The organism is Bradyrhizobium sacchari (assembly GCF_002068095.1).
GTDB classification, from domain to species: Bacteria; Pseudomonadota; Alphaproteobacteria; order Rhizobiales; family Xanthobacteraceae; genus Bradyrhizobium; species Bradyrhizobium sacchari.
Genome location: NZ_LWIG01000001.1, coordinates 872,974 through 930,386 on the forward strand (window position 1 = coordinate 872,974; position 57,413 = coordinate 930,386).

Annotated in this window: 47 protein-coding genes, 2 tRNA genes and 1 riboswitch (1 of these 50 running past the window's edge); of the genes, 26 read left to right on the forward strand and 23 right to left on the reverse strand. The window is 65.7% G+C overall.

Annotated features, from left to right (window positions below):
* The coding region (locus A5906_RS43790) for a cytochrome b/b6 domain-containing protein (RefSeq protein WP_347337586.1) at positions 1-214 on the forward strand (214 nt) is incomplete at its 5' end.
* 219 nt (positions 215-433) lie between these two features.
* A complete protein-coding gene (locus A5906_RS04045; RefSeq protein WP_080133905.1) occupies positions 434-2,932 on the forward strand; it encodes an EAL domain-containing protein in 2,499 nt (832 codons plus the stop codon).
* A 12-nt stretch (positions 2,933-2,944) separates the two neighbouring features.
* Here A5906_RS04045 and A5906_RS04050 read toward each other — a convergent pair whose 3' ends face one another.
* Both A5906_RS04050 and trxA read right to left on the reverse strand, forming a co-directional pair.
* Entirely contained in the window at positions 2,945-3,622 is a 678-nt protein-coding gene (locus A5906_RS04050; RefSeq protein ID WP_080133906.1) for an LON peptidase substrate-binding domain-containing protein, read from the reverse strand.
* Positions 3,623-3,653: 31 nt separating this feature from the next.
* Complete coding sequence (gene trxA / locus A5906_RS04055; RefSeq protein WP_080133907.1) at positions 3,654-4,577, reverse strand: thioredoxin; 924 nt, start codon at positions 4,575-4,577, stop codon at positions 3,654-3,656.
* Between the two features lie 274 nt (positions 4,578-4,851).
* Here trxA and A5906_RS04060 point away from each other — a divergent pair.
* The 4 genes from A5906_RS04060 to A5906_RS04075 all read left to right on the forward strand — a co-directional run bounded on the left by A5906_RS04060 (position 4,852) and on the right by A5906_RS04075 (position 8,445).
* Positions 4,852-4,926: transfer RNA gene (locus A5906_RS04060), tRNA-Gly, on the forward strand.
* 88 nt (positions 4,927-5,014) lie between these two features.
* On the forward strand, positions 5,015-6,001 hold the full coding sequence (locus A5906_RS04065; protein ID WP_080133908.1) for an NAD-dependent epimerase/dehydratase family protein: 987 nt from the start codon (positions 5,015-5,017) through the stop codon (positions 5,999-6,001).
* Positions 6,002-6,379: 378 nt separating this feature from the next.
* Positions 6,380-7,654 carry a PQQ-dependent sugar dehydrogenase gene (locus A5906_RS04070; RefSeq protein ID WP_080133909.1) on the forward strand — a complete coding sequence of 425 codons (1,275 nt, stop codon included), beginning with the start codon at positions 6,380-6,382 and terminating at the stop codon, positions 7,652-7,654.
* 197 nt (positions 7,655-7,851) lie between these two features.
* Complete coding sequence (locus tag A5906_RS04075) at positions 7,852-8,445, forward strand: c-type cytochrome (RefSeq protein WP_080133910.1); 594 nt, start codon at positions 7,852-7,854, stop codon at positions 8,443-8,445.
* Positions 8,446-8,624: 179 nt separating this feature from the next.
* Here A5906_RS04075 and panE read toward each other — a convergent pair whose 3' ends face one another.
* The 4 genes from panE to A5906_RS04095 form a co-directional block, all read right to left on the reverse strand.
* Positions 8,625-9,548, reverse strand: a complete 924-nt coding sequence (gene panE, locus A5906_RS04080) for a 2-dehydropantoate 2-reductase (protein WP_080134068.1) — start codon at positions 9,546-9,548, stop codon at positions 8,625-8,627.
* Between the two features lie 113 nt (positions 9,549-9,661).
* Entirely contained in the window at positions 9,662-10,270 is a 609-nt protein-coding gene (locus A5906_RS04085; RefSeq protein ID WP_080133911.1) for a 2-hydroxychromene-2-carboxylate isomerase, read from the reverse strand.
* 90 nt (positions 10,271-10,360) lie between these two features.
* Positions 10,361-11,710: an MATE family efflux transporter gene (locus tag A5906_RS04090; RefSeq protein ID WP_080133912.1), complete on the reverse strand. Its 1,350-nt coding sequence runs from the start codon at positions 11,708-11,710 to the stop codon at positions 10,361-10,363.
* Between the two features lie 87 nt (positions 11,711-11,797).
* A complete protein-coding gene (locus A5906_RS04095) occupies positions 11,798-12,394 on the reverse strand; it encodes a DUF2239 family protein (RefSeq protein WP_136614927.1) in 597 nt (198 codons plus the stop codon).
* A gap of 154 nt (positions 12,395-12,548) precedes the next feature.
* Between A5906_RS04095 and A5906_RS04100 the strand changes: the two genes are divergently transcribed.
* Complete coding sequence (locus A5906_RS04100; protein WP_080133914.1) at positions 12,549-13,214, forward strand: glutathione S-transferase family protein; 666 nt, start codon at positions 12,549-12,551, stop codon at positions 13,212-13,214.
* Positions 13,215-13,322: 108 nt separating this feature from the next.
* Here A5906_RS04100 and A5906_RS04105 read toward each other — a convergent pair whose 3' ends face one another.
* Both A5906_RS04105 and ggt read right to left on the reverse strand, forming a co-directional pair.
* Complete coding sequence (locus tag A5906_RS04105; RefSeq protein WP_080133915.1) at positions 13,323-14,618, reverse strand: MFS transporter; 1,296 nt, start codon at positions 14,616-14,618, stop codon at positions 13,323-13,325.
* Between the two features lie 94 nt (positions 14,619-14,712).
* Positions 14,713-16,461, reverse strand: a complete 1,749-nt coding sequence (gene ggt, locus A5906_RS04110; protein ID WP_186465147.1) for a gamma-glutamyltransferase — start codon at positions 16,459-16,461, stop codon at positions 14,713-14,715.
* A gap of 103 nt (positions 16,462-16,564) precedes the next feature.
* Here ggt and A5906_RS04115 point away from each other — a divergent pair, with 103 nt between their 5' ends.
* Positions 16,565-17,950 (forward strand): MFS transporter, encoded by a 1,386-nt coding sequence (locus tag A5906_RS04115; RefSeq protein WP_080133916.1) that lies wholly within the window; start codon positions 16,565-16,567, stop codon positions 17,948-17,950.
* Positions 17,951-18,104: 154 nt separating this feature from the next.
* On the opposite strand, the gene purH is transcribed toward A5906_RS04115, so the two are convergent.
* The 3 genes from purH to A5906_RS04130 form a co-directional block, all read right to left on the reverse strand.
* Positions 18,105-19,697, reverse strand: a complete 1,593-nt coding sequence (gene purH, locus A5906_RS04120; RefSeq protein ID WP_080133917.1) for a bifunctional phosphoribosylaminoimidazolecarboxamide formyltransferase/IMP cyclohydrolase — start codon at positions 19,695-19,697, stop codon at positions 18,105-18,107.
* Positions 19,698-19,721: 24 nt separating this feature from the next.
* Positions 19,722-19,803: riboswitch (ZMP/ZTP riboswitch) on the reverse strand.
* Between the two features lie 59 nt (positions 19,804-19,862).
* Positions 19,863-21,581, reverse strand: coding sequence for a heparinase II/III family protein (locus A5906_RS04125; RefSeq protein ID WP_080133918.1), 1,719 nt, complete (start codon positions 21,579-21,581; stop codon positions 19,863-19,865).
* Between the two features lie 158 nt (positions 21,582-21,739).
* On the reverse strand, positions 21,740-23,086 hold the full coding sequence (locus A5906_RS04130; protein WP_080133919.1) for an RsmB/NOP family class I SAM-dependent RNA methyltransferase: 1,347 nt from the start codon (positions 23,084-23,086) through the stop codon (positions 21,740-21,742).
* A 189-nt stretch (positions 23,087-23,275) separates the two neighbouring features.
* On the opposite strand from A5906_RS04130, the gene A5906_RS04135 reads away from it, so the two are divergent.
* Complete coding sequence (locus A5906_RS04135) at positions 23,276-23,473, forward strand: DUF1674 domain-containing protein (protein WP_080133920.1); 198 nt, start codon at positions 23,276-23,278, stop codon at positions 23,471-23,473.
* 71 nt (positions 23,474-23,544) lie between these two features.
* Here A5906_RS04135 and cysN read toward each other — a convergent pair whose 3' ends face one another.
* The 4 genes from cysN to A5906_RS04155 form a co-directional block, all read right to left on the reverse strand.
* A complete protein-coding gene (gene cysN / locus A5906_RS04140; protein WP_080133921.1) occupies positions 23,545-25,440 on the reverse strand; it encodes a sulfate adenylyltransferase subunit CysN in 1,896 nt (631 codons plus the stop codon).
* Entirely contained in the window at positions 25,440-26,390 is a 951-nt protein-coding gene (cysD, locus tag A5906_RS04145) for a sulfate adenylyltransferase subunit CysD (RefSeq protein ID WP_136614959.1), read from the reverse strand. Before cysD ends, cysN begins: the two co-directional genes overlap by 1 nt.
* A gap of 20 nt (positions 26,391-26,410) precedes the next feature.
* Positions 26,411-28,882, reverse strand: a complete 2,472-nt coding sequence (locus A5906_RS46100) for an FAD/NAD(P)-binding protein (protein ID WP_080133923.1) — start codon at positions 28,880-28,882, stop codon at positions 26,411-26,413.
* Between the two features lie 133 nt (positions 28,883-29,015).
* Positions 29,016-31,046, reverse strand: coding sequence for a methyl-accepting chemotaxis protein (locus tag A5906_RS04155; protein ID WP_080133924.1), 2,031 nt, complete (start codon positions 31,044-31,046; stop codon positions 29,016-29,018).
* A gap of 330 nt (positions 31,047-31,376) precedes the next feature.
* On the opposite strand from A5906_RS04155, the gene A5906_RS04160 reads away from it, so the two are divergent.
* Positions 31,377-31,967, forward strand: coding sequence for a thermonuclease family protein (locus A5906_RS04160; RefSeq protein ID WP_080133925.1), 591 nt, complete (start codon positions 31,377-31,379; stop codon positions 31,965-31,967).
* Positions 31,968-32,019: 52 nt separating this feature from the next.
* On the opposite strand, the gene A5906_RS04165 is transcribed toward A5906_RS04160, so the two are convergent.
* The gene (locus tag A5906_RS04165; RefSeq protein ID WP_080134070.1) at positions 32,020-32,535 is read right to left on the reverse strand and encodes a L,D-transpeptidase; all 516 of its coding nucleotides are present in this window, start codon (positions 32,533-32,535) and stop codon (positions 32,020-32,022) included.
* Positions 32,536-33,002: 467 nt separating this feature from the next.
* Positions 33,003-34,949, reverse strand: coding sequence for an acetate--CoA ligase (gene acs / locus A5906_RS04170; protein ID WP_080133926.1), 1,947 nt, complete (start codon positions 34,947-34,949; stop codon positions 33,003-33,005).
* Positions 34,950-35,338: 389 nt separating this feature from the next.
* On the opposite strand from acs, the gene A5906_RS04175 reads away from it, so the two are divergent.
* Positions 35,339-36,508 carry a DNA topoisomerase IB gene (locus A5906_RS04175; RefSeq protein ID WP_080133927.1) on the forward strand — a complete coding sequence of 390 codons (1,170 nt, stop codon included), beginning with the start codon at positions 35,339-35,341 and terminating at the stop codon, positions 36,506-36,508.
* A 109-nt stretch (positions 36,509-36,617) separates the two neighbouring features.
* Here the strand turns inward: A5906_RS04175 and A5906_RS04180 are convergent, their stop codons facing one another.
* A complete protein-coding gene (locus tag A5906_RS04180; protein WP_080133928.1) occupies positions 36,618-37,073 on the reverse strand; it encodes an SRPBCC family protein in 456 nt (151 codons plus the stop codon).
* 101 nt (positions 37,074-37,174) lie between these two features.
* Here A5906_RS04180 and A5906_RS04185 point away from each other — a divergent pair, with 101 nt between their 5' ends.
* Positions 37,175-38,254: an adenylate/guanylate cyclase domain-containing protein gene (locus tag A5906_RS04185; protein ID WP_080133929.1), complete on the forward strand. Its 1,080-nt coding sequence runs from the start codon at positions 37,175-37,177 to the stop codon at positions 38,252-38,254.
* 226 nt (positions 38,255-38,480) lie between these two features.
* On the opposite strand, the gene A5906_RS04190 is transcribed toward A5906_RS04185, so the two are convergent.
* Genes A5906_RS04190 through tsaD form a run of 3 tightly spaced genes read right to left on the reverse strand, consistent with a single transcriptional unit; the run spans position 38,481 to position 40,953 of the window.
* Entirely contained in the window at positions 38,481-38,894 is a 414-nt protein-coding gene (locus A5906_RS04190) for an EVE domain-containing protein (RefSeq protein ID WP_080133930.1), read from the reverse strand.
* Between the two features lie 2 nt (positions 38,895-38,896).
* The gene (locus A5906_RS04195) at positions 38,897-39,877 is read right to left on the reverse strand and encodes an NAD(P)H-dependent glycerol-3-phosphate dehydrogenase (RefSeq protein ID WP_080133931.1); all 981 of its coding nucleotides are present in this window, start codon (positions 39,875-39,877) and stop codon (positions 38,897-38,899) included.
* Positions 39,878-39,879: 2 nt separating this feature from the next.
* Complete coding sequence (gene tsaD, locus A5906_RS04200) at positions 39,880-40,953, reverse strand: tRNA (adenosine(37)-N6)-threonylcarbamoyltransferase complex transferase subunit TsaD (protein WP_080133932.1); 1,074 nt, start codon at positions 40,951-40,953, stop codon at positions 39,880-39,882.
* A 151-nt stretch (positions 40,954-41,104) separates the two neighbouring features.
* On the opposite strand from tsaD, the gene A5906_RS04205 reads away from it, so the two are divergent.
* The 5 genes from A5906_RS04205 (at position 41,105) to A5906_RS04225 (ending at position 45,752) form a co-directional block, all read left to right on the forward strand.
* Positions 41,105-41,851 carry a uroporphyrinogen-III synthase gene (locus A5906_RS04205; protein WP_080133933.1) on the forward strand — a complete coding sequence of 249 codons (747 nt, stop codon included), beginning with the start codon at positions 41,105-41,107 and terminating at the stop codon, positions 41,849-41,851.
* A 102-nt stretch (positions 41,852-41,953) separates the two neighbouring features.
* Complete coding sequence (locus A5906_RS04210) at positions 41,954-43,165, forward strand: COG4223 family protein (RefSeq protein ID WP_080133934.1); 1,212 nt, start codon at positions 41,954-41,956, stop codon at positions 43,163-43,165.
* Between the two features lie 36 nt (positions 43,166-43,201).
* The gene (locus A5906_RS04215) at positions 43,202-44,986 is read left to right on the forward strand and encodes a heme biosynthesis protein HemY (protein ID WP_080133935.1); all 1,785 of its coding nucleotides are present in this window, start codon (positions 43,202-43,204) and stop codon (positions 44,984-44,986) included.
* Between the two features lie 100 nt (positions 44,987-45,086).
* A tRNA-Thr gene (locus tag A5906_RS04220) sits at positions 45,087-45,162 on the forward strand.
* A gap of 224 nt (positions 45,163-45,386) precedes the next feature.
* Entirely contained in the window at positions 45,387-45,752 is a 366-nt protein-coding gene (locus A5906_RS04225) for a hypothetical protein (protein ID WP_080133936.1), read from the forward strand.
* 70 nt (positions 45,753-45,822) lie between these two features.
* Here A5906_RS04225 and A5906_RS04230 read toward each other — a convergent pair whose 3' ends face one another.
* On the reverse strand, positions 45,823-46,884 hold the full coding sequence (locus A5906_RS04230; RefSeq protein WP_080133937.1) for a polysaccharide deacetylase family protein: 1,062 nt from the start codon (positions 46,882-46,884) through the stop codon (positions 45,823-45,825).
* Between the two features lie 252 nt (positions 46,885-47,136).
* On the opposite strand from A5906_RS04230, the gene A5906_RS04235 reads away from it, so the two are divergent.
* Positions 47,137-47,445 carry a hypothetical protein gene (locus A5906_RS04235; RefSeq protein ID WP_080133938.1) on the forward strand — a complete coding sequence of 103 codons (309 nt, stop codon included), beginning with the start codon at positions 47,137-47,139 and terminating at the stop codon, positions 47,443-47,445.
* 188 nt (positions 47,446-47,633) lie between these two features.
* Positions 47,634-47,849, forward strand: a complete 216-nt coding sequence (locus A5906_RS04240) for a cysteine rich repeat-containing protein (RefSeq protein WP_080133939.1) — start codon at positions 47,634-47,636, stop codon at positions 47,847-47,849.
* A gap of 36 nt (positions 47,850-47,885) precedes the next feature.
* On the opposite strand, the gene A5906_RS04245 is transcribed toward A5906_RS04240, so the two are convergent.
* Positions 47,886-49,568 (reverse strand): MFS transporter, encoded by a 1,683-nt coding sequence (locus A5906_RS04245; RefSeq protein ID WP_080133940.1) that lies wholly within the window; start codon positions 49,566-49,568, stop codon positions 47,886-47,888.
* A gap of 150 nt (positions 49,569-49,718) precedes the next feature.
* On the opposite strand from A5906_RS04245, the gene A5906_RS04250 reads away from it, so the two are divergent.
* From A5906_RS04250 to A5906_RS04280, 7 genes are all read left to right on the forward strand, one after another.
* Entirely contained in the window at positions 49,719-51,089 is a 1,371-nt protein-coding gene (locus A5906_RS04250) for a hydrolase (RefSeq protein WP_080133941.1), read from the forward strand.
* Positions 51,090-51,123: 34 nt separating this feature from the next.
* Complete coding sequence (locus A5906_RS04255; RefSeq protein ID WP_080133942.1) at positions 51,124-52,491, forward strand: cytochrome P450; 1,368 nt, start codon at positions 51,124-51,126, stop codon at positions 52,489-52,491.
* A 51-nt stretch (positions 52,492-52,542) separates the two neighbouring features.
* A complete protein-coding gene (locus A5906_RS04260) occupies positions 52,543-53,952 on the forward strand; it encodes an adenylate/guanylate cyclase domain-containing protein (protein ID WP_080133943.1) in 1,410 nt (469 codons plus the stop codon).
* Between the two features lie 311 nt (positions 53,953-54,263).
* Entirely contained in the window at positions 54,264-54,752 is a 489-nt protein-coding gene (locus tag A5906_RS04265; RefSeq protein ID WP_080133944.1) for a tellurite resistance TerB family protein, read from the forward strand.
* A gap of 218 nt (positions 54,753-54,970) precedes the next feature.
* Positions 54,971-55,750, forward strand: coding sequence for an SDR family NAD(P)-dependent oxidoreductase (locus tag A5906_RS04270; protein WP_080134071.1), 780 nt, complete (start codon positions 54,971-54,973; stop codon positions 55,748-55,750).
* Positions 55,751-55,943: 193 nt separating this feature from the next.
* Entirely contained in the window at positions 55,944-56,738 is a 795-nt protein-coding gene (locus A5906_RS04275; protein ID WP_080133945.1) for a glutamine amidotransferase, read from the forward strand.
* A 123-nt stretch (positions 56,739-56,861) separates the two neighbouring features.
* Positions 56,862-57,413 carry the 5' portion of an enoyl-CoA hydratase gene (locus A5906_RS04280; RefSeq protein ID WP_080133946.1) on the forward strand. It continues 261 nt past the right edge of the window, so only the first 552 of its 813 coding nucleotides appear in the window; it begins with the start codon at positions 56,862-56,864; its stop codon lies off the right edge, out of view.

The following is a 57,413-nucleotide window of genomic DNA, read 5'->3' on the forward strand; positions in this document are numbered from 1 at the left end:
GGTTGCCGTTTCGGCGATCACGGGCGCGATGTCGGTGACCGTGACGTTCTTCGGCGTCTGGTGGGTCGAGGACACCCACCATTATTCATCGGACGCGGTCATCGTGCTGGTCGTGCTGCACGTCGTGGGCGTGCTGCTGATGGGACGTCTTCAGCGCGAGAACCTGATCCGCGCGATGATCAGCGGCCGCAAGCGCATCCGGCATCATCCCTAAGCGGAACCGGTAGAGTTCCCGACCAACCATAGCCTCCGCTCGACCGCGTAGTTTCACGGGACGGAACCATCCTAAACCCGCACCACTACCTCAACTGGCGTCATTCGCCGGGAATCATTTACCTCGCGATAGGCATGCAACTGGGCATTGCAGAAAATTAACGCGGACAAAGTCTGATCGGCTCAATCCTCGATAGTATTGACGAGGGAGCGATATTGAATGTTCCGCGTTTTCAACTGCCTCTCGGCGGAGCACGACTGGCGGCTTGTCATGCTGGCCGGCCTGGTTTGCTTCGCTGCAAGCATTGTAGCCGTCAGCATCTTCCATCGGGCAGTCGCCTCGCGAGGCTGGACGCGGTCGCTCTGGATTGCGATTGCCGGCGCGGCCATCGGCTACGGAATTTGGGCAACGCATTTTGTCGCGATGCTCGCCTACGAGCCTGGCGTCCCGACCGGTTATGGCCTCGTCCTGACGGCGCTGTCGCTCGCCGCGGCAATGATTCTCACCTCGGGCGGTTTTGGCGTTGCCGTCAACAATTCCGGCCGGTGGCGCGCAGCCGCCGGTGGCGGCATCATCGGCGCCGGCATTGCAAGCATGCACTATATCGGCATGTGGGCCCTCGAAGTGCCGGGTCGTGTGATTTGGTCGCCGGAGCTGGTGTTCATCTCGATCATCCTCGGCATGGTCCTGGGCTACGTCGCGCTCGCGGTTGCCTTGGGCCGCAAGAACAGATGGGGGACCTTCGCCGCGGCGCTGCTGCTGACGCTCGCCATCGTGTCGCATCATTTCACGGCCATGGGGGCGGTGCAGATCGTTCCAGACCCGACGCTGGCACACGATACGTTGTCGCTTTCGCCGAGCTTCCTTGCCGTCGCAATTGCGGGTGTGGCGCTATCGGTGCTCGGGATGAGCTTCGTCGGCGTGCTCGCGGATCGCCGCCTTGCGACCAGAACCAGCAGGTTCGAGCAAATCATCAGCGAACTTTCGCTCGCCAGGCAGCAGGTGGAAGATTCGCAAAGGGAAATCCAGGAGCAGAAACTCAGGCTGGACACGGCCATCAACAACATGGTCGAGGCGCTCTGCATGTTCGATGCGGAGAAGCGGCTCGTCGTCAGCAACGAGCGCTATGCCCTGCTCTATCGGTTGCCGCCGGAACTGCTGAGAACAGGGACCCCTCACGCCGACATCATCAGGCATCGCGTCATGACCGGTATCCTCAAGAGCGACAGCAGCGAGGGCGCTGCCGAGAAATTCATCTCGAAACTGGCGGCCTTGCCGTTCGATGCCGTCTCGAGCAGGATCGACGAGTTTGCCGATGGCCGGCTGATCTGCGTGACGCGACAGCCAATGGCCGGTGGCGGATGGGTGGCCACGCATCTCGATGTCACCGAGCAGCGCCGGTCCGAGGCCAAGATCACCCATATGGCGCAGCACGACGCGCTGACCGATCTGCCAAATCGCGTGCTGCTCAGGGAGCGGATGGAGCATGCGATCGCGGTGACGCGCAACGGCGGCGTCGATCTCGCAGTGCTCATGCTCGATCTCGATCGCTTCAAGGAGGTCAACGACACGCTCGGCCATCCGGCCGGCGACTCCCTGCTGCGCGCCGTCTCCGCGCGTCTGCGCGAATGCGTCACGGACACCGCATTGATCGCGCGATTGGGCGGGGACGAGTTCGCCGTGATCGATTACGTGACCAATCCGGCCGTCGAGGCCGCCGCCCTTGCCGAGAACATCAGAAAGGCGCTTTGCGAACCCTTCGATCTCGGCGATCACCGCGTCACGGTGGGCACCAGCATCGGCATTGCCATCGCGCCGCGCGACGGCAACGATTCCGACGTGATCATGAAGAGCGCGGATCTTGCCCTCTATTCGGCCAAGAGCGGTGGACGTGGTGCATTCCGCTTCTTCGAACCGGAGCTCGACGAGCTCATGCATGCGCGGCGCAATCTGGAGCGCGACATGCGGGATGCGCTCTCGGAGCGTCAATTCGAGCTTCACTACCAGCCGTTCGTCAACGCCGCGACCGGCGAGACCCGTGGCTTCGAGGCCTTGCTGCGCTGGCGTCACCCGCAGCGAGGACTGGTCCTGCCGGGCGAATTCATCCCGCTTGCGGAGGAAACCGGCTTGATCGTGCCGCTGGGCGAATGGGTCTTGAGGACCGCCTGCGCGGAAGCTGCCAAATGGCCTCAAGAGGTCGGTATCGCAATCAACCTGTCTCCCGCGCAATTCAGGAGCAAGGAGCTCGCTCCGGTCATCGTCGGCGCGCTGGCGAGTTCTGGAATAGCGCCGCACAGGCTCGAGCTCGAAGTCACCGAGACGGTGATCATGCATGACAGCGAAGCCGTTTTTGCCGTGCTCGCCCAGCTGCGCGAGCTCGGGGTGCGGATCGCCCTGGATGATTTCGGCACCGGCTATTCGTCGCTGAGCTTTCTGCAGAGATTCCCGTTCGACAAGGTCAAGATCGACCGCAGTTTCGTCGATGAACTGTCCAGCACGCGGGCCGAAGCGCGCCATCTCGCACGAGCCGTGGTTCGTTTCGCAGTCAGCCTCGGCAAGACGACGACCGCCGAAGGCGTCGAAACGGAGGAGCAGCTCGACATCCTCCGTGAGGAGGGCTGCATGGAAACGCAGGGGTACTATTTCAGCCGGCCGATGCCTGCATCCGACGTCGCCCGGATGCTGCGGCGCGACGGAGCGGCCATCCGCGCCGCGTGAGCTTTCAGACCCTCACTGCAGCGGCGGATCGCCGCTGGTGCGCTTCTTGGCGAGGTCCATCTCGGTGACCGCGATCAGGATCTCGGCCCGGGTCTTCAGGTCCGGCGCCTCCAGCATGGCCTGCTTTTCGGCGGGGCCGTAGGGCGACATCATCGCCAGCGCGTTGACCAGCGCCTCGTTGGGCGCGCTCTCGACGCCCTCCCAGTCGACCTTGAGATTGTTGGCCTTCAGGAAGTCGGCGAGCACCGCCAGCAGCGCCTCGCGGTCGACCTGGTCCTCGCCCATGCGGGCGGTGAAGTCGTCGACGAAGGCGAAGAAATCCACCTTGCACTGCCGGTAGGCGGTGAGCACCTCGAGCTCCTCGACCACCTTGAAGCGCGCAACGCCCGTGAGCTCGAGGATATAGCGGCCGTCGCCGGATTCGGCGAGCTGGGTGATGCGGCCGACGCAGCCGACCCGGAACAGCGCCGGCTTGTCAGAATTCTTCGGCGAGTGCGCCACGTCGGGCTGGATCATGCCGATCAGGCGATGGCCGTCGCGGAGGGAGTCGTCGACCATCGCAAGATAGCGCGGCTCGAAGATGTTGAGCGGCATCTGGCCGCGCGGCAGCAAGAGCGCGCCCGGCAGCGGAAACACCGGAATGATTTCCGGAAGATCGGCGGGCCCGCGATATTCGATGTTGATCGGCATCTGGTCCCCGCTGACGCTTATACGCTTTCCCTTACGAAAACAGGATCGTCGACAGGCGCTTGCGGCCTTCGACCGTTGCATCGTCCGTGCCGCCCCAGGCTTCGAAGAACTGCACGAGCTGCTTGCGGGCGCCGTCGTCGTTCCACTTGCGGTCGCGCTTGATGATCGCGAGCAGCTGCTCGGTGGCCGCCGCCCGGTTGCCCTGCGCGTTGAGCGCGGTCGCGAGGTCGAAGCGGGCCTGATGATCGAGCGGGTTTGCGGCGACTTTCTGTTCCAGCTCGGCCACGGGCCCGAGCTGCTCCGCCTGCTCGGCGAGATCGATCGTGGTCTGCACGGCTTTCACCGCGGGATCGTTGCGCTTGGATTCCGGCACCATGGCCAGCGTCTGCTTGGCCTGCTCCATCGCGCCCGAGACGGCGTAGCACTTGGCAAGGCCGGCCAGGGCCGCGATGTTGGTCGAATCATGCTGCAGCGCCTCGGCATAGATCTGCGCGGCGGCCGCGGCATCCCCCTCGGCGAGCACGGCGTCGGCTTCCTGCACGATCTCGGCGACATTGACCTCGCCCGGGGCGGTGACGCCCTTGGTCAGCTTTTCGATGAAGGCGTTGAGCTGACTCTCCGGCACCGCGCCCATGAAGCCGTCGGCCGGCTGGCCGTTGACGAAGGCGATCACTGCCGGGATCGACTGGATGCCCATCTGGCCCGGGATCGCCGGATGCTGGTCGATGTTCATCTTGACCAGCTTGACCTTGCCCTTGGCGGCCTTGACCGCCTTTTCCAGGATGGGGGTGAGCTGCTTGCAGGGGCCGCACCACTCCGCCCAGAAGTCGATCAGCACCGGCTGGCGCTTCGATTCCTCGATGACGTCCTTCATGAAGCTCTGGGTGGTGGTGTCCTTGATCAGATCGGCCGCAGCCGGGTTGGCGGCTCCGTTACCCTGGTCGATGATCGTCACGGGATCCCCTCGTCTGATGTCTGGAATGGCGGCTCTTTAGCACGTCGCCAATGCCTGTGCTTGTTGTCGGCTCCTAAATTGGGCCGAAAGGGCCGAATTTCAATCCATCAAGGCCGATTCGGTGGTTCCGGGCCATTTTCCGGCGATTCTGTCGCATTAAGGGTCGATTTAGGGCCCGCAATTGCGAATCTATGCTGCCGGTAGCTGTTGCATTCCCCTCCCGCTTTTGGCATACGACAGCCGTTGCCGGCGCGTCACGCGACCGACACAGGATGCGGGTGTAGCTCAGTGGTAGAGCACGACCTTGCCAAGGTCGGGGTCGAGGGTTCGAGCCCCTTCGCCCGCTCCAATTTTTTCCCAGAGCATCCAGCTAAACCAGACCGGGCCGTGGTCTTCCACGCCGCTGGCGGCTGTCTTGGGGCTATCTTGGGGTTGCAATGACAATTCTGGTTACGGGCAGCGCAGGGCATCTCGGGGAGGCCCTTTTGCGGACACTTCGGGCACGCGGTTCGTTTGCGCGTGGAATCGATCTGAAGGCATCGCCCTTCACCGAGGCCGTCGGCTCCATCGTCGATCCAGCGTTCGTGCGCGAACAGATGCACGGCGTCTCCGCCGTCATCCACACCGCGACGTTGCACAAGCCACACGTGGCGACCCATTCCAGGCAGGACTTCGTCGACACCAACGTCACCGGCACGCTCAATCTGCTCGAGGCGGCTGCGGCCGCCGGCGTGAAGAGCTTCGTCTTCACCAGCACCACCAGCGCGTTCGGCTCGCAACTGCGGCCGGACGCGGGACAGGCGGCGGTGTGGGTCACCGAGGATCTGCCGCCGGTGCCGAAGAACATCTACGGCACCACCAAGCTGATGGCGGAGACGCTGTGCGAGCTGTTCTTTCGCGAGCGCAGGCTTCCGATGGTGGTCTTGCGGACCTCGCGCTTCTTTCCGGAGGAGGATGACGATCCATTGATGCGGTCGGCCTACCCGCTGGACAACGCGCAAGCCAACGAGCTGCTCTATCGCCGGCTGGATATAGCGGACGCGGTGAGCGCCCATCTGCTCGCCGTCGAGCGTGCGCCAAAAATCGGTTTCGCCCGCTACATCGTTTCGGCCACGAGCCCGTTCGAGCCGCATCATCTCGCGGCGCTGGCGGATGACGCCGCAAGTGTCGTGCGCGCGCTCTATCCGGATTGCGCGCAGCTCTACGCGGCGCGCGGCTGGCGTCTGTTTCCGCAGATCGACCGCGTCTATGTCAACGCGCGCGCCCGGCGCGAGCTGGGCTGGCGGCCCGAATTCGACTTCGCGCATGTGCTGCGGAGCCTTCGTACGGACCATGATTTTCGCAGCGCGCTTTCCCGCGAGGTCGGGTCGAAAGGCTATCATGATGCGGTGTTTGAGGACGGGCCCTACCCCGTCGCCTCCTGATCACCGTTTTTGCAGTTTTGCACGACGCGCCAGACGCCTGCGCGGTGTCACCGGCCGCGATGCAGCCACAGCCGTTCTACGGTGCATGGGGTTGTTTTCGCATTTTTTATGTGGGCCCTTCCCGCTGCCTGCAAATTGAGCCGCGCGCCATCTGGATTCCGCGTTGCAGCGAGATCATTGCGGCTGCCGTGCCGGCATCCAGAGTAATCCGTCTCAACTTTTATTGAGCGCAAGCGCAGCGCATGCGATGCGCTTCTCACCGCTCGCAGATGTGCTAACCTTTTTGCGTTGGCCTCGTCGGCCGACTCCAACTTCGCCTCTCGACTAGCAAAACAAAATAAATCGCAGCCCTGACGGCTGCCTTAGGGGAGTGACGCGATGACATCGATGTTCCATCGATCCGTGTTGGCGCTTGCGGCCGTGGCCCTTCTTGCCGGGACCAGCGTTGTCAATGCGCAGCAGCAGGACCAAAACCGGGCACTGAAGAAATACGAATCCGGCACCAAGGAATTCTGGACCCATCCGCCGGATGACTGGTTCCTCGGCGACGAGACCGAGGCGCAGAAGGGCCTTGCGCCGCCGTCGGGACCGCCGACCGGCGCTTCGGAGGCCGAGCTCGCGGCGATGATGAAGAAGATCAAGCTGCCGCCAGGCTTCAAGATCGAGGTCTATGCGCCCGGCGTCCTTGCCGCGCGGCAGATGGCCTGGGGTGACAAGGGCACGCTGTTCGTCGGTTCGTTCGGCCTCGGCAACGTCTATGCCATCAAGGACAACAACGGAAAGAAGGAGGTCAAGACCATCCTCAAGGGGCTGAACATGCCCACCGGTCTCGCCTTCAAGGACGGCGCGCTCTACGTCATCGCGGTCGACAAGCTGATCCGCTACGACGACGCCGAGGCCAATCTCGACAAGCTCGGCGACGGCAAGGTCGTCTATGACGACATGCCGTCCTATGCCGCGCATGGCTGGAAGTACATCGCGGTCGACAAGGAGGGCTGGTTCTTCCTGCCGTTCGGGCCGCCCTTCAATGTCGGCATTCCCCCGACCAGCGTCTCGCAGATCCGCCGCGTCGATCCCAAGACCGGCAACGCCGAAATCTGGGCACTCGGCGTCCGCAACTCGGTCGGCGGCGATGTCGATCCGCGCACCGGCAAATTCTGGTTCACCGAGAATGCACGCGACTGGGTCAGCGACGATCTGCCCTCCGACAAGCTGAACATGATCAACAAGATCGGCGAGCACTTTGGCTATCCCTATTGCCACCAGGGCGACCTGCCGGATCCGAAGTTCGCGATGGGCCACAAGTGCTCCGAGTTCACGCCGCCGGTGCTGAATCTCGGCGCCCACGTCGCTCCGCTCGGCATGAAGTTCTACACCGGCGACCAGTTCCCCGCCGAATACAAGAACAACATCCTGATCGCCGAGCACGGCTCCTGGAACAGGCACAAGTACCAGGGCGCCCGCATCATGCGTGTGATCGTCGGGCCCGACGGCAAGAACGCCAAGCAGGAGGTGTTCGCCTCCGGCTGGATCGAGGGTGACCAAGGCTATCTCGGCCGTCCCAACGACATCATCCTCGCCAAGGACGGCTCGATCCTCGTCGCCGACGATTGGGCCGGCGCGATCTATCGCATCAGCTACAGCAAGAAGTAGCGCGACGTAACGAAGGGGCTGCGACCGCGCGATGGCCGCGGCCTCATTCATTTCAACGTCCCACGCCCTCGTTCCGGATTACGCGCTACTTGCGCGCAGGTCCGGAACCCATAACCCCGATTGGTGGTTATGGACTCCGGGCTCGCGCCGAGCGGTGCGCCCCCGAATGACGAACACGACAGATCGGAATTCCCATCATGCGCCGGAAGTTCACCTCGCACGCAATCGGCGCGATTGCGCTCCTGACGCTCGGCGCCCTTCCAGTCAGCGCCGCCGACGATTCCGCGATCAAGGAGAAGGCATCCGTCTGTGCCGGCTGTCACGGCGAGAACGGCATTTCGCAGACGGAGAACATCCCCTCGCTGGCCGGCCAGCCCGATCAGTTCATCCAGTGGCAGCTCGTCTTCTTCCGCGCCGGTTCGCGCAAGAACGACCAGATGCAGCCGATCGCCGAGGAGATCACCAACGAGGACATCCGCAATTTCGGCGCCTATTTTTCGCAAATGACGCCGGCGAAGGCCGCGCACGACAACGATCCGGACCTGTCGAAGAAAGGCGCGCAGGTTGCCGTCGGCCTCCGCTGTGCCTCATGCCATACCGACAGCTTTGCCGGCACCAAGGCGGTGGCGCGGCTCGCAGGGCAGCGCGAGGAATATCTCGTCAAGGCGCTGCATGATTACAAGGCGGGCGCGCGCGTCGGCGGCGGTGTCGCCGCGATGGCCGATGTCGCCTATCACATGAGTGACGAGGAGATCACGGCAGTCTCGCATTATCTGGCGAACTTCAAATAACGGAAAGCGGCAAACTCCGCCGTCGTCCCGGCGAAGGCCGGGACCCATCACCGAAGACGTGATTACGGGGCTCGAAGTGACGTCGTCGCACGCCATGTCCTTCTTGTGGCTTTGGGTCCGGGATTTGCGCGCGCTTTGGGCGCGCTTGTCCGGGACGACAGCGGTGTGCGGAGCGCGAGCTACCCCGCCCGCTGCCTCTCATACGCCTTCAAATGCGTATACGCGATGCGCAGCTTCGGCACCGGCACCTTCGCCGCATCGGCGCGAGTGATGAGATCGCCGATGACGTGGTCGGCTTCGACCGGCAGGCCTGCCTTGATGTCGCGGAACATCGACGCGGTCATCGGCGATCCCTCGGTGGTGAGATTGCCTTTGACGCGCTCGAAGAACGGGCCGCCCGGTGGATAGCCGGACGCCGTGGCGATGGCGCTGGTCTCATCCAGCATGCCGAGCAGGAAGTCGCGGCCGCCGGGGGCGGCGAGGATGTTGCCGACGGAGGTGCGCATCAGGCTGGTGCTTGCGGCGAGCGAGGAGAGGAACACCCACTTCTCCCACATGTCCTGCATGATGTTCTGGCTGGCGGTAGCGCCATTGATGCCGCTTCTGAAGGCCTCGTCGATCGCCTTGACGCGCTCCGACGGCTTGCCGTCGCGTTCGCCGTAATTGAGCGACTGCATCGGCTGGAGCTGCACCACCTCGCGCTTCTCGTTCAGCGTCGCGGCGATGGCGCAGAGGCCGCCGAGGACGCGGTCCTTGCCGAATTTGGCATCGAGGATGTCGAGATGCTTCATGCCGTTGAGCATCGGAATGATCGACGTATCAGGGCCGACGGCCGGGGCGAACGACTTGATGGCGTCGTCGAGGTCGAACGCCTTGCAGCTGAGCAGCACAACGTCGAACTTGTCCTTGAGCGCGTCGGCCTGCACGGTCGGCGGATTTTTCAGGGTCACGTCGCCATTCGGGCTCTTGATGACGAGGCCAGCGCTGGCGAGCTCGCCGGCGCGGCGCGGCCGGACCAGGAAGGTGACGTCGCGGCCGGCCTGCAACAGCCTGCCACCAAAATAGCCGCCGATGGCGCCGGCGCCGACCACGAGAATACGCATGGGATATTCCTTTTTGTTGCTATTGGCGGTCCATCTATAGTCGTCATTGCGAGCGAAGCGAAGCAATCCAGAATGGCGCCGCGATCACATTCTGTCGCCGGAGAATGAAGGGACTACGTCCCCAGCACCATCTCCTCGACCTCGCGCAACTGCTCCTTGCCAAAAAACATCTCGTTGCCGACGAAGAAGGTCGGCGAGCCGAAAGCGCCTCGCGCGACCGCCTCCTCGGTGTTCTTGATCAGCTTGGCCTTGACCTCCGGTTCCTGCGCGCGGGCAAACAGTTTTTGCGCGTCGAGTCCGGAGGATGCCAGCGCCTTTGCCGCGACCTCAAGATCGTCCATCTTCTTCGGCTCGCGCCACATGTGATGGAAGGCGGCGTCCACATATTTCTCGAACACGCCTTCGATCTGCGCCGCGATCGCGGTGCGCATCAGGTTCAGCGTGTTGACCGGGAAGAAGGGGTTCATGACGTAAGGCTGGACCTTGAAGCGCTTGCTGAAGCGCTCGGTCTCGACCTGCTGGAATTCGCGCTTGTTCTTGATGCCGGCGAGCGTCTCGGCCGGCGACTTGTTGTTGGTCGACTTGAAGATGCCGCCGAGCAGGATCGGCACATAGTCGAATTTGACGCCGATGCGCTGCTCGATCGCCGGGATCGCCAGATGGCTGAGATAGGCATTGGGGCTGCCGAAATCGAACAGGAACTGCGGAGCTGTGCGGGTCAAATTCTCATCTCCCTGATCTCGCTTTCCTCCATTGTGGCGCAGGGCGCGCCGCGGGTCTACCGTTTAATGATGGTCATAATACTTTGAGGGTCAGATCAGGCGCCGGATCGCGCCCTTGCGCCACACCAGGAGGTAATAGCCCATCTGCAAAACAAACATGGCGCAGAACACGATGGGATAGGCGGCCCATACGCCCGCGAGGCCAACGGTGCGGCTGAGAATGACCGCAGCCGGCAGCTCGATTGCGACAATGGCGAAGATCGACAGCAGCATCGGCGTGACGGCGACACCGGCCGCGCGCATTACGCCTGAAAACACCGTGGCGAGGCCGAACGGCACCGAGCTCCACAAGGCGATGTCGAGCATTCCCTTTGCCAGATCAAGCACGGCGCCGTCGGTGATGAAGATGCCGAGCACGGCGCGCGGCGCGAGATAGATCAGCGCCACCAGCCCGCCGGTCAGGACGATGTTGAACGCAAGACCGGTCCGCACGATGCCGTCGAGCCGGGCCCTGTCGCCGCCGCCGACGGCCTGGGCGCCGAGAATCGAGACCGCGATCGAAATCGAGATCGCGGTGAACTGCGTATAGCCCATCACCTGGTTGACGGCACCGTAGGCCGCGGTGGCGTTCGAGCCAAAATCGTTGACGAGACCGAGCAGCACCAGCTCGGCGATCGCCATCACCACCATGCCGATCGCGCTCGGCAGGCCAACGCCGAGAATTTTGCCGAGCACGGCACTGTTGAGGCGGAGGTGACGCAGCAATGCAGCGTCCGGTGCGAGCGCATGTTTCTTCCGCAGCAAATAGGCGGCGAGCACGACCAGCGTCAGCGCGTTGGCGATCGCCGCTGCCCATGCCGGGCTGGTGATACCGGGGGCGGGCAATCCAAACGTGCCGCGGATCAGAATCGGCGTCAGGATCAGGCCGATCGCCGTCGACAAGGCCAGCGCCAACAATGGTGTGAGTGCGTCACCGACGCCGCGGATCATCGCCGTCGTCAGCAGGAAGACGAAGCCGAGCGGCATCGTGAGCAGCATGATGCGCGCATAGCGACTGGCCTCGTCCAGAATGTTCGCGGGCGTCGCGAGTAGCACCATCAACGGCCGGCTGAAAAGTCCGCCGACGAGTGCAATCGCAATCGCGAGCAGCAGGCCGACAGCAAGCGTCGTTCCCACCACGCTTCTGATCCTGTTTTGCTCGCCCGCGCCAAACGCTTGCCCGATCAGCACGGTGGCTCCGGTGCTCAGGCCCATCACGAAGGCGAACAGGAAGAACATCACCGGGAAGAACGCCGACACGGCAGCGAGCGCGTCAACGCCGATCATCTGGCCGAGATAGATATTGCTGACGGTACCGAACAGCGATTGCAGCGCGTTGCCGAGCATGAGTGGTGCGAGGAAGCGGAGGAACGTAGTCCAGAGCGGCTTTGGGGCGGACATAAGATTGGCCTTTCATCAGGGCCTGCGAAGCCGTTGCCGCGCCAGGCACGCGGCTTGGGCCGTCGATGGGTTGAGAGAGAACGCGCTTTAAGCGCGGTCGCTGTAGGCGAGCTTGACGATGTGGTCGCGGATGTCAGTCGGCCAGTCTGCGATCAGTCCGGTGAAGCGTCGCCTGTCGTCGGCAAACAGCGCGCGCGAGGCCTCCTCGAATTGCGGCAGATTGCCCGCCATGGTCGACATGAAGTGATATGCCGCATCGCGCGCCTGCCGCTCGCGGTCCTTGTCGCCGCTGGCGCGCCGGGCTTCGTCGACCAGCTTTCGCAGAGCGACCGAGGCGCCGCCGGGTTGAGCGTTGAGCCACTCCCAGTGCCGCGGCAGCAGCGTCACCTCGCGCGCGACCACGCCAAGTTTTGGCCGGCCGCGGCCGCGCGGCTCGGCCGGTTCTGCACTCTCCTCGACCGGGGGCGGGACAAGCTTCGCCAGCCGTGCCAGCACCTCGCGATCCCCGCCGCGCAGATCGAAGTCGATCGATCGGCCCGTCGCGTCCTCGAAGATGACGATGGGCTCGTCCGGCCGCGGCGCCACCCGCTTGACCACCAGCGCGACCTCGCCGGCCGGCCCGGACACAAGCCGGCGCAAGCCCTGAAAGGCGGTGAAAATCTTCTGCATTGGAATCATTGCCATTTTTGACCGTGTTGGCGGGTTTAATACCCGGGTGAATTGACGACGTCAATATACCCGGGTGAAAATATCTGCATCCGGCGGCTCGACAATGCGTTTCCGGGCTGGCACGAACGGCGCGGCCGTTTCGACCATGCCAAGCCCCGGGGACCCCACGATGCTGACTGTTCACCACCTCAACAATTCGCGCTCACAGCGCGTGCTGTGGCTGCTGGAAGAGTTGGGCGTGCCCTACGAGATCGTGCGCTATCAGCGCCAGCCGGACATGCGGGCGCCGAAGGAGCTGCGCGCCATCCACCCGCTCGGCAAGTCGCCGGTCATCACCGACAACGGCAACACCATCGCGGAGTCGGGTGCGATCATCGAATACCTCATCGCCACCTACGGCAACGGCCGGCTGATCCCGCCGCCGAACACGCCGGAGCGGCTGCGCTTCACCTATTGGCTGCACTATGCGGAAGGATCGGCGATGCAGCCGCTGCTGCTGAAGCTGCTGTTCACGCTGATGCCGAAGCGCGCGCCGGCGCTGCTGCGTCCGCTGGTGCGCAAGGTCTCGAACCAGGCCCTCACCGCGCTGGTCAATCCGCAGCTCAAGCAGCACATGGACTATTGGGAGGGCGAGCTTGCGAAGAGCGAGTGGTTCGCCGGCAGCGAGTTCACCGCCGCCGACATCCAGATGAGCTTCCCGCTGGAAGCCGCACAGGCGCGCGGCGGGCTCGAGCAGGGCCATCCCAAGGCGATGGCGTTCCTGGAGCGCATCCACGCGCGGCCGGCCTATGCCCGCGCGCTGGAAAAGGGCGGGCCCTACCAGGTGGGAAGGTAGCTACTAGCACCGTCATTCCGGGATGGTCCGAAGGACCAGACCCGGAATCGCGCGCCACGATATCGAGATCCCGGGTTCGGCTAGCCGCCCCGGGATGACGCCGAGTAGTCAATCCGCGTGCAATACGCGTCCGCGCGTCTCCGGCAGCGCAAAGGCGGCGATGAAGAACACCGCATAGGCCACGACCGCGAAGATCGCGATCGCGTTCGCGAGCGACGTCGATGCCGACAGGGCACCGACGAGGAACGGAAACAGCGCGCCGATGCCGCGGCCGAAATTGTAGCAGAAGCCCTGGCCCGAGCCGCGCAGCCGTGTCGGATAGAGTTCTGTGAGGAACGCGCCAATTCCGGAGAAATAGCCCGAAGCGAAGAAGCCGAGCGGGAAACCGAGCAGCCACAGGATCTCATTCGTCAGCGGCAGCTGCGTGTAGAGCAGCACCACGGCCATGGCGCCGATCGAGAAGATCAGGAACAGATTGCGCCGTCCGATCCGGTCGGCGAGCCAGGCGCCGGTTAGATAGCCGATGAAGGAGCCGATGATCAGCGTCGAGAGATAGCCGGTCGAGCCGACGATCGACAGATGCCGTTCCTTGGTCAGGAATTGCGGCACCCAGAAAGTGATGGCGTAGTAGCCGCCCTGGCAGCCCGTCGCCATCAGCGACGCAAGCACCGTGGTCTTCAGGATCGGGCCGGAGAAGATTTCCCAGAGCGCGGGGCGATCGCCGCTTGCAGCCTGCTTCGCGCGCGCCTCGGCCGCGATCTCCGGCTCGGTGACGGAGCGGCGGATATAGAACACCAGCAGCGCCGGCAGTGCGCCAATCACGAACATCCAGCGCCATGCGGTTTCCGCCGGCATCAGCGAAAACAGGATCGCCTGCGACAGTACGGCGAGGCCCCAGCCGACTGCCCAGCCCGACTGCACCGAGCCGACCGCGCGCCCGCGATATTGCGGCCGGATCGCCTCGCCCATCAGCACGGCGCCCGCCGCCCATTCGCCGCCGAAGCCGAGCCCGAGCACGGCGCGCGCGATCAGCAGCTGGTCGAAATTCTGCACCACGGCGCAGACCAGTGAGAAGAACGAGAACCAGATGATGGTGATCTGCAGCGTCCTGACCCGGCCGATATGATCGGAGAGATAGCCACCGAGCCAGCCGCCGATTGCGGAGGCCAGCAGCGTCACGGTGCCGGCGAGGCCGGCCGAGGCCGCATCGACTTTCCACAGCGCGATGATGGTGCCGATCACCAGCGGGTAGATCATGAAATCCATGCCGTCGAGCGCCCAGCCTGCGGCGCAGGCCCAGAACGTCCGCCGCTCCGACGTGTTCATGTCGCGGTAGAAGGCGAGAAGGCTGGTGTCCTCGATCTCGGCGCGTTCGATGCGCTGGTTCGGATCGGTGGTGGTCATGTGCGTTCCCCGGCAGTTTGTTGTCGCCGCGGTGGTAGCACGCGCGCCGGCCGGCGCAAGCCGGTGCGCGCGCCCTTGCCATGCAGTGACGCGCTTATTGTCCCGCGGCCTCCGCGCCGCGCGTGCGCGGATCGGGCGCGCCGAGGGGACCATTCGGCGTCACGAGAATCGAATTGGCCGACGTCTGCCCCATCGGCTCGACGATGACATGGTCCATGGCCTTCAGCTCGGACAGGACCTGCTCGGGAAAGCCGCGCTCGACGCGCACCTCGTCCGGCAGCCATTGATGATGCAGCCGTGGCGCCGCCACGGCGGTCGCGACGTCCATCCTGTAGTCGAGCACGTTGACGACCACCTGGAGCACCGTGGAGATGATCCGGCTGCCGCCGGGCGACCCCGTGACCAGCACGGGCTTGCCGTTCCTGAGCACGATGGTCGGCGACATCGAGGACAGCGGCCGCTTGCCGGGCCCCGGTAGATTGGCCTCATAGCCGACCAGGCCGTAGGCGTTGGAGGCGCCGACCGCAGCGGTGAAGTCGTCGAGCTCGTTGTTGAGCAGCACGCCGGTGCCGTCGGCGACGAGGCCGACGCCGTAGCTGAAGTTCAGCGTATAGGTATTGCTGACAGCGTTGCCGCTGCTGTCGACGACGGAGAAATGCGTGGTGTTGGTGCCCTCGCGCGGCGCGGGAGGGGCGGACACGATCTGTCTCGACGGCGTGGCGCGATCGGTGGAGATGCCTGCGCGCAGCTTGGCGGCATAGTCCTTTGACGTAAGCGTCTCGATCGGCGCGTTGACGAAGGCGGGATCGCCGAGATAGCGCGCGCGATCCGCATAGGCGCGCTTCATGGCCTCGATGAGGAGATGCAGTGAGGCCGGCGATCCCTGCTTCAGGTCGCGGAGCTGAAAGCCTTCGAGGATATTGAGGGTCTCGACCAGGACGACGCCGCCAGAGGATGGCAGCGGCATCGAGACGATGTCATAGCCGCGATAGGTGCCGCGCACCGGCGCGCGGATCACCGCCTCGTAGGATTTCAGGTCCGCGGGCGTCATGATGCCGCCGGCATCGGCGACGGCCTTGGCGAGCTTCTCCGCGACCGGCCCCTCATAGAAGCCGCGCGCACCTTGCGCAGCAACAGCCGACAGCGTTTCGGCGAGATCGCTCTGCACCAGCCGATCGCCTTCACCGAGCGGTGTGCCATCGGGGCGCGAGAAGATTTTGGCCGAAGAAGGCCAGCGTGCGAGTCGCCGGTGCCAGCCGGGCAATGTGTCGGCCATGTCGTCGCCAAGTAAAAAGCCGTCGCTGGCCAGCGCGATCGCCGGCTCGAGCAGCTGCGCCAGCGTGAAGCGGCCCGAGCCGTACTTCTCCAGCGCCAAGGCAAGGCCCGCAACGGTGCCGGGCACGCCGACCCCGAGCGCGGAATCGCGCGACTTCGCCGGATCGGGCTTGCCGTCGGGACTGAGGAAGATCTGCGGCGTGGTCGCTGCCGGCGCGGTCTCGCGATAGTCGATCGCGATGTCCTCGTTGCGCTCGGCGGAATGGATCACCATGAAGCCGCCGCCGCCAATATTGCCGGCGCGCGGATAGGTCACGGCCATCGCAAAGCCGGTTGCGACCGCGGCATCGACCGCATTGCCGCCGCGTCGCAGGATATCGGCGCCGACCTGCGCGGAGATCTTCTCCTGCGCCACCACCATGCCGTGCTCGGCGGCAACGGAATGCACCAAGTCGAGCGGCGGCGGAACATAGGCCCGCCGGGCATCCTGCGCGGTCGCGGGCGCAAGTCCAAATGCCAGAGTGGCGATGACGGCGAAAAATGTCCGCCGGGTCCAATATGACGACATTATCAAATTTCCGCCGCGGCCTCGGGCCGGTTCACACGCCTCTCCTTAATGCTATACCGTCTGCGCCAAGTGGGACAAAACTGTTCGTGATGAGGACTTCGGAATGACGACGATCGCCCCCGATGTGCGCATGGCCGGCGTGCAACGGACCTATCCGCCGCGCGCGGCTGTCGTCAGCTGGATCTTCTTCGATTGGGCCGCGCAGCCTTATTTCACGTTGATCACGACCTTCGTGTTCGCGCCCTATTTCGCCACCAGCGTTGCGCCGAATCCTGCCACGGGCCAATCACTGTGGGGCTTTGCGATGGCGGCGGCGGGTCTCGCCATCGCGCTGCTGTCGCCGGTGCTCGGGGCCATCGCGGATGCGTCCGGGCGCAGGAAGCCCTGGATCGCAGGGTTCGGCACCTTGCTGGTGCTGGCGTCCTGCGCGCTGTGGATCGGCAAGCCCGGCGATCCCACGGTCATTCCGCCGCTGCTCACGGCGGTCGCGCTCGCCAGTGTCGGCGCCGAATTCGCCACCGTCTTCAACAACGCGATGATGCCGACCCTGGTGCCGCCGGAGCGGATCGGCCGGCTCTCCGGCACCGGCTGGGCCACAGGTTACATCGGCGGCATCGTCAGCCTGATCCTCGTGCTCGGCTTCCTCGCCGCCAATCCCGAGACCGGGCGCACGCTGCTCGGATTTGCGCCGCTGTTCGGGCTCGATCCCGCCACACACCAGGGCGATCGCGCCGCCGGGCCGCTGACCGGGCTTTGGTTCATCGTTTTCGTGACGCCGCTATTCCTGTTTACGCCGGACTACCCGGCGAAGCTCCCGGTGCGCGAGGCCTTGCGCGAAGGCCTTGCCGAGTTGAAGCAGTCGATCAGAAGCTTGCCACAGCAGAAGTCGCTCGCGGCGTTCCTGCTCGCCAACATGATCTACACCGACGGCCTGGTGTCGCTGTTCGCGTTCGGCGGCATCTATGCCGCCGGCACGTTCGGCTGGCACACCATCCAGATCGGCAGCTTCGGCATCATGCTCGCCGTTGCCGGTACGTTCGGCGCATGGCTCGGCGGCAAGCTCGATGATCGCATCGGGCCGAAGCGCGTCATCGCCGGCAGCCTGCTGGTCCTGCTGCTGTCGGTGGCGGCGATCCTCCTGGTCGACAAGGACAGCGTGTTGTTCGTCGCCGTGGCGCCCCCGCAAGCCGGCGCACCCTTGTTCTCGAGCGCGGCCGAACGCGCCTACCTGGTGTTGGGTTGTCTCATCGGTGCCGCCGGTGGCCCGCTGCAGGCCGCCTCACGCACGCTGCTGATCCGCCTCGCGCCAAAGGACCGCATCGCGCAGTATTTCGGCCTGTTCGCGCTGACCGGGAAGGTGACGTCCTTCATCGGTCCGCTGCTGATCGGCATGATCACGGCCGCGACCGCGAGCCAGAAGGCCGGCATGGCCGTGCTGGTGGTGTTCTTCGTCGCGGGGCTGGGGCTATTGATGCGGGTACGGGATTAGGCGCACGACGCGATCTCACCCCGTCGTTGCGAGGAGCGAAGCGACGAAGCAATCCAGACTTCCTCGGCGGAAAGATTCCGGATTGCTTCGCTGCGCTCGCAATGACGAGGTCGACAGGATCGTCGTGGCTCTTGCGGCCAGCTCTGCCGTCGGCTTAATGCCTGAAGTGCCGCGTCCCCGTGAACACCATGGCGATGCCGTGCTCGTCGGCGGCCTTGATCACCTCGTCGTCGCGCATGGAGCCGCCGGGCTGCACCACGGCGGTGGCGCCGGCTTCGATGCAGGCGAGCATGCCGTCGGCGAACGGGAAGAACGCATCGGATGCCACGACCGAGCCCTTGGTGAGCGGCTCGGCGAGCTTCAGCTCATTGGCCGCATCCTGCGCCTTGCGCGCCGCGATCCGCGCTGAATCCACCCGGCTCATCTGGCCAGCGCCGATGCCGACGGTGGCAAGATCCTTGGCGTAGATGATCGTGTTGGACTTGACGTGTTTTGCGACCCGGAACGCGAACTTGAGGTCGCGCATCTCCGCGTCCGTCGGTGCGCGCTTGGTGACGACTTTGAAGGTCATGTCATCGACCACGGCGTTGTCGCGGCTCTGCACGAGCAGGCCGCCGGCCACCGTCTTGGCGGTGAGGCCCGGCGCACGAGGATCGGGAAGGCTGCCGGCGAGCAGCAGGCGCAGGTTTTTCCTTCCGCCGATGATGGCTATCGCCTCCTCGCTGGCGTCGGGTGCGATGATCACCTCGGTGAAGATCTTGGTGATCTCGCGCGCGGTGTCGGCGTCGAGCGCGCGGTTCATCGCGATGATGCCGCCGAAGGCCGAGGTGGAATCGCAGGCCAGCGCCTTGCGGTAGGCGTCGACGAGGTTCGCGCCTTCGGCGACGCCGCAAGGGTTGGCGTGCTTGACGATGACACAGGCGGCGGTGCGCTTGGCGTCGAACTCGCCGATGCATTCATAGGCCGCATCGGTGTCGTTGATGTTGTTGTAGGAGAGCTCCTTGCCCTGGAGCTGTCGCGCGGTCGAGACGCCGGGGCGCTTGTCCGGCGTGGCATAGAACGCCGCGGTCTGGTGCGGGTTCTCGCCATAGCGCAGGGATTGGATCAGTCTGCCGCCGAAGGCGCGGAAGTCGGGCGCGTCGATCTCGAGCTGCCGGTTGAACCAGTTCGAGATCGCGGCGTCATAGGCCGCGGTACGCGCATAGGCCTTTGCGGCCAGGCGCCGGCGCAGCTTCAGCGTGGTCGCGCCCTTGTTGGCGGCGAGCTCGTCGAGCACGGCCTTGTAGTCCTCGGCCTCGACCACCACGGCGACGTCGTCATGGTTCTTGGCGGCGGCGCGGATCATCGCGGGGCCGCCGATGTCGATGTTCTCGATGCAATCCTCGAAGCCCGCGCCTTTGTCGACGGTCGCCTCGAACGGATAGAGATTGACGACGAGCAGGTCGATCGGCGCGATGCCGTGCGCCTTCATCGCCTCGGCGTGTTCCTTGTTGTCGCGGATCGCGAGCAGGCCGCCATGCACCTTCGGATGCAGCGTCTTGACGCGTCCGTCCATCATCTCGGGGAAGCCGGTGAGGTCGGAGACGTCCTTCACCTTGAGGCCGGCGGCGGCGATCGCCTTGGCAGTGCCGCCGGTCGAGACCAGCTCGACATCATGGGCGGCAAGCGCCTTGGCGAACTCGATCAGGCCGGTCTTGTCGGAGACGGAGAGAAGGGCGCGGGTCACGCGGCGGGGATGGTCAGTCATGAGCAAGATCCTCTGCTACGGGAGTGTCTATGCCCAGGCGCGCGGCGTCTATGTCCCGCGCTTCCCGATGGTGCTCCATCCAAGGTCGCCAGTCGCGCGAGCGAGGGCTCGATAGCAGCTTTCAGCCGTTTTCACAACGACGAGATGGGGCCGAAGCGAGCGCGTCTATAGCGGAAGTTCCGGCTCGCGCCGGGCGTTGCGGCGGGCATTGGTGACCGCAGGCGACGCCGTGGAGCGGATGAAGCTCCAGCGGATCGAGGGCGCCTGCCGCGCGTCCTGCCGGATCACGATCTGGGCGGTGCGGCGCGGGCCGTCATTGCCGGCCAGGAACACGCTGTCCTCTAGGTCGACCTTGTCGTCCAGGGCTTCAAAGGTCCAGACGTCGCGGTTCGGCAATACCAGCATCACGCCGCGGGCATCCGACAGCCGGCTCGCCTTCACGGCCGGATGCAGATGGAAGCGCAGCGCGAAATCGGCATCCGCGCCCTTGAAGCGTCCGCCCTGCGGCGGCGACAGCGTGTCCTCGCCGTCGATGCGCGCGCCGTCATTGGCAATCATCAGCACGCGGCGATGGATCGCGCCGAATTTACTGAGATAGCCGTCATGCGAGGTCGTGAGCAGCGTGCCGTTCTGCACGACCTCGCGATAGCTTTCGACCTCGACCGGGCCGCTGGTGACGGGCGAGCCGTGCAACAGCCGCTTCATCGCCGACATCTCGACGAACTGGCATGACGAGGCCTCGTGATAGGTCAGCGTCGAATGCGCCGCGGTGCTGCGCGCGAACGGCCGCCAATTGTCGCGGCCCGTGGTCGGCATGCCGCAATTGGTGACGATCCGGCTGATGCCGGAAGACAGTTCGAACGACAGGCAGCCGGCATGGGCGTCGTGGCTGACGCCGGCCGGCGGCGGCGGGCCGGTATCGATGATCAGCGTGGTCTGGCCGGCATCGAGGCGCTGGAAGCCGGTATGCGGCATGTTCGCCATCGGCGCGCCGTGGGTGTCGTCATAGGCGAGCAGCGTCGCGAGCAGGTCGGACGGCGTCGCGCTCATGCCGTTGAACAGCGCAAAATTGCCGTCGCCGTGGCGGAAGAAACGCAGCATCGGCATCATGCGGTCGATCGCGTTGAGCAGTGCCGGCGGCGGCGCGATGTTGCGCGCGGCGAAGGTCTGGCGCAGCGGCAACAGGTCGATCAGCAATTCGATCAGCGCGCCGGGGTTGCGGGAGATGTGGCCGCCGTCGGGCAGGATCTGCCGCTGCAATTCGTCCGACAGCTTTTTCGACGCACTGCGGATATGCCGCGCCTGGTTGGCGAGGCAGAGTGTCGTGTAGCACAGCGCGATCAGCACCTGCAGCTTCGGCACCCCGTCGGGGATGTTCACCATGGTGTAGCGCAGGAAGCGGATCTCGCGCGCGAGCGCGCGGAGGTAACGGCGATAGAACTTGTTGTCGGTGTCGTTGAGCACCAGGGGTGCCTGCGACAGCAGCGAGATCACGCGCCGCGCCAGCACGTCGGCGCGCCGCGCGACGGGGCGGCGCTTGTTGGCGGGGTTGGCGATCCAGTCTTCGACCAGCGCGCGCGCATTGGCCCGTGTCAGCGCGGTGTCGGCGGCGCGCAAATGGCGCAGCCAGCCGAAGCCGAGCAGCGCGACCTCCCAATCCTCCGACGGCGGCTCGAGATCGAAGATCGAGCGGCCGTGGCAATTGACGATCTTGCCGGCGAAGACGAAGCGGCCGGCATAGATCTCAGCGGCGCGGGTCGCATCGGCCGTGCGCAGATCATGCGGCGCGATGATCAGCCGGTCGGTGCGGCCGGGCCAGACCCGAGACAGCGCAACCGAACCGCCGCTCGCGCGTGCGAGCATGTTCCGCGCGAAGCGGTTCATGACCAGCGTCGAGATACGTCTGCGTTGAGCGACCGACACGCCTTGCCTTGAAGGGGGAGAGAGGATTCCGACGAATCCTTATTAATCCCAAAATCGGCTTCCTGACACCACCCTGAACGGCGCGAATCAGCGTCGGGATTGCAAAAACCAGTGCAAAATCAGGATTTAACGAGCCGGCTTGCGAAGAATCCGTCGAGCCCGCCGAGCTTGGGATCGGCGTTCGGCAGATGGCTGGGCAGGGTGCGCAGGTCGCCATCGGCGGTGATGATTTCAGCAAGGCCCGCGACCTCCGGCGGCTCGATCGGGACGCGGCGAAGTGCGGGCTCCGCGGCCAGCAGCGTTGCGATGGCCTGCTCGCCCTCCTCGGGTTCCAGCGAACAGGTGCAGTAGACCAGCGTGCCGCCCGGCCTGAGCAGCGAGACGGATTTCTTCAGCAGCCGCTGCTGGAGCGCGGCCAGCGCGGCGATGTCGGAGTCCTGACGGAGCCAGGCGACATCGGGATGACGGCGGATCGTGCCGGTCGAGGTGCAGGGCGCGTCGATCAGGATGCCGTCAAAACCTTCGGCAGGGCCGGCCCACTCCACGGCGTCGGCGACGACGGTCTCGGCCTGGAGCGACAGCCGTGCCAGATTCTCGCGCAGCCGGGCCACACGGGCGGGCGAGCGGTCGATCGCCGTGACCTGCGCGCCGGCGTGGGCCAGTTGCGCGGTCTTGCCGCCGGGCGCGGCGCAGAGATCGGCAATGGACTTGCCCTTGACGTCGCCGAACAGCCGGGCCGGCAATGCGGCAGCGGCGTCCTGCACCCACCATTGTCCTTCGGCGAAGCCGGGCAGCATGGTCACCGAGCCGTGCAGCAGCATCCGCACCGTTCCGGTCGGCAGCGTCTCGCCATGCAGGCGGCTCGCCCATTGTGCGGCATCAGACTTCACGGTGAGGTCGAGCGACGGTTCATGGCCGAGCGCCAGCGCCATGTCCCGCGCGGCCTTCTCGCCATAATGCGCGCTCCAGCGCGCCAGCAGCCAGGGCGGCAGGTCCAGCGATTGCGTGGCGACCTCGTCGACCAGCGTCTTGCCCTCGCGCGCGCAGCGGCGCAGCACGGCGTTGACGAGGCCCGCATAGCGGGCCGCGCGCCGGTCGGATTGCACGAGGCGGACGGAGAGATCGACGGCCGCGTGATCGGGCACGTCCATCCAGAGAATCTGGGCGGCGCCGATCAGCAGCGCGCTCTGCGCGCGCGGCGCGTCGGAAGGAATGCCCTTGTCGAGCAGGCGGGACAGCACATGGCCGAGCGTGCCGAGCCGGCGCAGCACGGTTGCAACCAGGCGGCGCATCAGCGCGCGGTCGCGGTCGGCCAGCGTCTTCAATCCGGGATGGGCACCACCGCCGTCGAGCTGGTCGTCGAGCGTGCGGTGCTTGTGCAGCACGCCGTCGACGATATCGGCGGCAATCCGCCGTGCCGCAAGACCAGGCACTTCGGACGGAGGGGCGAAACGTTGAGATGGCATGCGGGAGCAAGGTTCTGAGCGAGCGGCAGTTCCGCCGCTATGGGCGCATGCCTAGAGAACTCAATCTGTGGCACGCGAATATGCCAAATGTAAGAATCGCTTCCGGTTTTTTCAGCCCTGCGGGCCTGATTTCAGGAATGCGTTATTGGACGTCGCCTCACGGCGCGTCCTGGGCTAGAAAGCCCGACGATGAGTGACCAGCCTCCCATTCCCGATCGCAAGCCGCTGTCGCCGGCCGCCCAGCGCGCGCTGGCCGAGGCCGAGGCGCGCCGTCAGGCCGCGGCCGCGGAGGCCAAAGCGCGGCCGAAGGAGCTTCAGGGACCGAAGGGACCCGAGCCCACCCGCTACGGCGATTGGGAAACCAAAGGCATCGCCTCCGACTTCTGAGCTCTCGATCTTTCCTAGCCTCTCCCTCAAGCGGAAGAGAGGGAGCACAGCTATGTCGTGGCGATAGTCGGCTAGAGGTAATTGTGCTCCCGCAAGTAGCGGATGATGTGCTCGCAGGCCGCTTCGCTGGACAGTTCAGATGTATCGATCGTGATCTCCGGCGCCTGCGGCGCCTCGTAGGGCTGGTCGATGCCGGTGAACGCCGGCAGCTCGCCGGCCCGGGCCTTGCGATAGAGCCCCTTGGGATCGCGACGTTCGCATTCGGCGAGCGGGGTCGCGACATGGATCTCGATGAACTCGCCGGCCTCGACCCGCAGGCGCGCCAGCTCGCGCTCGCTGCGGAACGGTGAGATCAGCGCGACCAGCGCGATCATGCCGGCCTCGACGAACAGGGCCGCGATCTCGGCGACGCGCCGGACGTTCTCCGTCCGCTCTGCGCTGGAAAAACCGAGGTCGCGGTTGATGCCGTGGCGGAGATTGTCGCCGTCGAGCAGCGCGGCATGGCGTCCGAGCTCGGCGAGCCGCCGGTCGACATGATCGGCCAGCGTCGACTTGCCGGCGCCGCTGAGCCCGGTGAACCAGAGCACGCAGGGCCGTTGCTGCTTGAGCTGCGCGCGCACCGATTTGTCGACAGCGAGGCGTTGCCAGTGAATGTTGGCGGAGCCGCGCAGCGACGAGCCGATCATTCCCGCCGCAGCGCTGCGATGGCTGATCGGATCGACGAGGATGAAGCTGCCCATGTCGCGGTCGTCGCGATAGGCTTCGAACACCAGCGGGCGGTCGAGATTGAGATGGACGTAGCCGATCTGGTTGACCTCGAGCGTGGTGGCGCTTTCCTGCGCCATGGTGTCGATGGCGATCCGGTGCTTGAGCGTCGTGATCACCGCGCCGGTCGAGGCCGTGCCGCATTTGAGCACATAGCGCCGGCCCGCGACCATGGCCTCATCATCGAACCAGACGAGATGCGCTGCGAATTGATCCGAGACCAGCGGCGTGGGTCCGGCGGCCAGCACGTCGCCGCGGCTGACGTCGATCTCGTCGGCCAGCGTGAGCGTCACCGATTCGCCCGCCTTGGCCCGATCGCGCTCGCCGGCGGGGGTGAGAATACGCACAACGCGGGTGCGAAGGCCTGACGGCTGCACGGTGACCGTCTCTCCGGTCGCGATCGTTCCGCTCGCGATCCGTCCGCAGAAACCGCGAAAATCCGCATGCGGCCGGTTGACCCATTGCACCGGCAGCCGGAACGGCCGCTGCGAGACATCGCCGGCAACGTCCACGGATTCCAGATAGGCCGTAACGGTCGGCCCTGCGTACCAGGGCATGCGCGTGCTCGCGGCGACGATATTGTCGCCGTCAGGCGCCACCACCGGAATGCACTGGACCCGGGAGATGCCGAGCTGTCCGGCCAGGGTCAGATATTCGGCGGTGATGGACGCGAAGCGGTCGCCGTCGAAGCCGATCAAATCCATCTTGTTCACGGCGAGCACGACATGACGGATGCCGAGCAGCGACAGGATGTGGCTGTGGCGGCGGGTCTGCGTGATCACGCCCTTGCGGGCGTCGACCAGCACCACGGCGAGATCGGCGTTGGAGGCGCCGGTCGCCATGTTGCGCGTGTACTGCGCGTGCCCCGGCGTGTCGGCGACGATGAAGCGGCGCAGCTTCGTGGCGAAGAACCGGTAGGCGACGTCGATGGTGATGCCCTGCTCGCGCTCGGCCTGCAGGCCGTCGACGAGGAGCGCGAAATCGAGATCGCCGCCGGTGGTGCCGGCGGTCTTGCTCTCGGAGGCGAGCGCGTCGAGCTGGTCGTCGAGCAATGTCTTGGAATCGTAGAGCAGGCGGCCCACCAGCGTGCTTTTGCCGTCATCGACGCTGCCGCAGGTGACGAAACGCAGCGTCGGTCTGTCGTCCTGGTCCAGCCGCGGCGCGTCGGGGGCGGCGATCGTGGGGGCCTCGTGATAGGACATCAGAAATATCCTTCCGCCTTCTTGCGTTCCATCGACGCGGGACTGTCCCGGTCGATCATGCGTCCTTGCCGTTCGGAGGTGCGCGAGGCCATCATCTCCGACACAATCTCCGGCAGGGTCGCCGCCGTCGAGATCGTCGCGCCGCTGAGGGGATAGCAGCCGAGGGTGCGAAACCTGACGGAGCGCCATCGCGGCTCTTCGCCGGCACGCAGCGGCATTCGCTCGTCGTCCACCATGATCAGCGCGCCGTCGCGCTCGACCACGGGACGGCAAGCCGCCAGGTAGAGCGGAACGATCGGGATGTCCTCGAGCAGGATGTAGTCCCAGATGTCGAGCTCGGTCCAGTTCGAGAGTGGAAACACCCGCATGCTCTCGCCGGGTGCGAGCATCGTATTGTACAGGCTCCACAGCTCCGGCCGCTGGTTCTTCGGGTCCCAGCGATGCGCCGCGCTCCGATGCGAGAAGACGCGCTCCTTGGCGCGCGACTTCTCTTCGTCGCGCCGCGCCCCTCCGATTGCGGCGTCGAAGCTGTGGAGGTCCAGCGCCTGCCGCAGCGCCTGCGTCTTCATGACGTCGGTGTAGCGGGCCGAGCCGTGGGTGAAGGGGTCGATGCCCTGGCTCAATCCGTCCCTGTTGGTGTGGACGATCAGATCGAGGCCGAGCTCGCGTGCGCGCTGATCGCGAAACGCGATCATCTCGCGGAATTTCCATGTCGTGTCGACATGGAGCAGCGGGAACGGCGGCTTGCCGGGATGAAACGCCTTCATCGCCAGATGCAGCAGCACCGAGGAGTCCTTGCCGATGGAATAAAGCATCACCGGCTTGCGGAATTCGGCCGCGGTTTCGCGCAGGATATGGATGCTCTCCGCTTCCAGGCGCCGCAGATGGCTGGGGGCGTTGCGGGCCGCCGGGGCCTCATTGGGCGCGTTGCGCGCCGGCGACGGCTCCATGATCGAGACGATCTGTCCGGTCATGCGGCGGTACCCAGGCAATCGCCGAACAGGCGCGCGGCGGTGTCGGCGTCCAGCGAGAGGTCGCGAATGCAGGCGTCGACCGAGGCGCGGTAGATGTCGTCGATGCCGTAGCGTCCGATGACCTCGAGCTGCGCCTCGCTCAGCGACGCCGTCTTGCGGCTCCGGTACCGATAGGCGGTGTCCGATCCGTGCAGGCCGACCACGGTGTAGATCTTGGGCTCGTTGAGGAATGTGACGCCCGAACCCTTCGACTCGATCTGCCCGCGCTCCTTCCAATCGGTGACGGCGGTCTCGGTGAAGCGGGTGGCGAGGCCGAGCCGTTCGAACAGCTTTCGCACCGATCCGGTCGCGTCCTTGCTGGCTTCATAGACATAGTGCGTGACCGGAACGCCGTGCCGCCTTGCATAGCTCTCGACGCGCTGCGCGTTCAGCGTGGAGATCACGTAGTTCTGAATCAGGCGGTCCTCGGAGACGCGGTCCGACCATTTCTCCAGCCATGATGCGAGCGAGCTGGCGGGATCGCGGTCGAGCATGATCATGTGGAGCTTGTCGGCCGGCCAGCCGGCCTCGATCAGCGGCTGCAGCGGCAGGAACAGGCTCTCGGCCAGCACATAAGGTCCGGCCATCTCCTTGCTGAACACATGCGGCTGCTCCGCCGCGGCCGGCACCGCCCAGGGCTCGCCCGCATCTCCGACGAGCCGATGCCGCAGAACGCCCTTCACCGGTTGGAAGTAGGAGGGAATTCCGGCGACCCCGAACAGATTGGTGAGCGCGGTCGAGCCGACACGGCAGCGGCCCCACGCGCAGTAGAGCGTCGGGAAGTCTTCGGGAGCCCAGCGCCGGAACGCTTCGCCGAGGCAATCCCGCACCTCCCACATCAATTCGTCGAGCGCCGCCGGCCTGGTCTGGTACTTGCCGTCCGGTGCGAGCGCCATCGTGTCGAGCGCGGCGTGGTTGCGGCGCACGAGATCGGCGAGGCGGTCGGTGTCTTCGACTGACGTCGTGATGGTGTTCATCTGCTGACCTTTCGCGTTGAGGATCGAATCGGCCACGATCTGCGCGCGGCGCATGTTGATATCGACGGCGGCAGCATAGAAATGCGTGCCCTTGGTGGGGCCGCCGACCGCGTAGACGTTCGGATAGGGCGTGCCGTGGCGATCGTGGACACGGCCATCGTCGTAACTGCAGCGGATTCCGCCGAGCGGGTCGAACGCGATGAGCCCCTGTCGCTGCATGTCCTGATAGAGCGGGCTTGTGTCCGTCCGGTAGGACGGGCCTGTCGCGTCGATAACGTAATCGATGTCGTGACGATCACCGTCGCCCATGATTGCGCAAAACCGGCTGCCGGTGGCGGTCACGTCGCGCAGCCTGGCGCGGGTCGAGAGCCTGTCCGACCGCATCAGATCGCGGATCCGGATGGCGTTCTCCAGCGGCATCGCGGAACGGTTGCGAAGCCAGCCGGAATTGTAGACGTCCATGAACTGCGTCTTTTCGGCGTCGCTCATCCGCCGCCAGGCCTCGCACATCACGTCGATGATACTGACGAGGTAGGAATGGACGCTGGGCTCACCGGTCTCGGCTCGCGCGATGTTGTGCTCGAGATCGGTCAATGCGTCGCCATCGATGTTCCGGCAGGACAGATCGCAGCGAATCCCCGTGGTCTCCAGCAGCAGTTCAGACAGGCGGGAGGCAAAGGCGTCCGCTTCGATTCGCTCGCGGTCGGCCACGTAGCGATGCAGTGCGTCGCGAAAGTTGCTCGCGATCGCAGGAATCGTCGCCGTCTGCACGGTGGGAAACAGGCCGCTTCTTGAGAAGCAGGTCATCCTGACGGCTTGATGGGTCTTGGCCAGTGCCGCAGCGGTGTCGACCGCGCTGAGCCCGCTTCCGAGGATGCCAACCTCGATACTGTCGCGATCTTCGAAGGTGAATTGGGCGTAGGGATCGCGAATGTAGTCCGGGTGGCCGGCCAGACCGTAATGATCGTCGGGCGCTTTGTGACCGGTGCAGAGGATCAGCACGGACGAGATATGCGTGATGTTGCGGTCGGTCGTCAGCAGCACATCGCGGTCCGGCGAGAACCGCGCCCGCACCACCTCCGCCTGTTCGACATGAACGGGCACACCGGCGCTGCGGCATTGCGCCATCGCGGCCATCCGCGCCGAGTCGAGATAGTCCCGATAGACCATCCGCGGCAGATGCTTGTCGCCGTGGCAGGAGAGGCCGCGGGCCCGCAGCCAGCGCAGGAACTCCTCCGCGTCGCCCGGGCGGGTCGACATCGTCGAGGGCTTCATATTGAGCAGATGGCGGTCGCTCTGCGTGCGATAAGCAATTCCGCCGTCGAAGCCGGATTTGTCGAAGAGCTGAATTCCGCTGATTGTGACCTGGTGGCGCTTAGCCGCGATGAGCTCGGCCAGATGACGCAACACCGTGATGCCTGTCGCGCCACCGCCGACAATGCTGATGATCATCGCTCACTCCCCTGTTTTGACCCAGGCGCGAGCAGGCGCTCGGCGTGGGGGCCTCCCAAAGCCGTTGGTTGATCGACGCGTCAGAAAGTTGGGGTGCGGCCGGCCTCGGGTCGGCCGCAGGAGGCGCGGGGCGTCAGGCGGCCCGCACCGTGTCGAGGAATTTTGCGACCTCGTCCTTGAGGCGGCCGCTCTCGGTCGAGAGCGAGCGCGCGGATGCCAGAACCTGTGTCGAAGCCGAGCCGGTGGCGCTGGCGCCATGGCTGACTTGGGCGATCTTGTCTGCGACTTCGACCGTTCCCTTGGCGGCTTCACTGACGTTGCGTGCGATCTCGGCGGTCGCGGCGCCCTGCTCCTCGATGGTGGCCGCAATGGTCGTCGAGATGTCCGAAATCCTGGAGATCGTCGAGCCGATCTCCTTGATCGCGCCGACGGAATCTTCCGTGGCCGTCTGCATGCCGGCGATCTGCGCGCCGATCTCCTCGGTCGCCCGCGCGGTCTGGGCCGCGAGTGCCTTGACCTCGCTCGCCACCACGGCGAAGCCGCGGCCGGATTCGCCGGCGCGGGCCGCTTCGATCGTGGCGTTCAGCGCCAGCAGATTGGTCTGTTCTGCAATCGCGGTGATCAGCTTGACGACGTCGCCGATGCGGCCCGCGGCCTTGAGCAGTTCGTTGATGCGGGCGTCGGTCCGCTTCGCCTGCATCACGGCTTCGCCGGCGATACGGCTCGAATCGTGGACCTGGCGGCCGATTTCGACCACCGACGCGCTCATCTCCTCGGCGGCAGACGCCACGGCGCCGACGTTGGCAGATGCTTCCTCGGAGGCGGCGGCCACCATGCCGGAGAGCTGCTCGGTCTCCTCGGCGGTGCCGGACAGCGTGCCGGCGGCGGCTTCGAGCTGCTGGGAGGCGGCCGAAACCGAGTTGATGATGCCGCCCACGGCCGCTTCGAACGCTCCAGCGAGCCTGACCATCTCCTGCTTGCGCCGGGCGGCGGCAGCCGCCTCCTGATCCTTCTGCTCGGCTTCCATCTGCCCAAGGCGGATCAGATTGTCCCTGAAGGTACGGGCCGCACGGGCATTGTCGCCGACTTCGTCACCGCGGGTGGTGTAGGGAATCTCGACGGCCTTGTTGCCCCCGGCGAGTTGCAGCAGCACGTCGCCGATGCGGCGGATCGGCCGGGCGATGCTCAGCACCGAAAACAGCGCCGAGCCAGCCAGGACCAGAATCACGAGGATACCGACGGCAAGGCTGACCTGGGTCGCCTGCTCTAGCGCATTCACGAGCTGGCTCTGGCGCAGGGTCACGAACTCGTTGTTGGCGGCAACCAGCTTGTCGACGCGCGTCGTGATTTCCTTGGCGGCCGGAACGATCCGCTCTTCGAACACGCGCGTCTTGGTTTCCTCGGCCCTCGCCGCTGCGGCAGTCGCCGCCTTGTAACGTCCCGCCAGCGTCGCCAGTGCGTCGATTCCGTCCGCGATCTCTTTGTCGGCGGCGGATTGACGCGCGTTCTTGAGCACGCGGATCATGGCGTCGGCACGTCCGGCGAGGCGATTCTTCTGCTCCCCGTCGCTGGTCGCCGTGAAATGCCAATTGGCCGCGCTGACCGCCTTGAACAAGGCGTCGGCTTCGCGCAGCTCGACCTCGATGTTGAGCCGGTTCTGCGATGCGGCCATGGCGGGCGAGGCCAGCAGTTTCTCGAGCGCCTTGTTCCAGGCCTCCTCGATCTGGCTTGCCGTGGCGAATTCGGCGACGGCGGTGGCGCGGGCCTCGGCGAGATCGTTGCCGGCCTTCAGAGAGGTGCCGAGCAGGATCTTCACCTCGCGACAGAGCTCTTTGGCTTCGGCACGCCTGGACCGCTCCAGTGCGGCGTCGATTTCGGTCGTGGCACTGGCGATGGAGCCGCGCAATGTTTCGAGATGTTTGGCGAGGCCGTCGGCGGAGGACGCAGATCCGATTTCCGCTATGGCGAGGCGTGCCCGGGTCACCGCGAGTTCGGCGCCCTGGGCGTTGGCCTTGTTCGCGGTGTTGATGACCACCAGCCGGCTCAGTTCGGCGATCTGTTCGTTGCGAATGAGCTGGTTGGCGAGCATGCCGCCGACCAGAAGAACCCCCGCACTCGCGGTCAGCCCCAGCTTTGTACCGATGCGAAACTTGAACGATGCCATGCTCAACCGCTCCCCACACGCAGACCGAGTACTCCTCCTTAATACTAAATAGCGCGTGAATATCAAACTCCGTACAACTACAGGAGGTATCGAACGGAGAGTGCTTGGAACAGCGCGCCACGCATAGGTACGGTTTCCCGATCCGGCGAGGCTATGAGGCGATGCCCGCCATCTGCGGCCCGCGAGGCATGCCTTGTCGGCCTCCCCGACTCAGTCCTAAAAGGCGATGGGATTGGGATGAATCATCATCGCGCTTAGGTTGTTGTTTACGCATGATCTTTGCGGAAAACCGCTTCGCACTTTTCCGGATCACGCTTTAGCGTGGGCCCGATGCGCTTTCAGGATCGCCCCAATGCCTATCGGCCGCGGTTCTTCGGCTCGCCGTTCGGCCGCCGCTTCTCCGGATTGTTGCCGTGGATGTTCGTGGTCGGCGTCGTCGCGGCGATCGTGCTCGCCTTCCGGCACGGAGCGGATTGGCCAGGTTCACATAGTGTCGACGGCCGGTCGCAGGACGCCGAGATCATCTTGCAGCAGTCCGGCAAGACCGATCTGCACCAGCCTGTCGACGTCATCCGCACCATCGATGGCGACACCTTCCTCGCGCGGGTGCATCAGCAGGGTGGCCGCGATCTCGTCGCGCGCGTTCGCCTGCGCGGCATCGATGCACCCGAGATGAAGGCGTCCTGTCAGGAAGAGTTGAACAAGGCTGAAGCTGCGACCGACGCGCTGCGCAGGCTGCTCGGCCAGGGCGGCGTCACGCTCACCAATCTCGGCGCCGACAAGTATGGGCGCGTCCTCGCCGATGTCGCAACCCGGCAAACCGCGAACGTTTCGGCGGCGCTGCTCGCCGGCGGTTACGTGCGGAGCTACAATGGCGGCCATCGCGACGGCTGGTGCGCACGGAGCTGGCGCTTCTGGTGACAAAAAAAGCCGCGTCCAACACGCGGCTTTTTCAATTCTCTCGTTCCGACGATCAGCGCGTCACGACCACCGTCGTGCCGACGGAGACGCGGCCGTAGAGATCGGTGATGTCGTCGTTGAGCATGCGGATGCAGCCATAGGAGACGAAACCGCCGACCGAGCCCGGCACGTTGGTGCCGTGGATGGCATATTCGCCGCCGGCCAGGGTCATCGCCGCAACGCCCATCGGGTTCCGCGGCGAGCCGCCGGGAATGACGTCGGGAAGCTGCGGCTTGTCGCGCTTCACCTCTGCGGGCGGCGACCAGGCCGGGTTGCGGTACTTGCCGTCGATGCGGGTGGTGCCGGCCCACTGCTTGCCGGACTTGCCGACGCCGACCGGGTAGCGCACGGCGTGGCCGGAATCGAGAATGAGGTAGAGTTTGCGCTCGTTGGTCTTCACCACGATGGTGCCCGGCGAATAGTCGCCCGGATGCGTGCCCACCAGCTCCGGCCGTGCCTCGGCTGCCGTCGACACCAAGACCCCTGCCCCGATGGTGGCGGCCAGCGCCGCCGCAATCCTCATCGACATCAATGCTTCCCTTCCGTTGCCCCGAACGGGTCGTCCAAATCTACGCAAAACCCGGCAATTGCCCGCTCGCCCACGCAGTATTAACCGCGCCCGTTAACCGGATGGTTTCCAGGCGCCGTCGGCAAGGGCCAGCCAGCAGGGGGAACAAAGGAAATGTTCGAAATAAAGTAAATGACCTGAAAACAACACTTGCCGGGAAAGATACGGCTGTGCCGGCACGCGCTCTGACAAGAGCGTGAGGATGCGAATGGCCATTGTTTTGGAAGGGGCATTAGCGCGCGACCAAGTCTCGTGTCCCGGACGCGGCGCAGCGCCATCTGCGCGTTTACGCGCGTCTTCGACGCGCTATGGCGTTGCGACGCAGAGCCGGGACCCAGGAGGCCGCACGTTCTGCCGTGGCCGGGCCCCGGCTCTGCAGCGCACCGCTAAAGGAGCGCTGCGCTGCATCCGGGACATCCGGCTTGGCTTTACGCCGACTTCTTGTTCTGCCGGTTCTTCACGAGATCATCGACCACGGCGGGATCGGCGAGGGTCGAGGTGTCGCCCAGGCTGCCCGGCTCGTCCTCGGCGATCTTGCGCAGGATGCGGCGCATGATCTTGCCGGAGCGGGTCTTGGGCAGGCCCGGCGCGAACTGGATCTGGTCGGGCGAGGCGATCGGGCCGATCTCCTTGCGCACCCAGGTCACGAGCTCCTTGCGAAGATCGTCGGTCGGCTGCACGCCGGCCATCAGGGTGACATAGGCGTAGATGCCCTGGCCCTTGATGTCGTGCGGGAAGCCGACCACGGCGGCTTCCGACACCTTTTCATGCGCGACCAGCGCGCTCTCGACTTCCGCGGTACCCATGCGGTGACCGCTGACGTTGATGACGTCGTCGACGCGGCCGGTGATCCAGTAATAGCCGTCGGCATCGCGTCGGCAGCCGTCACCCGTAAAATACTTGCCCTTGTAGGTCGAGAAATAGGTCTGCTCGAAGCGAGCGTGGTCGCCATAGACCGTGCGCATCTGGCCCGGCCAAGAGCGCGTCAGGCACAGATTGCCGGTGGTCTCACCCTCCAGCACCTTGCCGTCGGCATCGACGATTTCAGGGACCACGCCGAAGAACGGCTGCGTCGCCGAGCCCGGCTTCAGCTTGGTTGCGCCCGGCAGCGGCGTGATCAGGATGCCGCCGGTTTCGGTCTGCCACCAGGTGTCCACGATCGGGCATCGGTCATCGCCGACGACGCGATGATACCACTCCCATGCTTCGGGATTGATGGGCTCGCCGACCGAGCCGAGCAGGCGCAGGCTCGCGCGCGAAGTCTTCTTCACCGGCTCGTCGCCGCTCTGCATCAGCGCGCGGATCGCGGTCGGCGCGGTGTAGAAGATGTTGACCTTGTGCTTGTCGATGACGTTCCAGAACCGCGAATTATCAGGGTAATTCGGCACGCCTTCGAACATCAGCGTGGTCGCGCCGTTGGCGAGCGGCCCGTAGAGGATGTAGCTGTGGCCGGTGACCCAGCCGACGTCGGCGGTGCACCAGTAGATGTCGCCGTCGTGATAGTCGAAGACGTATTGATGCGTCATCGAGGCGAACACGAGATAGCCCGCAGTGGTGTGCAGCACGCCCTTGGGCTGGCCGGTCGAGCCCGAGGTGTAGAGGATGAACAGCGGGTCCTCGGCGTGCATGTGCTCGACCGGGCATTCGGTCGTCACCATCGCCGCCGCCTCGTGGTACCAGAGGTCGCGCGTCGGGTTCATGTCGATCTTGCCGCCGGTGCGCTTGACCACGACGACCCAGTCGACGCCGTCGGCTTTAGCGAGCGCCGCGTCGACATTGGCCTTCAGTGGCACCTTCTTGCCGCCGCGCAGGCCTTCGTCCGCAGTGATGATCACCTTGGATTTGCAGTCGTTGATGCGCTGGGCGAGGCTGTCGGGCGAGAAGCCCGCGAACACCACGGAGTGGATCGCGCCGATCCGCGCGCAGGCCAGCATCGCATAGGCTGCCTCGGGGATCATCGGCAGGTAGATCGTGACCCGGTCGCCCTTCTTGACGTTGCGGGTGCGCAGGATGTTCGCCATCCGGCACACTTCGTCGTGCAGCTCCTTGTAGGTGATGTGCTTCGACTGTGAGGGATCGTCGCCTTCCCAGATGATCGCGGTCTGGTTGGCGCGCGTATGCAGGTGCCGATCGATGCAGTTGTGGGCGACGTTGAGGATGCCGTCCTCGAACCATTTGATCGAGATGTTGCCGGGCGCGAAGGAGACGTTCTCGATTTTAGTCGGCGCCTTCATCCAGTCGATGCGCTTGGCCTGTTCGGCCCAGAAGCCGTTCGGGTCCGAGATCGAGCGCGCGTACATGTCCTTGTACTTGGCCTGGTCGACCCAGGCGCGTTTCGCCCATTCCGCCGGCACGTCGTAGATCTTCTCGGACATATTTCCCTCCACATGCGGCAAGCTCAGGCCATGCCGACATCATCATTTGAATGATTATGCGTCGGGCTAACCGGACCCGACAAGGAGCACAAGCTGGACCTTCGGAGAGCCGCCGGCCATGCGGAGGATCAAGGTGCGCGGGGCGGGCTGTCGCAAATCTGAAACAAGCCGACAGGCCCCTTTCGGCCTTTACCCCAATCGCCGGAACAGACCGGCGCAGAGCCCTATGCGCGGAACGGCGGTACTTGGGAACCGTTCTTCACTGATTCGGGACTCGCAATACGGTTCGGAACACCCTAAATGGCCAACCCGGGTCCGAAGAGACCCTTGGGAACAAAAATCACAACAGCGGCATTGACCGGTAACAGGCAGGGCTAAGGCGTAAGGCTATGATGGATCAGCAGAATCTCGGGACGTTGCGGCCCGCTTCAGCCGATCCTGCCGCTATTGCGCTGGCCAAGGCCCTCGGACAATGGCCGAAACCGGCCCCATCCAGCCGTCCCAGCCCGAAAAAGGTGTTCGACACGGCCTCCCCGGCGACGGTCGAGGCGCTTGCCAAGGAGCTGGGTCTCCGGCTCGGCGACCAGAATGAGCTGACTATCCGCCGCATCAGGCGCGGCAAGGGCTATTCCTTCGTCCACCCCAACGGCGCCCACATCCGCGACGCCCGCACCATCCGTCGGCTGCACGCCATGGCGGTGCCGCCGGCCTATCGCGAGGTGCGCTACTCCGCCGATCCGAGCTCGCATCTCCAGGCCGTGGGACGCGATGCCGCGGGCCGGCTGCAATATCGCTATCACGCCGATTGGGAGAAGGTGCGCGAGCACCGCAAGGCGCATCGCCTGGAGAAGCTCGTCGGCGCGCTGCCAAAGATCCGGCGCAAGGTCTCGGCGTTCCTGTCGGGCGACGAGCCGACGCGCGAGTTCGCGCTCTCGGCCGTGATCGAGCTGATCGCCCGCACCGCGATCCGTCCCGGCAATGAATCCTATGCCCGCCTGAATGGCACGCGCGGCGCCACCACGCTGCTGAAGTCCAACGTCACGCTGGAAGACGACTGCTTCGTGCTGACCTTCAAGGCCAAGGGCGGCAAGGCGGTACGCAAGGAATGCGACGCGGCGAAGCTCGTGCGCGCCATCGGCATTTTGCAGGGTGTCCCCGGCAAGCGCATGTTCCAGTACCGGGATGCCTACGGCATCGTCCGTGCCGTCAACACCACGCAGGTGAATGCGTTCTTGCGCGAGATCGCGGGCATCAAGATCTCGCTGAAGGATTTCCGTACGCTGATGGCGTCCGCGGTCGTGGTGGAATCGCTGTCACGGATCACGCCGGCGACCAGCCAGCGCGGCCGCAAGAAGCAGGTGCTGGACGCGATCCGCGCCGCTGCCGACAAGCTCTCGAATACGCCGGCGATCTGCCGCAAGAGCTACGTCCACGACACCATCGTCACCGCCTTCGAGGAGGGCATTTTGGAGCGTTTTGCTGCGACGATGAAGGGCCAGCGTTCGCAGGCGCGGCGCGAGCAGCTGCTGGCGCAGGTGGTGGCGACCGCCGCGGTGTAACGGACACTGCCGTAGGGTGTGCAAAGCGCAAGCGTGACCACCATTTCTGCTGGGCGCTGGGATCGATGGTGGGCACGGCGCAAGTGCGCCTTTGCTCACTCCACGAGAGCTACGTCTTATCTGACACACCCTCATCCGGGCCGGGGTCGCGGCCAGCCGCTGCGCTCGTGAGCCGTTCCAGATAATGCGCCCACCCCTTCGCGTGCGCGGCCGCCTGCGCTTCGGTCGGCAAGCCGCTATGGGTCATGCGCAGCAGCGTGCCGCCGTCGCGTTCGATCAGGTCGATCTCGATCAGGCTCGAGCCGGGCGGCACTTCCTGGCCACCCTCCCAGCCGAACGTGTAGGCCAGGCGGTGCACCGGCACGACCTCGCGGAAGGCCCCGCGGCCGACGCCGCCGCGCGGTCCGACGCCTTTGAGCAGGTAGAGCCCGCCGGGATGCGGCTCGGTGGTCGCATCAGAGCCCATCCAGCTCAGGATCTTCTCGGGGTCGGTCAGGTAGGCAAAGACGGTGGCGCGGGGGGCCGCGATCTGGGTTTCGCGTCGCACTACGAAGGATTCGGTCATCGGCGATCATCCCTGGGCTGACGATGGGACATGGCGGCGGCCCTGCGCTCCGTCAAGGATTGCCCGTGACAAACACCGCCCTGCTTCGTCATCATCGGGCCATGCATCTGTTCCCGACCCTCGCCTGGCTCGTCGATGTCGCCTCGGATTGCCCGGGGGCGGACCGCCTGCTCGCGGAACTCGGCGCGCATCTGATCGCCGACGGCGTGCCGCTCGCGGCAGGTGCCCTGACGCTTGAGGTGCCGCATCCGCTGATCGCGAAGCGGACCTGGCTATGGCGCGCCGACAATGGCAGCGTCATCGAAGCGCTCGGCTTCGCGCCGGGTGGCCTTGCGCCCGACCTGCCCAACGATGCCGGCCGCCGCTGGCTGCGCGAGGTCGCAGGCGGCGAAGTGCACGAAGATGCCGTCGGACGGGCCGATGGGCCCTTGCTCGGTTGGACCGGATCGCGTCCGTTGAGCGCCGATGACATCGAACGATTGCGCCAGGCTGCTCGCTTCGCGGCGACGCCTCTTGCCGTGCTCGCTGCGCGTGCCACGTTGCGGGCGACACTGGATGCCTATCTCGGCAAGCGCAGCGCGGAGCGGGTGCTGGCGGCACCCCTGCGGCGCGATCTCGGCGAGACCATCCAGGCCGCGCTGCTCTATGCCGATCTGCGCAATTTCACGACCCTGTCTGAAACCGCACCGCCAGCCCAGGTCATCGCGGCACTCGACGCCTGGTTCGACCGCACCGCCGGCGCCGTTCATGCCTTCGGCGGCGAGGTACTGAAATTCATCGGCGACGGCGTTCTCGCGATCTTTCCGGTGGTCGAGGCATCCCCGCGCCGCGCCTGCGATGCCGCCCTGCGTGCCGCAAGCGCGGCCGAAGCCGGCATGGCCTATCTCAACGCCGAGCGCCAGGCCCAAGGCTTGCCGCCGCTCGCGTTCGGCGTCGCGCTCCATCTCGGCGAGATGCTCTGGGGTAATATTGGCGCTGCCAACCGGCTCGATTTCACCGCGATCGGTCCCGCCGTCAATCTCGCCAGCAGGCTCGAGGGATTGTGCAAACGGCTCGGCCGGACGGTGCTGGTGTCGGGCGCGCTCGCCGCCGAGACGGAGACGCCGCTGATCGCGCTCGGGTCGCATCCGCTGCGCGGCATTGCCGCACCTTGCGAGGTGTTTGCGCTGGCGGAGACGTGAGGCCGGATATTGCAGGTCGTTACGTGATGGCCGCGCCAAACTCTCGGTGTCGCCCTCGCCTGGCGCGCAATAGCGCACGGGAGCCAGGATTCATAACCACAAAACTGCATTGTTGCGTCAGCTGGCAACAGCGAGTCTTCGCAAAACGATTGCTGCGGAGCATGGGTCCTGGATCTGCGCGCGCTTAAGAGCGCGCTTGTCCGGGACGACGGCGGAACAGCAGCGCCTACATCCCGCCCATCTTGCAGACGAGCTTCCATTCCTCTGTTGTCACCGGCTGCACCGACAGGCGCGAATATTTCACCAGGGCCATGTCGGCGAGCTTCTTGTCGGCCTTGATCGCGGCCATCGTCACCGGTGTCTTCAAGGGCTTGTCGGCTTTGATGTCGACGCAGACGAATTTTTCGGTCTTGTCGGTCGGATCGAGGTAGGCCTCCTTGATGATCTCGACGATGCCGACGATCTCCTTGCCCTCGTTGGAGTGATAGAAGAACGCCTTGTCGCCCTTTTTCATGTTCACGAGGTTCTGGCGCGCGGTGTAATTGCGCACGCTTGTCCAGGCTTCGCCCTTGGCGCCCTTCGCGACCTGCTGGTCCCAGGACCACACTGATGGTTCCGATTTCACCAGCCAGTACGCCATGCTCATTCCTCTGCCTTGAAGGGACGCGTCAGCAATCCCGAGATCGCCGCGTCGATCGTGCTCCGGCCGCTCAGGATCGAAGCGACCGCTTCTGATACCGGCATCTCGATGTTTTGCGAAGCTGCGAGTTCGATCAGCACCGGCGCGGTGAATTCGCCTTCGGCGAGCTTGCCGGCAGATGGCTGCTCGCCGCGCCCGAGCGCGAGGCCGAGCGCAAAGTTGCGCGACTGCGGGCTCGAGCAGGTGAGGATCAGATCACCGAGGCCGGACAGGCCGGTGAGCGTCTCGCTGCGCGCACCGAGCGCGCGGCCGAGGCGCGTCAGCTCGGCAAAGCCGCGGGTCGTCAGGGCGGCCTGGGCCGAGGCGCCGAGCTTGCGCCCGACCGCGATGCCGACCGCGATTGCCAGCACGTTCTTGGCCGCGCCGCCGATCTCGACGCCGCGGATGTCGGTGGAGTGATAGGGGCGGAATGTCGGCGAGCCCAATGCCTGCACCAGGCTGCTCGCCAGTGCTTCATCCTTGGCTGCCAATGTCACCGCCGTCGGCAGGCCGCGCGCGACGTCGTCGGCAAAGCTCGGGCCTGACAGGATCGCCGGCAGCGCATGCGGAGCAGCCTCGGCGATCACGTCGGTCATGAACTTGTGGGTGCCGTGCTCGATTCCCTTGGCGCAGGCGATGATCGGCACCGGCTTCGTGATGTGCGAGGCCAGCATGTTGACCGCGCCGCGCAGGTGCTGCGCCGGCGTCGCGATCAGCAGCATCTCCACGCGCGACGCCTGCGCGAGATCGCTCGTCACCACGATCTCCGGCGCGAGCCGCACGCCGGGTAGCCGCGGGTTGTCGCGCGTCGATGCAATTCGCGTCGCATGCTCCGCGTTGCGCGCCCAGAGCGTCACGCTGCGTCCAGCCCGCGCCGCCACCGTCGCCAGCGCCGTCCCCCAGGCGCCCGCTCCGATCACCGCGACGGATTGGAACGTGGCCATCGTCAGTATCCCGCCCGCGTCTTGCCGTAGCCGGCTGGTGCCGTCGCATTGGCGTCGAGCAGCCAGCGCGCGCGCGGCTGCGCCTCCATCGTGTCGGTTAGTCCCAGCGCGAGGCGCTCGGCGCCGGCCCAGGCGATCATCGCGCCATTGTCGGTGCAGAGCGCAGGCGGTGGCATGATCAATTGCGTTCCGGCCTGCCGCGCGACGTCGTGCAGCGCGCCGCGGATCGCCTGATTGGCGGCGACGCCGCCGGCGGCCACGAGCGCGCATGGTGCGCCGAACTGCTCGCGGAAAAGCTTCAGGCCAACGCTGAGCCGGTCGGCGGTCGAATCCAGCACCGCGGCCTGGAAGCTCGCGCAGAGATCGCTGATGTCCTGCGGCGCGATCTCAGGCAATCGGCTCGCTTCGGTGCGGACGGCCGTCTTCAATCCGGACAGCGAGAAATTGGCATCTGGACGTCCCTGCATCGGCCGCGGGAACGCAAACCGCGCAGCATCGCCGCTTGCCGCCGCGCGCTCGACCTGCGGGCCGCCGGGATATGGCAACCCCAGCATCTTCGCGACCTTGTCGAAGGCTTCGCCGATGGCGTCGTCAACAGTGGTGCCGAGCCGCACATACTGGCCGACGCCGGTGACCGCGACGATCTGGGTGTGGCCGCCCGAGGCGAGGAAGAGACAGTAGGGGAAATCGATTCCATCGGTGAGGCGCGGCGTCAGCGCATGCGCCTCCAGATGGTTCACCGCGACCAGCGGCGTGTCATGCACCATCGCGATCGCCTTCGCGGTGGTGAGCCCGACGATCACGCCGCCGATCAGCCCGGGCCCCGCGGCCGCGGCCACGCCGTCGAGCTGGGCATAGTCTATGCCGGCCTCGTGCATGGCACGGTCGATGATCCCGTCGAGCACGTCGACATGCGCGCGCGCGGCGATCTCCGGCACCACGCCGCCGAAGCGGGCGTGTTCCTCGACCTGCGACCGCACGATGTTGGATAGGATCTTGCCACTGCCGCCAGGCGCGCGCTCGATCACCGCCGCGGCGGTCTCATCGCAGGTGGTTTCGATGCCCAATACCAGCATTGGCGAATTGTTATCCAATTTGCGCCCTTGCGCTCATCCGTAAAGCAGAGTTCTGGTACGTCCGGTAGCATTCCGGGGTCGGCTTGCGCAATCGTCACGCGCGGCCATTCCGGCGAAAGCGTCACCGTCACGCGGTCCGGGAACACGAGCGATGTCCATTCTTGTCACACGGCCGCATCCCGACAATGAGGCGACCGCGGAAAATCTGCGCGCGCGGGGACATGCGGTGCTGCTCGCGCCGGTGCTCAAGTTCGAGCCGGTCGCTTTCCATGACGAGAGTGAAGCGGGATACGGGGCCGTCATCGTCACATCGGCCAATGCGATCCGCGCCGTCGCGCCGCAATTGCGCGACCTTGGCCTCGTGGAGCTGCCGCTGTTCGCGGTCGGTGAGCATACCGCTTCCGCTGCGCGCGACGCCGGCTTCGGCGAGGTCATCGTCGCCGGCGGCGATGCCGCTTCCCTGCGCGACAAGGTCATCCAAAGTGCGCGCGACAAGGTGCTGAAGAAGAAAAGCACGCTGCTTTATCTCGCGGGCGCGGATCTGTCGCGCGATCTCGGCGGTGAGCTCGGCGCGGAAGGATTCAACGTGGTGACGCAGACAGCCTATCGCATGGCGCCGATCAAGCACCTGCCGCGCGAGGTCTGCGAGGGCTTTGCCGCCCATGGGGTCGAGGCGGTGCTGCACTACTCCCGGCGCAGCGCGCGGGCCTTCCTGGAGGCGGCGCGGGATGAAGGTGTCGAAATCTCGGCGCTGGCGATCCCGCAATGCTGCCTGTCCGAGACGATCGCCGGCGTGCTGCGCGATGCCGGCGCGTCGCAGGTTCTGGTGGCCGCGACGCCGGACGAAATTGCCTTATTTGACACCTTGGAGCGTGCTTTGCGGACCCGTTTGGCGTAAGAGGTCGGGCCGAATCCGACGCATTTGGGTCCGCCCGAGATCTGTTCCAGTGATCTGTGCAAGGGATCTGTGCAAGGTATGGAAGTGTGAGGAACCGTCACGATGGCCGACGACAAGCCTGAAGACGCAGGATTGGCCCCCGACACCGGTCGCGCCAAGCGCACGCCGCCCACTATCGACCTCGAGGCGACGGACGTCTCGACCCAGCCGCAGGAGGCGGTGGGCGAGCCCGAGGCTCAGCCGGCGACCGAGCAAGCCGCGCACGAGCAGGCCAATGTCGAGGAGGCCAAGCCCGAGTCGCAACCCGAGTCGGCCGAGGAGCAGCCGTCCGTTGCTCCCGCCTCGCGGCCGATTTCACCGTGGGTCATCGCGCCGTTCTCCGGCGCGGTGGCCGCCGCAATCGTGATCGGGGTCGGCTGGATGCTGGGCTGGCCCGCAGTGCAGGCGCCGCCGGCCGCGCCGCAAGTGACAAGCGCGACGGTCGATGCGCTGAGCGGTCGTGTCGCCGCGGTCGAGGCCAAGGCCGGCAAGCCCGTCGCCGATCCGGCCATGGCCGCGCGGATCGACGCGCTGGAGAAGTCGGCGAGCGGCCTGCGCAGCGACATCGCCAATCTGCGCGCGCAGTCCGACAAGACCGCGAGCGCACTGAACGATACCAGATCCGCGCCGCCCACCAATGCGCCTGATATTGCCGCGCTCACCGAGCGCCTCGCGCAGCTCGAGCGCGCGAGCAAGACGGAGCGGGCCGAGCTCGCGCAGCAGGGCGAGAAGATCGCCGATGCAAGAGCGAGAGATGACAAGCCGCTGCGCTTCGTGGTGGCGGCGGCCCTGCTCGATGTGGCCGTGCGCCATGGCGATCCCTATCAGTCGCAACTGTCCACGGCGCGTTCGCTCGCCACCAAGCCCGACATGCTGAAGCCGCTCGATGCGTTTGCATCGTCGGGCATCCCGACGCCGGTCGCGCTGAGCCGCGAGCTGCTCAACATCGTGCCGAAATTGTCGCCGCCGGCGGAAGCCCCACCCGCGAATGCGGGCATCGTGGAGCGCCTTCAGGCGGGAGCGTCGAAACTCGTGCGCATCGAGCGCACCGACGGCGTCGGCAACGATCGCGGTGCCATCGTCGCGCGGGTGACGGCCGCGGCGCTCCGCAACGACTTCGTGGAGGCGCGGCGCGAGCTGAAGACGCTGCCTCAGGCCGATCGCGCGCCGGCGCAGGCCTGGCTCGACAAGGCCGACGCCCGCGACGCCGCGCTCGCAGCGTCCCGCAAATTCGCCGACGATGCCATGGCGGATCTCGCCAAATCTGCTCAATAAGATTCGCGCAACAATCGGCGCGTAATAGGGATCGCCATGCTTCGCATCGTCCTTTTCCTTGTCCTGATTGCGCTGGCGGCGGCCGGCGCGGCCTGGGTTGCCGACCAACCCGGGGATCTCGTCCTGACCGCGGGCGGCTTCCGGGCTTCGACGACGTTGCCGAGGTTCGTGCTCTTGCTCGGCCTCTTTGCCGCCGCCGTCGTGCTGGTGTGGAGCATCCTGACCACGGTCTGGCGCATGCCGGGCCGCATGCGCCGCCGCCGTCACGAGAAGCGCCATGCGCGCGGCCGCCACGCCATCACCCATGGCCTGCTCGCGATCGGGCATGGCGACACCGCGCTCGCCCGCCGGCACGCCGAAGCGGCGCGGCGGCATGCCCCCAACGATCCGCTCGCGCTGCTGCTGCACGCGCAGTCCGCCCAGCTCGAAGGCAAGCGCGACGAGGCCCAGCGCGTCTTCCGCGCCATGGCCGAGCGCGAGGATACGCGGCTGCTTGGCCTGCGCGGCCTGTTCATCGAGGCGCAGCGCGCCGATGACGCGGTCGGCGCCGTGATGATCGCCGAGGAAGCGCTCAAGCTGTCGCCGTCCTCGACCTGGGCCTCGCATGCGGTGCTCGGCTTCCGCTGCGCCCGCGGCGACTGGAGCGGCGCACTCGCGATCCTCGAATCGAATCTGTCTGCGGGCCTGATCGACAAGCCGGCCTATCGCCGCCAGCGCGGCGTGCTGCTCACGGCGCGCGCGCTGGAGCTGGAAACCATGGACCGCGACGTCGCGCGCGAGAGCGTGACGGAGGCGATCAAGCTCGCGCCGACCCTGGTGCCCGCCGCGGTGCTCGCCGCAAAATTCGAGAGCGAGGCGCATCAGGTGCGTCGCGCCATGAAGCTGGTCGAGGTCGCCTGGCTCGCCAATCCGCATCCCGATCTCGCCGACGCCTATGCCCATGTGAGGCTCGGCGATTCCGCGCGGCAGCGCCTGCAGCGGGTCGAGACGCTCGCGGCCAAGACGTCGGCCGACAAGCCCGGCCATATCGAGGGCCGGCTCGCGATCGCGCGCGCCGCGATCGATGCCTCGGAGTTCGCCCGCGCACGCGAGGTGCTGGCGCCTTATGTCAACGACCCGACCCAGCGCGTGGCGCTGCTGATGGCCGAGATCGAGCGCGCCGAGCATGGCGATAGCGGTCGTGCCCGCGCCTGGACCTTGCGTGCCGTGCGCGCCCGCCACGATCCGGCCTGGACCGCGGACGGCTATGTCAGCGACCGCTGGCGCCCCGTCTCTCCGGTCACCGGCCGCCTCGACGCCTTCCAGTGGCAGACGCCGGTCGCGAGCCTTCCTTCCGACAAGGGCGCCACGATCGAAGCCTCCGCCTTCGAGGAAGCCATGCTGGCCGCCCCGCCGTCGAAGCGGGTGGCAGCGGCCCCGAGCCAGAGTCCGGTGGAACCAGCCGTGACGGCACCAGCCCCGGCGCCGGCGGCCCAGGACAATTCGCCCCCTGAGGCCAACGAAATCGCCAAGGAAATCGCCAAGGAAGTCGCCAAGGACGAGCCGGTGGCGGCACCGGCCGAGCCGGTCAATCCGGCCCCCGAGCCGGCCGAATCATCGCCGGTGCCGGAAACACCGGTGTTCCGGACCCGCGCCGACCTCGGCAAGCCCGCACCTGCCCCGATCCCCGCCGTCATCCCGATCGTCCGTGCCCCCGACGATCCCGGGATCGACGATGAGGGTCCGAGCGATGAATTTACGGAACAAATCGGCACGCCCAAGGCCCATGCAAAGGCCCAGGCCGGCGGCTGGCGCGGATTCTGGTCCCGCTGGGGTGCGTGAGGCGCATTTCGCGCCCCGCTTGTCCTTGCCAATTCGGGCCATGCCCGATATCAGGAGCGCGCGTATCGGGACCGGCATCGCCGGGGTCCCGGCAGGGTTCGCCGCAATAGCTCAGTCGGTAGAGCACGTCATTCGTAATGACGGGGTCGGGGGTTCGAATCCCTCTTGCGGCACCAGCCTTCGCTGGCTTGCCAGCTTCGGCCGGGCAAGCCTTTTCGTAGCGAAGCTGCTACGCCATAGCTGAAGGCGACGGCGGGCTTACCTTGCAATCCGCCTTGTTCATCCCAGGCACCCCCGTCACCAGCGACACTGGCTCGACCCAGTCCAAGTGACGTCTCTCACATAATCTCGCGCCGGCCATCCCTAGTGTCCGCCTCACGCAAACACGGGGAGATTTCACATGCGCAAGATCATTCTGGTCGCCGCCATGGTCCTGGCTTCCGCATCTGCCGAGGCTAGCGACCGCAGCCTGTCGCTCGCTGCGGCGCCCGAGCAGACCTCTTCTCAGCCAGCACCGGCGACAACCATCACCACGGCGCAGGTCAGCGATGTCGCACCAGCTGCCGAGACTCCGAAACATGTCGATCGTCCGCCGGCAGTCTCGGCGCCTGCTGAGGTGACTGCTCCCACCACGGCCACAACCGCCTCCGCACCGGCGGCGACCAAGCCCGCGAAGACTGCAAGGGCGGACAAGCCGAAGCACAAGCGCGGCTGGACCGAACGGCGCATCATCAGCGAGCTGCATCGCCACGGCATCTACTGGTAGGCGGCCCTTCAAAAAGCAAATGGCCGGGCAAAGGCCCGGCCATGACGTTTGAGGAAGCCTTCGAGCGAGCTTACTGCGAGACCGTCTGCACCACGCTCGAGATCGGGCGCGTGTTCGTGCCCGCGGTCGGCACCTTCATGTCCTTCATCAGCGCCTCGTCATATTCCGGCAGCGTCTGAAGCGTCGTCTTGGCCTTCATCTGCACGACCTTGTAGCCGCCGGCCTTGAGCCGCGCGAGCAGCGCCGGCATGGCTTCGCCGGTGTGCTTCTGGAAGTCGTGCATCAGGATGATGCCCTTGCCGAGCTTGTCGAGCCGCGTCATCACCGTCTCGATGATCTTCTCCGGCGTCGCGCCCTTCCGGAAGTCGAAGGAGTCGATGTCGGTCGAGAACATCGCGACGTTGCGGGTGCCGAAATAGCTGACGATCGCCGGATTGTGCTGAAGCTGCGGGAAGCGGAAGAACGGCGCGGGGTTGGCGCCGAGCGCGAATTTCACCGCGCTGATACCCTTTTCAACCTCGTCCTTGGCCATCTGCTCGGTCATCTTCTTGCCGTTCAAATTGACGTGCGACCAGGTGTGCGTACCGACCGTATGGCCCTGGGCCAGCACCTGGCGCAGGATCTCCGGATGATAGGTCGCATGCTTGCCGACCGAGAAGAACAGGCCCTTGGTGCATTCATCCGCGAGCGCCTTCAGCACGGCGGGCGTGTTCACCGGCCAGGGACCGTCGTCGAAGGTCAACACGACTTCCTTCTCGGTGAGGAAGTCGAACTGCTTGAAATGGTCGAAGCCGAAGCCGGGACCGCCGGTGGTGTCGATCTCGACCACGCGGGAGACGCCCAGGGCGTTCGGATTGGCGCAGGCCTGCTTCGGCTGAACTGGCGTGGCCGGAGCGGGCGCAGGCGCTTGGGCCTGGGCAACGGCCGTCGGCTTCGCCGCGATCGTTGCGGTGGTGGCGACGTCGTCCTTGGCGGCGATTTTCGCCTGTGCCGGCAATGGATCGGCGGCACGGGCGGCAACTGTCTTGGGGGCGCCCTGATCGGCGCTCGCGGAATAATAAAACCAACCGCCGGCGGCGATCACGACCGCCGCAACTACACTGGCCAGCATCAGGCCCAACGCATTACGCATCGCTACTCTTTCCAATTACGCAACCAAACCGGCGGAATCTCCCGCGCGACGAGCCATTAATGCGAAGGAACAGTTAACGTGACACCAACACGACAGCGGATGCGGAGGAATTTCAGCAGGGTGGGCCAAAGTGACCGAGGTCACAGAGCGCAGGGCTCTCGTGACCGTCATCACAGTGGAAACTGTTTTGGCGGAGCATCGTAGTTCCCATTAACAACGGGCCCGCGATGGCGGTGCCAATGGGAGCTTCAAATGACCACGTCCTGCACCACCAAGTCCCTGAGTAGCAAGATCCGCGACACTGGCCTCGCGCTGGGCTTCGCCGCCCTCGTCTCGATCGTCTCGACGAGTTCGAGCTTCGCCTTCTCGGCCGAGGCGCAGCAGCAGTGCACCGGCGATGCCTTCCGCCTGTGCTCGTCGGAAATCCCCAACATCCCGAAGATCACCGCGTGCATGATGAAGCATCGCTCGGATCTGAGCGCCGGCTGCCGCGCGGTGATGGACAAGGACCTCGCCAAGGGCGCCTCACGCAAGGTCGCTGACGCGCAGGACAAGCAGTAAGAGACAAACAGTAAGAGAACGCGCAGCGCCGCAGGCGTTGCGTTCGACGAGCTCCCCTCGCGATGCGCCCCGGCGTCAAGCCGGGGCCACGCGGCGGTGTGATGCAGCCTGAAAATAAAGCCGTTGCGGCTGAGTGATCGTCGCACTAGCTTCGCCCGCACTTTCGTCCGGGTAAGAGGCATTACGCGATGACCAGATTTCTTTTTATTGTTTCCTTGCTCCTGTGCGCATCCGCCGCGTCCGCGCAACAGCAGCCCGGACACGACGCCTGCGCGCGCGATGTCAGCCGGTTCTGCCGCGCCGTGATGAACAATGGCGATGGCGCCGTGCTGGCGTGCCTCAAGCAGAACCGCACCCGCCTCAGCAAGGCCTGCGACAAGGTGCTGACGGACCACGGGCAGTGATCTCGGTCGTCCCGGCAGGCCGGGACGACAGCGGGGCTACGTGCTGCTTCCCGCTGCGACCACCGGCAGCACTTCGTCCTTCGCGCGGTCCGGCGTCTCGTCCTTCCAGCGCACCGAGCCGAACGGGCGCTCCAGCATGCGGCGGACGCGCACCGGCTCGGGGCCGATATGGAAATCGATCGCCTGCTGGTGCAGCGCGCGTTCGGACAGGGTCGAGCGGTTGCGCTGGCGCAAGTAGTCGAACCAGGTCGGGCAGTGATAGCGCTCGGTCCACAATTCGGGGTCGGCGATGTCGCGCGCGATCGACCAGCCATAGGCGCCATTGCGCTGCCTCGAGAGCTGCACGTCCTGCATCACATTGTGGAAGGCGCGCGCGTTCTCCTGGGAGACGCGATACTCGATCTCGACCACCAGCGGTCCGCTGCGGCCGGTGAGCGACAGCCGGACTTCCGGATCGGCGAGCACTTCGGCATCCTCGTTGCGAGCGCCGACGCGCGGCATCGTGAGCCAGATCCCGAGCAGCGGCGAGAGCAGCATCAAGCCGGCGGCAACGAGCAGCGCGACCTCGACGCCGGCATAGTCGGTGAGATGGCCCCAGCCCCAGGCGCCGATCGCGATGCCGCCGGAAATCGAGGCCTGGAACGCTGCCAGCGAGCGGCCCGCGACCCAGCGCGGCGCAGAGAGCTGCACGCCGATATTGAACAGCGCGACCGCCGCCATCCAGACCGCGCCGGCGAGCACCAGCGCGGTGGCCGTCAGCACCGGCTCCGTGCTCACGGCGAGCGCGGCCATCGCGAACGCCATCGAGATGGTGCAGGCGCGGATCGCGGCCTCGCCGCTCATGCGTTTGCGGAGTTCGTGGATGTTGAGCGCGCCGACCACCGCACCCATGCCGAAGGCGCCGAGCATGATGCCGTAGGTCTGCGCGCCGCCATGCAAGAGGTCGCGCGCGACCAGCGGCATCAGCGCCATCACGGCGCCGCCGATCAGGCCCATCACCAGAGTGCGCAGCAGCACGATCTTGATCGGCGGCGAGTTGGTGATGTAGCGGAAGCCCGAGACCATGGCGCGGTTGAGCTTTTCCCGCGGCAGCCGCGACGGCTCCACCGAACGGCGCCAGAGCAGCAGCACCACCAGCAGCGGCAGATAGAGAATCGCATTGCAGGCAAAGGCGGCGACTGCGCCGAGCGCGGCGACGATGACGCCGCCGACCGCGGGACCGAAGCTGCGCGCGATATTGTAGCTGATGCCGTTCAGAGCGACCGCCGACGGCAGGGCTTCCGGCGGCACCTGCTCGCTGACCGAGGATTGCCAGGCAGGTCCGAACAGCGCGTTGCCGCTGCCCACCACGAAGCAGAACGCGAGCAGCGTTTCCGGCGTGATGAGCTTGAGGCCCGCGAGGATCGTCAGCGCGCTCGCGCCGGTCAGCGCGATCGCGAGCGAGACCAGGGTGACGACGCGACGGTCATACATGTCGGCGATGGCGCCGGCCGGCATCGAGATCAGCATGATCGGCAGCATCAAGGCGGTCTGCACCAGCGCCACCTTGTCCGCCGAAGCCGCCATCTGCGTCATCGCCCAGGCCGCGCCCACGCCCTGGATCAAGAGCCCGAGATTGGAGAGCAGGCTGGCGAGCCAGATGCGCCGGAACACAGTGAACCGCAGGGGGGCGGTGATGCCCTCGCCGGCGAATGTCTGACGGTTCGGCTGCTCGGTCATATCCCCTTCCAAATGGGCTGGCAGAAGTGGTCTTGGAGTGGTCTTCGGGTGATTCCGGCAAAGCCAGTGATGCCCGCGAAAGTCCTTCGCTGTCCAGTGCTTAGGCCGCTATAAGCGGTGCAAAGACTGAGGTTTTGCCGGGAGGAACAGATGAGGCTGTCGCGACGGACGATCCTGCTGGGGGCGGGCAGCTTGCCTTTCGCGGGTGCGAGCTTGCGGACAAGCGTGCTGGCCCAGACGGCGCCCGCAGCGCAAAACGCGGAAGTGCCGCCGATCCTGTTCGTCCACGGCAATGGCGACTACGACGCGCTCTGGATGACGGCGCTGTGGCGGATGGAATCCAACGGCATCGCCCGCGATCGCATGATGGCGATCAACTTCACCGATCCGCTCGCGCGCAGCGACGACAAGGTCGAGCAGCCGAACCGCTCCTCGACCGAGGACCAGCGCCGCGAGCTCGCCGCTGCCATCACTGAACTGAAGCGCCGGACTGGAGCTCCGCGCGTGGCGCTGGTCGGCAGCTCGCGCGGCGGCAACGCGATCCGCAACGTCATCAGGAATGGCGGCGCGGGCGATGTCAGCCACGCCGTCCTGTGCGGCACGCCCAATCACGGCGTGTTCGCGACCGACGACCAGCCCAACAACGAGTTCAACGGCCGCGGCCCGTTCCTGCGCGGCCTGAACGAGGGCGAGAGCGAGGTGACGCCGGGTGTTGCCTTCCTCACCCTGCGCAGCGACGGCCTGGACAAATATGCGCAGAGCGACGGCCGCCTCATCGGCAAGCCGGGAACGCCGACCAATGTCACGGCCGAGGGACCGGAGCTGAAGGGCGCCACCAATCTCGTGCTCGGCGCGCTCGACCATCGCGAGGTGGCATTCCACCCGCGCGCCTTCCGCGAAATCTACAAGTTCATCGCGGGGCGTGAGCCCCAGCGAATTGCGATCGTCCCGGAGCAGAGTGTCCGCCTGAACGGCCTCGTCACCGGCACGCCCGGCGGCGTGCCGACCAATCGCCCGGTCACGGGCGCAACCGTCGAGATATTTCGCGTCGATCCCGATACCGGAGAGCGCAAGGGCAGTGCCGTGCACAGCGCGAAGACCGGCGCTGACGGCCGCTGGGGGCCGGCGCAGGTCGATCCGTCCTGGTCGCTCGAATTCGTCCTGAGGGCGCCGGAGGCGCCGACCACGCACATCTATCGTTCGCCCTTCCCGCGCTCGTCCGACGTCGTGCATCTGCGGCCCGCGCGCCCGCTGGGACCTTCGGACAAGGACGCCGGTGGGATCGTGATCATGTCGCGTCCGCGCGGCTATTTCGGCCTGCCGCGGGACGTGGTGCTGTTCGACGGCAAGGAGCCCGCCGACGTCAAGTCGGGCGTGCCCACGGATGCGGCAGCGACATTGCGGCTTCCGGCGGCCGGGATCGGGCGTAACATCGTGGCCCAGTTCGGCGAAGAACGGATTGTGGCACGCGCCTGGCCGACCGCCGAGAACAGGATTGCGATCACTGAGATGACTTACTAGCTATTTGCCTGCGTCACATCCTCGGGAGGGAGCCATGAATATCGCCAGCGTGCGTCGGCCCATCGTCCCCCCGGCGCCGCCGCGTGCGCCCGACGACATGTCGTTCCTCGGCCGCGTCGCGGTGATCCGCCGGAACATGATCGCGACCTGGGGCCAGCGCGCCTATGAGGAAGACGTCGTCAAGGGCCGGTTCTTCCTTCGCAACAGCTTCATCCTGAACCAGCCGGATGCGATCCGGCACGTCCTGCTCACCAACTACGAGAACTACACGCGCACGCCGGCCGGCATCCGCATGCTGCGTCCCGTGCTCGGCGAAGGTCTTCTGATCGCAGAAGGCCACTCCTGGACGTTCCAGCGCCGCACGCTCGCGCCGGCCTTCACGCCGCGCGCGACAGCGAACCTCGTTCCGCACATGACCGCGGTGCTCGACGAGACCATCGCCAAGCTCGATGCGCGCACGAGCGAGCCGGTGGACTTGCGCGAGATCATGCAGCGCATGACGCTCGAGATCGCCGGGCGCACGATGTTCTCGTTTGGCATGGACCGGCACGGCGCGACTTTGCGCAATTTCGTCGTGGAGTACGGCGAGCGGCTCGGACGGCCCTACTTCCTCGACATGCTGCTGCCGGTGTCCTGGCCGACCCCGATGGATCGTGCCCGTGCTCGCTTCCGCAAGCGCTGGACCGAGTTCGTTGCGACGTTGATCGCCGAGCGGCGCAAGATGGGCAAGAAGGACGGCGCACCGCCGCGCGACCTGTTCGATCTCATGGACGAGGCGCGCGATCCCGAAACCGGCAAGGGCTTTTCCGACGCGCAGCTCATCGACGAGGTCGCGACCATGATCCTCGCCGGCCACGAGACCACGGCGACGGCGCTGTTCTGGGCGCTCTATCTGCTCGCGCTCGATCCGGAGACGCAGGAGGAGGTCGCCTTCGAGACGCGGGGCGAGCATCTCGACAGCATCGCCGATATCGACCGCCAGAAATTCACCCGCGCGGTGATCGATGAGACGATGCGGCTCTATCCGCCCGCCTTCCTGGTCGCGCGCGCCGCGCGCGAGAAGGACAATGCAGCCGGCGTCGAGATCGCCAAGGGCGATATTATCATGATCGCGCCCTGGCTGCTGCACCGGCACGAGAAGCTGTGGGAGCAGCCGAACGCGTTCATTCCAAAACGCTTCATGTCGAAAGAGCCCGACCGTTTCGCCTATCTGCCGTTCGGCGCCGGCCCGCGGGTCTGCATCGGCGCGCCGTTTGCGCAGGCCGAATCCGTGCTGGCGCTGGCCCGGCTGATCGGCGCCTTCCGCGTCGAGCTTGCCGAAGCGACGAATCCCGTGATTCCGCATGGCGTCGTCACGACGCAGCCGGATCACTCACCCATGTTCCGCATCACGCGTCGATGACAAGGCGATTGCCTGGACGACGGCGTGATCCAACAGAGATAGAGCCCCGCCATGAGCGACATCCAGGCCCAGTTTTCCGTTCTGAAGCAGACCGCCGATCCGAAGGCGGTCGATGAGATTGCGCGCCTCATCAAGGACGGCGAGGATCACGAGCTCAACCGTGTCAATGTCCTCGATTTCGCCAGGCAGCATGGTGTCGACGAAGAGCGCGCGATCTCCGCCTTCCTGCATTCGGCGCGGCTCGGGCTGTTCGATCTCGGCTGGAACGTGCTGTGTCCGGGCTGCGGCGGCGTGCTCGGGGCGCACTCGACCCTGAAGGCGCTCAAGCCCGATGATTACCACTGCGCGCTCTGCGCCTGCGGCTACAAGGCTTCCGTCGACGACCAGGTCGAGGTGTCCTTCACCGTGAACCCGCGCGTTCGGCACATCGCGGCGCACGATCCGGATACGCTTCCGGTATGGGAATATTTCAAACAGGTGTTCTGGAGCTCGGGCGTCGACTTCAACAAGGAATCGTTTGCGACACTCGCCAACGAGGTGACGCTGGATACGATGGAGCTGCCGGCCGGCGAGAAGGCGACGATGTCGCTGCAACTGCCGAACGATTTCGTCATCATCTTCGAGCCGGTGACGCACGCCGCCCATTTCATCGACGTCCAGGGCGAGCCGACCAAGGACCGCCAGCAGCTCGCCATCATGTACAACAAGGTGCAGGCGCCGACGGGGACCACGACCATGCGGCCGGGCCCGTTGCGATTGTCGCTGGAGAACCAGGCCGGCGTGCGCGTGCTGCCGTCGGTGTTCATCGCGGCCGAGGCGCTTCACCACCTGATCGGCAAGCGCAAGCCGTTCCTCACCGCCAAGCGGATGCTATCGAACCAGACCTTCCGCGATGTGTTCAAGGCGGACAATCTCAGTCTCGACCAGCGGCTGCAGATTACCTCGCTCACCTTCCTGTTCACCGATCTAAAGGGCTCGACCGCGCTCTATGAGCGCGTCGGCGATCTCGCCGCCTTCGACCTCGTGCGCGCGCATTTCCATGCGCTGCTCGAGATCATCTCCTCCGAGAAGGGCGCGGTGGTGAAGACCATCGGCGATGCCGTGATGGCGACCTTCGTCCGTCCCGAGCACGCGATCGTCGCGGGCTTGCGCATGCGCGCGGCAATGGACGAGCTCAACAAGCAGCGCGGTACCGCCGACCTCATCGTCAAGATCGGCATCCACGAAGGGCCGTGCCTTGCGGTCATGCTCAACGAGCGACAGGATTATTTCGGCCAGACCGTCAACATCGCCGCCCGCGTGCAGAGCCTGTCGACGGCGCAGGAGATCCACATCACCGGGCCGGTGGCGGATGCGCCGGCGGTCGCCGAACTCCTCCAGCAACGCGAGATCAAGCCGATCCAGAAACAGGCCGCGCTGCGCGGCATCGCCGACAAGATGGTGGTGTACGAGATACCGTGAGGGGCGGAAGGCGATTGCCATACTTGCCATACTCTCCGTCATTGCGAGGAGCCCTTGCGACGAAGCAATCCAGGCTGCCTCTGCGGAAAGATTCTGGATTGCTTCGCTGTGCTCGCAATGAAAATGTGGAGGTAGATGGATGTTACATCCTGCAGCGTGGCCCGGTCAGCTCCGGCGATGTCCGCCACCAGCAGATTGCCGAAACGTAATACGCGCGCCGAACTGATGCACATTGCGCCGGTTTGGTTTCCCGCTCATATAATGCTGGTAGCTGCCGCACTCCGCGGCGGCGTCGATCTCGGTAGGACCCTATGCTCGACGGCCTGCGCCAATTCATCGCCGACATTGTTGGTCCCCAGGCCGGGGATCGCACCTTCGGAGATAGCGATTATCGGCTCGCGGCGACCGCGTTGCTGGTCCACGTGGTCTCGCTGGATGGCCAGCCGAGCGCGGCCGAGCAGCGCAAGCTGCACAGCCTGATCGAAAGCCATTTCGGGCTCGATCGCGGCACCGCGGATCGCCTGATTGCTGATGCGACCGAGGTCGAGGGCGATGCGGTCGATCTCTATCATTTCACCAGCGTCATCATGCGTTCGCTCGACGAAGCGGGCCGCAAGCGCATCGTGCAGATGATGTGGGAGCTGGTCTATGCCGACGGCCAGGTCAGCGAGTTCGAAGACAACGTGGTCTGGCGCGCCTCCGACCTGCTCGGCATCTCCCAGCGCGACCGGATCGATCTCAAGCACGCTGTCGCGGAGCGCGCCGGTGGTCAGGTCAATGACAGGGCCGTCGGTGGCTGATCCCCGTAAGCCGGCCAATGACCGGTCGTCGGATCACATGACGAAACTTTAATGTAGGCGATCACCATCCGGATTCGCCCGTAAATTCCCGGGTTTTCCGCACTCCTGATATTCGCTCAAGCGGCCATGCTGCCGGCGCCGCTTGCCTGTCGCGCACGGCCTATGCTCTCGTTCCGCCCATTGCGGGGCCAAAAAACGTCATTCAAGAGACATTGATCGTGACTGAGCGGGTAACGTTGATCACCGGTGCCTCGGCGGGCATCGGCACGGAGTTGGCGCGTGTGTTTGCCGCCAATGGACATCGTCTCGCGCTGACGGCGCGACGCGCGGACCGGCTCGAGGCGCTTGCGAACGAGCTCGCCGCCAAGGGCAGCAAGAAGCCGATCGTGATCCTCTGCGATCTGCAGGATGCCGACGCCGGCGACAAGATCGCCGCAGCGCTCAAAGCCGAAGGCGTCGAGCTCGATCATCTCGTCAACAATGCCGGCTTCGGTGTGTTCGGCGATGCCGTTGAGTGCGACCGCGCCGATCAGATCGGGATCGTCGATGTCAACGTGCGGGCGTTGACCGATCTGTCGCTGCGCTTTGCCGATCAACTGATCAGGAACAAGGGCGGACTGCTGAATGTCGGATCGGTCGCCGGCTTTCTGCCGGGCCCCGGAATGGCCGTCTATTACGCCTCCAAGGCCTATGTGATTTCCTTCACCGAGGCCCTGCGAGCGGAGCTTGCGCCGCATGGCGTTCGCGTCACCGTGCTTTGCCCGGGGCCGGTTCCCACCGAATTCCAGGCGCGGGCCGGCGTCGGGTCCGGACACGATACGGCCCTGCTCAATGTCTCCGCCGCCGTGGTTGCACAGCAGGCCTATCGCGGCCTGATGGCCAACAAACGGGCAGTTCTGCCCGGTCTCGGTATCAAGATTGTGCCGTTCGCGCTGCGGTTCTTCCCGCGCGACTTCATCCTGTCGGCCACCAGCCGGTTTCAGCGGCAGCGGCACTAGATTTCTTGATTTGACGCGTTTTCTTTGCGCGAACCGGTATCCACTTGGCTTGAAAACGCTTTGAAGACAGCCCTTCGCGCCCGTAGTGGCCCGGAGCTTGCTTCAATCGAGGGGCGTGTGTGCGCAAACTCACACGATATTAACCTTCGCTTAGCTATGCTGGCGGCTTGAACCGATAGTACTCGCAGAGGCCATGTCGTTCCGGACGGACAGGATTGGTGGCGCAGAGGTGGTGCCCTTCCCAGGAAGGACGCCGGGCGCGACCGCCTCCGAAACGAAGTTGCCGGTTCTGATCGTCCTGCACCAGGAATCCTCGACACCCGGCCGCGTCGGCAATGCGTTGCGCGCGCTCGGTCATCGCCTCGACATCCGCCGTCCCCGCTTCGGCGATCCCCTGCCCGAGACCCTCGACCGGCATGCCGGCGCCGTGTTCTTCGGCGGCCCGATGAGCGCCAATGATCCCGACGACTACATCCGCCGCGAGATCGACTGGATCGAAATCCCGCTCCGCGAACAGCGGCCGTTCCTCGGCATCTGCCTGGGTGCGCAAATGCTCGCGATGCAGTTGGGCGCCCGCGTCGCGCCGCATGCGCAGGCGCTCACCCAGATCGGCTACTACCCGATCCGCCCGACGGCGGCGGGACACGCGCTCTGCCCGGACTGGCCGGCGCAGGTCTATCACTGGCACCGCGAGGGCTTCACGTTGCCCGTTGGTGCCGAGCTGCTTGCGGAAGGCGACGACTTTCCGATCCAGGCCTACCGCGCCGGCAATGCCTTCGGCGTGCAATTTCATCCTGACGTGACCTACGCGATGATGCATTGCTGGACCACGCGCGGCTATGACGGCCTCAGCGCGCCCGGTGCGCGCGAGCGGCATCATCACTTTGCGGACCGCGCCGTGTATGACGCGGCGGAGCGCGCCTGGCTCGATCATTTCATCGACGGCTGGCTGGCGCGCCGCCCGGTGCTGGCACAAGCCGCCGAGTAACCCGCGCCCCCGCGCAGGTCCTTCATAAGGCCTTGGCGCAAGTCCTTCTCTCATCCCTGGATATGCTAGGCTCGTTCCTAACGAGCGCGCGCAAACGCGTGCCGGCAGCAAAGGGAGAGCGCCGTGGCCTACGAACACATTCTCTATGAGGTGAGCGAGAAGATCGCGACCATCACGCTCAATCGTCCTGACCGCATGAACGCGTGGACGCCGATCATGGAGCGCGATGTGCGTCACGCGATGGAGGCTGCGAGCGCGGACGACAATGTCCGCGTCATCGTGCTGACAGGGGCGGGCCGCGCCTTCTGTGCCGGCGCGGACATGGATGCGCTGAAGGGCCTCGATCCCGATGACGTCAGGCGCGCATCGAATTTGCCGCCGTTCGACATGAATCGCCGGCCCGACTGGCAAACGCGTTACGGCTTCTATCCGTCGATCGGAAAGCCCGTCATCGCCATGCTCAACGGCGCGACCGCCGGCATCGGTCTCGTCCACGCGCTCTATTGCGATTTGCGCTTTGCCGCCGACGACACCGTGTTCACCACGGCCTTCGCGCGGCGCGGCCTGATCGCCGAGCACGGCATCAGCTGGATGCTGCCGCGCATCGTCGGCCACGCCAACGCGATGGACCTGTTGCTCTCGGCGCGTCGTGTTTCGAGCGAGGAGGCGCTGCGG

Bases quoted from the DNA above. Each gene is read 5' to 3' on its own strand.
- A5906_RS04045 (WP_080133905.1), top strand. From the start codon at position 434: ATGTTCCGCGTTTTCAACTGCCTCTCGGCGGAGCACGACTGGCGGCTT.
- A5906_RS04050 (WP_080133906.1), bottom strand. From the start codon at position 3,622: ATGCCGATCAACATCGAATATCGCGGGCCCGCCGATCTTCCGGAAATC.
- A5906_RS04065 (WP_080133908.1), top strand. From the start codon at position 5,015: ATGACAATTCTGGTTACGGGCAGCGCAGGGCATCTCGGGGAGGCCCTT.
- A5906_RS04070 (WP_080133909.1), top strand. From the start codon at position 6,380: ATGACATCGATGTTCCATCGATCCGTGTTGGCGCTTGCGGCCGTGGCC.
- A5906_RS04075 (WP_080133910.1), top strand. From the start codon at position 7,852: ATGCGCCGGAAGTTCACCTCGCACGCAATCGGCGCGATTGCGCTCCTG.
- panE (WP_080134068.1), bottom strand. From the start codon at position 9,548: ATGCGTATTCTCGTGGTCGGCGCCGGCGCCATCGGCGGCTATTTTGGT.
- A5906_RS04090 (WP_080133912.1), bottom strand. From the start codon at position 11,710: ATGTCCGCCCCAAAGCCGCTCTGGACTACGTTCCTCCGCTTCCTCGCA.
- A5906_RS04095 (WP_136614927.1), bottom strand. From the start codon at position 12,394: ATGGCAATGATTCCAATGCAGAAGATTTTCACCGCCTTTCAGGGCTTG.
- A5906_RS04100 (WP_080133914.1), top strand. From the start codon at position 12,549: ATGCTGACTGTTCACCACCTCAACAATTCGCGCTCACAGCGCGTGCTG.
- A5906_RS04105 (WP_080133915.1), bottom strand. From the start codon at position 14,618: ATGACCACCACCGATCCGAACCAGCGCATCGAACGCGCCGAGATCGAG.
- ggt (WP_186465147.1), bottom strand. From the start codon at position 16,461: ATGTCGTCATATTGGACCCGGCGGACATTTTTCGCCGTCATCGCCACT.
- A5906_RS04115 (WP_080133916.1), top strand. From the start codon at position 16,565: ATGACGACGATCGCCCCCGATGTGCGCATGGCCGGCGTGCAACGGACC.
- purH (WP_080133917.1), bottom strand. From the start codon at position 19,697: ATGACTGACCATCCCCGCCGCGTGACCCGCGCCCTTCTCTCCGTCTCC.
- A5906_RS04125 (WP_080133918.1), bottom strand. From the start codon at position 21,581: ATGAACCGCTTCGCGCGGAACATGCTCGCACGCGCGAGCGGCGGTTCG.
- A5906_RS04130 (WP_080133919.1), bottom strand. From the start codon at position 23,086: ATGCCATCTCAACGTTTCGCCCCTCCGTCCGAAGTGCCTGGTCTTGCG.
- A5906_RS04135 (WP_080133920.1), top strand. From the start codon at position 23,276: ATGAGTGACCAGCCTCCCATTCCCGATCGCAAGCCGCTGTCGCCGGCC.
- cysN (WP_080133921.1), bottom strand. From the start codon at position 25,440: ATGTCCTATCACGAGGCCCCCACGATCGCCGCCCCCGACGCGCCGCGG.
- cysD (WP_136614959.1), bottom strand. From the start codon at position 26,390: ATGGAGCCGTCGCCGGCGCGCAACGCGCCCAATGAGGCCCCGGCGGCC.
- A5906_RS46100 (WP_080133923.1), bottom strand. From the start codon at position 28,882: ATGATCATCAGCATTGTCGGCGGTGGCGCGACAGGCATCACGGTGTTG.
- A5906_RS04155 (WP_080133924.1), bottom strand. From the start codon at position 31,046: ATGGCATCGTTCAAGTTTCGCATCGGTACAAAGCTGGGGCTGACCGCG.
- A5906_RS04160 (WP_080133925.1), top strand. From the start codon at position 31,377: ATGCGCTTTCAGGATCGCCCCAATGCCTATCGGCCGCGGTTCTTCGGC.
- A5906_RS04165 (WP_080134070.1), bottom strand. From the start codon at position 32,535: ATGTCGATGAGGATTGCGGCGGCGCTGGCCGCCACCATCGGGGCAGGG.
- acs (WP_080133926.1), bottom strand. From the start codon at position 34,949: ATGTCCGAGAAGATCTACGACGTGCCGGCGGAATGGGCGAAACGCGCC.
- A5906_RS04175 (WP_080133927.1), top strand. From the start codon at position 35,339: ATGATGGATCAGCAGAATCTCGGGACGTTGCGGCCCGCTTCAGCCGAT.
- A5906_RS04180 (WP_080133928.1), bottom strand. From the start codon at position 37,073: ATGACCGAATCCTTCGTAGTGCGACGCGAAACCCAGATCGCGGCCCCC.
- A5906_RS04185 (WP_080133929.1), top strand. From the start codon at position 37,175: ATGCATCTGTTCCCGACCCTCGCCTGGCTCGTCGATGTCGCCTCGGAT.
- A5906_RS04190 (WP_080133930.1), bottom strand. From the start codon at position 38,894: ATGGCGTACTGGCTGGTGAAATCGGAACCATCAGTGTGGTCCTGGGAC.
- A5906_RS04195 (WP_080133931.1), bottom strand. From the start codon at position 39,877: ATGGCCACGTTCCAATCCGTCGCGGTGATCGGAGCGGGCGCCTGGGGG.
- tsaD (WP_080133932.1), bottom strand. From the start codon at position 40,953: ATGCTGGTATTGGGCATCGAAACCACCTGCGATGAGACCGCCGCGGCG.
- A5906_RS04205 (WP_080133933.1), top strand. From the start codon at position 41,105: ATGTCCATTCTTGTCACACGGCCGCATCCCGACAATGAGGCGACCGCG.
- A5906_RS04210 (WP_080133934.1), top strand. From the start codon at position 41,954: ATGGCCGACGACAAGCCTGAAGACGCAGGATTGGCCCCCGACACCGGT.
- A5906_RS04215 (WP_080133935.1), top strand. From the start codon at position 43,202: ATGCTTCGCATCGTCCTTTTCCTTGTCCTGATTGCGCTGGCGGCGGCC.
- A5906_RS04225 (WP_080133936.1), top strand. From the start codon at position 45,387: ATGCGCAAGATCATTCTGGTCGCCGCCATGGTCCTGGCTTCCGCATCT.
- A5906_RS04230 (WP_080133937.1), bottom strand. From the start codon at position 46,884: ATGCGTAATGCGTTGGGCCTGATGCTGGCCAGTGTAGTTGCGGCGGTC.
- A5906_RS04235 (WP_080133938.1), top strand. From the start codon at position 47,137: ATGACCACGTCCTGCACCACCAAGTCCCTGAGTAGCAAGATCCGCGAC.
- A5906_RS04240 (WP_080133939.1), top strand. From the start codon at position 47,634: ATGACCAGATTTCTTTTTATTGTTTCCTTGCTCCTGTGCGCATCCGCC.
- A5906_RS04245 (WP_080133940.1), bottom strand. From the start codon at position 49,568: ATGACCGAGCAGCCGAACCGTCAGACATTCGCCGGCGAGGGCATCACC.
- A5906_RS04250 (WP_080133941.1), top strand. From the start codon at position 49,719: ATGAGGCTGTCGCGACGGACGATCCTGCTGGGGGCGGGCAGCTTGCCT.
- A5906_RS04255 (WP_080133942.1), top strand. From the start codon at position 51,124: ATGAATATCGCCAGCGTGCGTCGGCCCATCGTCCCCCCGGCGCCGCCG.
- A5906_RS04260 (WP_080133943.1), top strand. From the start codon at position 52,543: ATGAGCGACATCCAGGCCCAGTTTTCCGTTCTGAAGCAGACCGCCGAT.
- A5906_RS04265 (WP_080133944.1), top strand. From the start codon at position 54,264: ATGCTCGACGGCCTGCGCCAATTCATCGCCGACATTGTTGGTCCCCAG.
- A5906_RS04275 (WP_080133945.1), top strand. From the start codon at position 55,944: ATGTCGTTCCGGACGGACAGGATTGGTGGCGCAGAGGTGGTGCCCTTC.